Here is a 56,748-nt window from a genome sequence, read left to right as displayed (position 1 = left end):
GGGATGGTCCGTGGGACGACCACGCCCCGGACAGCCGCCTCGAAGGAGGTCCAGTTCAGTGACCAGCCAGGTCAGCAGCCCAGCGGAGCAGACCGACGGAACCGTCGTAGGAGAACAGCGCAAACCGGGCGGCGCGAAGGACGTGCGGCGTCTGGACCGGGTGATCATCCGGTTCGCGGGGGACTCGGGTGACGGTATGCAGCTCACGGGTGACCGGTTCACCTCGGAGACCGCGTCCTTCGGCAACGACCTCTCCACCCTGCCGAACTTCCCCGCCGAGATCCGCGCCCCCGCCGGCACCCTGCCCGGCGTCTCCTCCTTCCAGCTCCACTTCGCCGACCACGACATCCTCACCCCGGGGGACGCGCCGAACGTGCTGGTCGCGATGAACCCGGCCGCGTTGAAGGCGAACATCGGCGATCTGCCGCGCGGCGCCGAGATCATCGTCAACACGGACGAGTTCACCAAGCGCGCGCTGCAGAAGGTGGGCTACGACGCCTCCCCGCTGGAGGACGGCTCGCTCGACGGCTACAGCCTCCACCCGGTGCCCCTGACCACCCTGACGGTGGAGGCGCTCAAGGAGTTCGACCTCTCCCGCAAGGAGGCCGAGCGCAGCAAGAACATGTTCGCGCTGGGCCTGCTGAGCTGGATGTACCACCGGCCCACCGAGGGCACCGAGAAGTTCCTGAGGTCGAAGTTCGCGAAGAAGCCGGAGATCGCCGAGGCGAACATCGCCGCGTACCGGGCGGGCTGGAACTTCGGCGAGACGACGGAGGACTTCGCGGTCTCCTACGAGGTCGCGCCGGCCGCCAAGGCCTTCCCCGTCGGCACCTACCGGAACATCTCCGGCAACCTGGCGCTCGCCTACGGCCTGGTCGCGGCCTCGCAGCAGGCGGATCTGCCGCTGTTCCTGGGCTCTTACCCGATCACCCCGGCGTCGGACATCCTGCACGAGCTGAGCAAGCACAAGAACTTCGGTGTGCGGACCTTCCAGGCCGAGGACGAGATCGCCGGCATCGGCGCGGCGCTGGGCGCGGCGTTCGGCGGCTCGCTCGCGGTGACCACCACCTCGGGTCCCGGTGTCGCGCTCAAGAGCGAGACGATCGGCCTCGCGGTCTCCCTGGAGCTGCCGCTGCTGGTCGTCGACATCCAGCGCGGGGGGCCGTCCACCGGTCTGCCGACCAAGACCGAGCAGGCGGACCTGCTGCAGGCGATGTACGGCCGCAACGGCGAGGCGCCGGTCCCGGTGGTCGCGCCGATGACCCCGGCGGACTGCTTCGACGCCGCTTTGGAGGCGGCCCGGATCGCCCTGACCTACCGGACCCCCGTCTTCCTGCTCTCCGACGGCTACCTGGCCAACGGCTCCGAGCCCTGGCGGATCCCGGACCTCGACGAACTGCCCGATCTGCGGGTGCAGTTCGCGCAGGGGCCGAACCACACCCTGGACGACGGCACCGAGGTCTTCTGGCCGTACAAGCGGGACCCGCAGACCCTCGCCCGCCCGTGGGCGGTCCCGGGCACGCCGGGTCTGGAGCACCGCATCGGCGGCATCGAGAAGCAGGACGGCACGGGCAACATCTCCTACGACCCGGCCAACCACGACTTCATGGTCCGCACCCGCCAGGCCAAGATCGACGGCATCGAGGTCCCGGACATCGAGGTCGACGACCCGCACGAGGCGAAGGCCCTGGTCCTCGGCTGGGGTTCGACGTACGGCCCGATCACGGCGGCGGTACGGCGGCTGCGCAGAGCCGGTGAGTCCATCGCACAGGCGCACCTGCGCCACCTCAACCCCTTCCCGCGGAACCTGGGTGAGGTGCTGGGACGGTACGACAAGGTGGTGATCCCCGAGATGAACCTCGGGCAGCTCGCCACCCTGATCCGGGCGAAGTACCTGGTCGACGCCCACTCCTACAACCAGGTCAACGGCATGCCGTTCAAGGCGGAACAGCTCGCCGCGGCGCTGAAGGAGGCCATCAATGACTGACTCCGGCAACGGGCTGCTGCAGCTCGTCCCCAAGGCCGAGGCCAAGCAGTCGATGAAGGACTTCAAGTCGGACCAGGAGGTGCGCTGGTGCCCGGGCTGCGGTGACTACGCGATCCTCGCCGCCGTGCAGGGCTTCATGCCGGAGCTGGGCCTGGCGCGCGAGAACATCGTCTTCGTCTCGGGCATCGGCTGCTCCTCCCGCTTCCCGTACTACATGAACACCTACGGGATGCACTCCATCCACGGCCGCGCCCCGGCCATCGCGACCGGCCTCGCGTCCTCGCGCCGTGACCTGAGCGTGTGGGTGGTGACCGGTGACGGCGACGCGCTGTCCATCGGCGGCAACCACCTGATCCACGCCCTGCGCCGCAACGTCAACCTGAAGATCCTGCTGTTCAACAACCGGATCTACGGCCTGACCAAGGGCCAGTACAGCCCCACCTCGGAAGTCGGCAAGATCACCAAGTCGACGCCGATGGGCTCACTGGACGCCCCCTTCAACCCGGTGTCGCTGGCGATCGGCGCGGAGGCGTCCTTCGTCGCGCGCACGATCGACTCCGACCGCAAGCATCTGACCCAGGTGCTGCGCGAGGCGGCCGACCACCCGGGTACGGCCCTGATCGAGATCTACCAGAACTGCAACATCTTCAACGACGGGGCCTTCGACGCCCTCAAGGACCGGGAGCGGGCCGAGGAGGCCCTGATCCGGCTGGAGCACGGGCAGCCGATCCGGTTCGGCCCCGACTCCTCGCGCGGGGTCGTACGGGACCGGCAGACCGGTGATCTGCGGGTGGTGACGGTGACGCCGGAGAACGAGGCGGACGTCCTGGTGCACGACGCGCGCTCCGCGTCGCCCACCACGGCCTTCGCGCTGTCCCGGCTGGCCGACCCGGACACCCTGCACCACACCCCGATCGGCGTGTTCCGTTCGGTGGAGCGGCCCGTCTACGACACGGCGATGACCGAGCAGCTCGACACCGCGATCGAGCAGCGCGGCAAGGGCGACCTGGCCTCGCTGCTGGCCGGCGGGGACACCTGGACGGTCGTCGGCTGAGCCCGCTCAGCGTGTGACTACGAGGCCCGGGACTGGATTTCCCGGGCCTCGTCGTATGCCTGGCGGGCGGTGAGCACGTCGTCCATACGCCGCTCGGTCCACCGCGCCAGAGCTCGCACCTGCTCCGCCGCCTCACGGCCCAGTCCGGTCAGGGAGTAGTCGACGCGCGGCGGAATGACGGGCTTGGCGTCCCGGTGGACGAGCCCGTCGCGCTCCAGCGTCTGGAGGGTCTGGGTGAGCATCTTCTCGCTGACGCCCCGGCCGCCGAGGCCGCTGATCGCCCGGCGGAGTTCGCTGAAGCGATAGGGCCGGTCGAAGAGCTGGATCAGCACCAGCACGCCCCAGCGGCTGGTGACGTGCTCGATGACCAGGGCGATGGGGGCACATGGCCTCGCCGTCGCCCTGGGAACCACTTACCACCATGCCCGTACCTTACTTCAAAGTGGGTACTTTCCAACAGTTAGCGACCCTCCTAGGGTGAGTGTCCTACCCAGACACAAGACGTCCCACAAGGAGTTGTCGACCATGAGCATCGTCGTCACCGGAGCCACCGGACACCTCGGCCGGCACGTCGTGGAGCAGCTGCTGGAGAAGGTCCCGGCGGAGCGGATCACCGCAGTCGTACGGGACGAGGCGAAGGCCGCCGACCTCGCGGCCCGCGGCGTGCGGCTGGCCGTGGCCGACTACAACGCGCCCGAGACCTTCGACCACCTGTTCGCCGCGGGTGACAAGGTGCTGCTGATCTCCGGCAACGAGTTCGACAAGGGCCGGGTGCGGCAGCACCGGGTCGTCATCGACGCGGCGAAGGCGGCAGGTGTGGCGCTGCTCGCGTACACCAGCGCCCCCGGCACCCTGACGGCCGCGCTGGCCGACGACCACCGGGCGACCGAGGAGGTGCTGCTCGCCTCCGGGCTGCCCTACAGCCTGCTGCGCAACGGCTGGTACCACGAGAACTACACCGAGAACCTGGCGCCGGTGCTGGAACACGGTGCGGTCGTCCAGGCCGCCGGTGACGGGCGGATCTCCTCGGCCTCCCGCGCCGACTACGCCGCCGCCGCGGTCGCGGTGCTGACCGGCGAGGGCCACGAGAACACGACGTACGAGCTGGGCGGCGACGAGGCCTGGGGCTTCGCCTCGTACGCGGCGGAGCTGAGCCGGCAGACCGGCAAGGAGATCGTCTACAGCCCGGTCTCCGTCGAGACCTTCGCCGGCATCCTCTCCGGCGCCGGACTGCCGGAGCCGCTGGCGGCGATCCTCGCCGGCGTGGACGTCTCCGTCGAGAAGGGCGAGCTGGTCGTCACCTCCGGTGACCTGTCCCGCCTGATCGGCCGCCCGACCACCCCGCTGGCGGAGGCCGTCACCGCAGCTCTCAAGGGCTGACCTCTCCCCCGTATCCCCGGCTGTCATGACCGTATGGCGATACGGACATGACAGCCGGGGGTGCGCGGCGCTACCTTCGTTCACGCGTGCGTGGGTGCGAAAAGAAGGAGGGGCCGTGGCCGGGACGTCCAAGGGTGAGCACCGAACAGGCCTGCTGAACGGCTTCGCCGCCTATGGCATGTGGGGGCTGGTCCCCCTGTTCTGGCCGCTGATGAAGCCCGCCGGGGCGATGGAGATCCTCGCCCACCGCATGGTGTGGTCCCTGGTCTTCGTCGCCGTGGCCCTGCTCTTCGTGCGGCGCTGGGCCTGGGCGGGGCAGTTGCTGCGCCAACCCCGCCGGCTCGCGCTGGTCGCCGTGGCCGCGGCCGTCATCACCGTGAACTGGGGCATCTACATCTGGGCCGTGAACTCCGGCCATGTGGTCGAGGCCTCCCTCGGGTACTTCATCAACCCGCTGGTGACCATCGCGATGGGCGTGCTGCTGCTGAAGGAGCGGCTGCGGCCCGTGCAGTGGGCGGCGGTCGCGACCGGCTTCGCCGCCGTGGCCGTGCTGACCGTCGGCTACGGCCGCCCGCCGTGGATCTCCCTCTGTCTCGCCCTCTCCTTCGCCACCTACGGCCTGGTGAAGAAGAAGGTCGGGCTCGGCGGGGTGGAGTCGCTGGCCGCCGAGACCGCGATCCAGTTCCTGCCCGCGCTCGGCTATCTGCTGTGGCTCGGGGCGCACGGCGAGTCCAGCTTCGTGAACGACGGCACCGGACACGCGGCCCTGCTCGCCTCCACCGGCGTCGTCACCGCGCTGCCCCTGGTCTGCTTCGGCGCGGCGGCCATCCGCGTGCCGCTGTCCACGCTGGGCCTGCTGCAGTACCTGGCCCCCGTCTTCCAGTTCCTGCTCGGCATCCTCTACTTCCACGAGGCCATGCCGCCCGAGCGCTGGGCTGGGTTCGCCCTGGTCTGGCTGGCGCTGTTCCTGCTCACGGGGGACGCGCTGCGCGCCACGAGGAGGCCGCGGGGACCGATCGTCGTACCCCGGGTGCAGACGTCGGACGCCGCCCCGGTGGACGCCTGAGGGCCCGCGCGGGCCGCGCTCAGACGGTGGCCGGGACGGCGTACTCGGCGATCAGCCGGGCCCGGGCCAGGGTGTGGAAGCGCAGGTGGAAACCGACCACGGCGGGTGAGGCCTCCGCGTCGGGACCGAGGCGTTCCTGGTCGACGGCGTGGACGGTGAAGACATAGCGGTGACGTTCCCCCTCGGGGGGTGCGGCGCCCCCGAAGTCCCGCGTGCCGTAGTCGTTGCGGGCGTGCACGGCCCCGGCGGGCAGTCCCGTGAAGCCGGCGCCGCCCGCGCCCCGGGGCAGCCGTGTGGTCCCGGCCGGCAGATCGAACAGCACCCAGTGCCAGAACCCGCTGCCGGTCGGCGCGTCGGGGTCGAAGCAGGTCACCGCGAAACTCCGGGTCCCGGCCGGGTAGCCCTCCCAGCGCAGTTGCGGGGACAGGTTGGCGCCGGCCAGTGTCTGGTCGGCGCCGAGCAGCGCCCCGGGCGCGATGTCGTCGCTCAGTACCGTGAACGACGGCACCGGAGGCAGGAAGTCATGGGGAAGCGGCGGCCTTCTGTCGGTCACGGCACGTCCTCGGGAGTCGGGATTCCTTTCGGGCCCATTCAAGGGTTCCGACGGTGACGGCACAACGCCCTTTAAAGGCACCCCCTTTCGGGCATGAACGATCGGGTATACCCGGTCCGCCGTACCGCGCGGACCACCCCGAAAGGCTTTCTGTCCGGTCGGTATTCCGCCTGTCTATGGTGCCCGCATGAAAACACAGACTGATGAAATCAGCGTGGCGGACGGGACTTTGCGCCTCGCCAGGTTCGGCGGGGGCGACCGGCTGGTGATCGCCGTCCATGGAATTCTCGGGTCGCTGAGGACCTGGGGACCGATCGCCGCCGCCCTCCCCGAGGACCACAGCCTGCTGGCGATGGACCTGCGCGGGCACGGGCACAGCTACCTGCTGCCCGGGCCGTACGGGCTGGACCGGCTCGCCGAGGACGTCCTGTCCGTGGTGGACCGGTTCGCCGGCCCGGACACCGTCCTGACCGGCCACTCGATGGGGGGCACCCTCGCCGCGCTGGTCGGCGCGCAGCGGTCGTTCCGCAAGGTCGTCATGATCGACGGCGGTCTGCCGCTCGCGGTGCCCGAAGGCGCCGATCCCGAGCGGGTGATGCAGGGGATGTTCGGGCAGGCCATCGAGCGGCTCGGCCGGACCTTCCCGACCCTGGACGCGTACGGGACGTTCTTCCTGGACCATCCGGTCTTCGCGGGCTGGCGCACCGCCGGCTCGGAGGATTACGCCCGTTACGACGCCCTGGACACCGCCGCCGGCTTCCGCTCCCGGGTGCGCGAGGAGGCCGTGCGGCAGAACGGGCGCTGGCTGGCCTCGCACGGGGCCGAGATCGGGGCGGCCCTGGAGAAGGTCGCCTCCCCGCTGGCGCTGCTGCGTGCCTCGCGAGGCCGGGTGAACGAGCCCGGCGGCATGATCCCGGAGGCGGTCGTCGCGGAGTGGCGGCGCCGGCTGCCCGAGCTGCGGGACGAGGTGCTGGACGACGTCAACCACTACTCGATCCTGTTCGACCCGCGCTCCGTCGAGCGCATCGCGGCGGTCCTGGCGGACTGAGCCTGTCCGGCTGCCCACGAGGCACCGACGACACGAACGACAGCGGCACCACCGGAAAGGTGGTGCCGCTGTCGTGTTGCCGCGTCGGCCGCCGACCGCCGACGCGTGACGCCCCGGGGACGGGGGAGTTACCCGGGGCGCCGGTCCGTGCGCGTCGCAGACGCGAGGGTGCGGTCCGTCAGGCGCTCGGCTTCGCCGTCGCCTTCGCCACCAGCAGCACGGCCACCAGGCCGATGCCGATGAGGACGTAACCGGAGGTGGTGAGCGCGCCGAGCGTGCCGAGCACCGCGACGCCGAGGGCCGAGCCGGCCTGGCGGATGCCGTTGAGCGCGCCCTGGCTGGTCGCGGCGTACTCCGGCGGGGCGGAGACGGCCATCGCGGCGGCGGCACCGGGGATGGACAGGGTGCCGGTCGCGGCGAGGGTCAGCTCGGCGGCGAGGATCAGCGGCAGCGGCGGGTGGTGGCCCACCGCGAAGGCCAGCAGCACACCGGAGACGACGGAGGCCGTCATGCCGGTCAGCAGGATCGGGCGGGGGCCGTAGCGGGCGACGAGCCGGCCGGTGAAGAACGGCATGACGCAGACGGGGAAGGCGATCGGCAGCGAGGCGAGACCGGCCTTGAACGGGGTCAGGTGGTAGGTGTGCTGCAGCCACACCGCGAACATGTACATCCCGCCGAAGTAGGCGAAGCAGGACACCGCGGCGGCGACCATCGCGGCCCGTACCTTGGGCAGGGCCAGCAGGGCCGGCGGCAGCACCGGGGAGGCCACCCGGCGCTCCACGAGGGCGACGGCGACGAAGCAGGCCAGCGCGGCCACGATGGGGATGAGGGCCTGCGGCGAGCCCCAGCCCTCGATGCCGGCCTCGACCAGGCCGAAGGTGAGCAGACCGAGTCCGGCGGTGGACAGGGTGAGGCCCGGACGGTCCAGGGCGCGGGTGGCGCGCACCGGCGGCACCGGCAGCTTGCGGGCGAGGAGCAGCGCGGCCAGCGCGATCGGCGGGTTGACGAGGAACACCAGGCGCCAGCCGCCGAGTTCGACCAGGGCGCCGCCGAGCACGGGTCCGGCGGCGGCCCCCAGGCCGCTGAGCGCGGTCCAGGCGCCGATGGCGCGGGTGCGGCGGGCGGGATCGGGGTTCAGGTGGATCAGCAGCGCCAGGGAGGCGGGGACCAGGCCGGCGCCCGCGGCACCGAGCAGCGCACGGCCGGCGATGAGCGAGCCGACGTTGGGCGCGAGGGCGCACACCACGGACAGGGCGGCGAACAGGCCGAGCGCGGTGGCGTACACGCGCCGGGCACCCCACCGGTCGGCGATGACACCGCCGGCGAGCAGCAGCCCGGCGAAGACGACGGTGTAGGCGTCGACGGCCCAGGGCAGTGCGGCGGCGGCCGGGTGCAGGGACTTCTGCACGTCGGGCACGGCCACGTTGAGGATCGAGGTGTCGAGCAGGACGAGCAGGTTGCCGGTGGCGATGCCGGCGAACGTCAGCTTGGCGAGGAACTTGGACGGAGCGGACGGCGCGGGCGGCTCGGGGGTCCGGGTGGGTGCCTCCGGGGCGGCGACGCCGGTGGGGCGGGGAAGGGGGTCGGCTGTAGTCATGACTGCAGCGTGTCCCAGCGGCCCGCGGACCTGCGACGCCGTAACTCCGATACCCCCATCGGAAAGTCCGATGGCGGCTATGCTGCTGGCGTGGACTCTCGCTATCTGCGCGCTTTCGTCGCGGTCGCCGACCAGGGTGGTATCTCCGCCGCCGCACAGGCTCTGGGATACGCACAGTCCAGTCTCAGCGCCCAGCTCAAGCGGCTGGAGGCGGATCTCGGGGTGAGCGTGCTGGTGCGCGCGGGCACCGGGGCGGTGCTCACGGAGGCCGGCGCCCGGCTGCTGCCGCACGCCCGCGAAGCCCTGGAGCTGGAGGAGCGGATGCGCCGGGCGGCGCGCGGCGACCGGCCGCGGCTGCGGATCGGGGCGCAGGAGTCGCTGGCGCACGTGTGGATGCCGGATGTGCTGGCCGCGCTGGAGTACGGGGCGGGCGGCACGGACGGCGGCGCGGACAGCGGCGCGGACGTGGAGCTGACGGTCGCCAACCGGCGGACGCTGGAACAGGCCTTCGGCTCGGGTGAGTTGGATCTGGTCTTCCAGTACGACAACGGCATCCGGGCGCTCGGCCCGCACGCGGTCGTGGGGCACGACCGGACGGTGCTGGTGGCGGCGCCGAGCCATCCACTGGCCCGCAAGGAGGTCGTGACGCCCGAGGAGATGCTGCAGTACGACTTCCTGGTGGCGGAGCCCGGGTGCACCTCGGAGATGCTGGTGGACCGCTTCGGCCGGGACCTGCTGGCCGGCGCCCAGCTGGCGATGATCCAGGGCTCCTTGTCGGCGCTGCTGCGGCTGACCGGGCACGGGCACGGGGTGTCGCTGCTGCCGGAGCTGGCGGTGACCCGGGAGCTGCAGGAGGGGGAGCTGATCGAGCTGCGGCTGGCCGAGCGGATCCGCCCGGTCAGCGTCGTCGCCCAGTGGCGGCCGCGGCTGGGTCCGGCCGAACGCACCCTGCACGCCCTGCTCGACGTCGCCCGCCGGGCCGACCCGCTGCCCGAGGTGACCCGCGCGGCACGCACGGCGCGGGCCTCCTGACCGGACGGCTCGGCCGGCTCGGCCGGCTCGGACGGCTCGGACGGCTCGGCCGGCTCGGGCGGCTCGGCCGGCTCGGGCGGCTCGGCCGGCTCGGGCGGCGCAGCGGCCGGCCCGGTCGCCGAGGCCGGCGCGGGCAGCGCGGGCGTCCCGGGCGGCGCGGGGGTCACGTGCGGCGTCATGCCGGCACAACGATGCCCAGCGGCGCGGGAGTTCCCGCACCGCTGGGCATCGTCGTACGAGGCGCCGGCGTCGGCGCCGTTCAGCGCATCACAGTCCCTGACGGGAGTTGGCCAGCCGCTTCACCGCGGCGGTGACCTCCTCCTCGGCGGCCGCGCGGCCGACCCAGTCGGCGCCCTCGACGGACTTGCCGGGCTCCAGGTCCTTGTACACCTCGAAGAAGTGCTGGATCTCCTGGCGGTCGAACTCCGGCACATGGCCGATGTCCTGGAGGTGGGCCACCCTGGGGTCGGTCGCCGGGACGCACAGCAGCTTGTCGTCACCGCCGGCCTCGTCCGTCATCCGGAACATGCCGATCGCCCGGCAGGTGATGACGCAGCCCGGGAAGGTCGGCTCCTCGAGCAGCACCAGCGCGTCCAGCGGATCCCCGTCCTGGCCGAGGGTGCCCTCCACGAAACCGTAGTCCGCCGGGTAGTGGGTCGCGGTGAACAGCCGGCGGTCCAGCCGGAGACGGCCGGTCTCGTGGTCCACCTCGTACTTGTTGCGCGAGCCCCGCGGTATCTCCACGACGACGTCGAATTCCATGCCTGGCCTCCCGTGCCCATCGTTGTCCCGGCGAGACTAGGCGGGCCGTCGTTGCGCCCACAACGCGCCTTTCGAGCTGCTGATCCGGCGCTCCCCGAACGGCTATCCCCTTTCGCTCGCACCGAATTACCCTTGGCGGCCGTTCCGGATTTCTGTCTACTGATGTCGGCCGCCGGGAAATACCCCCTCGGATTTCCCGGACCGGCCGTCAATTTCTCAGAGAGAAAGGCAACGACAGTGTCCGCGAAGGCAAGGATCGTGCCCGCGGGGCCCGCCGCGGTGGCCGAAGCCGTCAAGGTCCTCCAGGACGGGGGACTCGTCATCGCCCCCAGCGCCACCCACTACGGCGTCTTCTGCGACCCGGAGAACGCGGAGGCCGTCGCCCGCGTCTTCGAGGCCAAGCGCCGCACCAAGTTCGGTCCGCTGACGCTGGCGATCCCGGACCCGGCGGAGATCGGGAAGTACGTGAAGGTCCCCGACTTCGTGGACGACGCGGTCCTCGGCAGGCTGCTGCCGGGCCTGATCACGCCGATCTTCTTCAAGGACCACCCGTTCCCCGAGCAGATGACGATGGGTGCCCCGACGATCGGCATCATGTGCCACGGCCGGCGGCCGCAGTACGACATCACGCAGGTGTTCGGCCCGATCGCGCTGACCTCGGCGAACCTGTCCGGTGCGGGCGGCGCGCTGGTGACGCGGGAACAGGCCCTGGAGGATCTCGGGTCCAGCGTCGACCTGTTCGTCGACGGCGGCCCGGTCACCTGGGACGACGCCGCCGGGCAGGACCAGGGCAACACGGTCGCGGACTTCACCTTCGACGTGCCGTACCTGGTGCGCGCGGGCCGCTTCCCCACCGAGGACCTGGTGGAGATCTTCCCGAACCTGGTCACCGACCCGGCCGAGTACAAGAAGGCGCTGACCGGCCGGATGGGACAGGTGCGCACGTGACCGCGGTGGCCGCTCCCGCGCACGCCGAGACCGACCGGAGTTCGCTGCGGCTGCTGACGGCGTACCGGATCATCTCCCGCTTCTACTTCCATCTGCCCGTCCTCTTCGTGCTGTTCTACAAGCGCGACCTGTCCCTGCCGGTGATCGAGACGCTGCTCGCCGTCTACGGCGCGACGGTCGCCCTGTCCGGTCCGGCCGGCCCCCGGCTGATCCGGGCGCTCGGTGCCCGGCGCACCATCGCTCTGGGCGAGGCGTGCAAGGCGGCCGGCCTGCTGCTGATGGCCGTGCCCACGGTGGCCACGGCGGCGGCCGGTCAGGTGCTGGGCGGCTTCGGCTTCAGCATCAGTGCGGGCCCCGACGCCGGCCTGCTGGCCGGCCTGGTCCCGGACCCGGCCCGGCGCGGGCGGCTCGGCGCGGTCATGCAGAGCTGGATGTTCATGTCGGTGATGGTCGCCGGCGTGATCGGCGCCGTGCTGTTCAGCCGGATCCACACCGCCGTCCTGTACTGCTCGGCCGCGGCCGCGCTGCTGGCGCTCGTGCTGGTCCTCGCGGTCCGCGAGCCCGCTCCGGCGGCGCCCGCGGGCCCGCGGCCGGCGACCGCACCGGCCGCGGCGCCGGCCGGCACCGGCTGGTGGAGCGCGTACTACATCGCCGGCCGCGTCGCGGCGCTCGCCCCGTACGTCGGCCTGCTGCCGTTCCTGTTCTTCGTCCGGCTGGAGGTGGACCTGGCCGCGATCGGCGCGGTCCTCGGCCTGTTCACGTTCGCGGGTTTCCTCTCGGCGCGGTACGCGGGCCGGATCGGGGAGCGCTTCGGACCGGACGTGGTCGCGCCGGTGGGTCTGGCCGGAACGGCCGTCTCCCTGGCCCTGTTCGGACTCTTCCCCGACCGGCTGCCGGTGGCGCTGGTGGCGATCACCCTGCTCGGCGTCTTCTCCGGCGGAGTGCGGCCGATGGCCATGGCCGGCCTCGGCCGGGCCGGGCTGGCTCCGGGTCTGCAGGCCGCCCGCACCGGGCGCCTGGAGCAGATCTCCGGGCTGGTCTCCACCCCGGTGCTGGTGCTGGCCGGCTTCCTGCTCCCCGGCCGCTTCAGCGCCCTGATCCTCGCCGTGGCGGTGGTGGTCCTGGCCTTCGCCCTCACCCTGCTGGCCACCCGCCGGGCCGTCGGCGCCGCCGCGCCGGCTCCCTGACCCCTTCCAAGGACCGACCATGAAGACAGCCATCCTGTTCGGCGCCGGCGCCGACATCGGCAGCAACCTGCTCAGCCTCAACGACCCCGAGCGCGACGGTTTCATGATCACGGACGTGGTCACCCGGCCCATCGCCGCGGACCGGGCGCTCGAACCGCTCTCCTCGCTCCAGCAGCTGGTGGGCCGGATCCTGCTGGCCGACCCGTCCCTGTACGGCCAGGTCAGCGTGGACGAGGACAGCTCGCTCCTGCTCGTCAAGGGGCGGAAGATCCGGGTCCACTTCTATGACGTGGAGGACGACGCGGTGCTCGGCCTGGGCCCGTTCGACCTCGCCGTCCTCGCCACCCACCGCGACCACATCCGCTCCCGGGCGATGCTGGAGCGGATCGGCACCGTGGCCGGCCGGGTCATCGGCGTCGCCGAGAACACCGCGATCCCCGCCTTCTACGTCCCGCTCGACGGCGCCGACGTGTCCGTGCTCGGGATCAAGGAACCGGTGCCGGCCGGTGACGGCTTCTTCTCGCTGGGCAGCTGCCAGTGTGTCGGCTGGGCGGCACAGCTGCGCGGGGTGGTCGAGGCCGCCTCGCTCGCGGGTGTCGCGGACCTGGGCCTGGTGCGGGCGGAGACCGAGATCGTCCACCCGGACACCGCGTCCAGCAGCTTCGGCACCAAGGGCATCGGTGCCCGGCGCGAGGACGCCCGGGACAACCTGCGGCCGGGCTTCTCCCAGCTGCAGAAGTCGATGACCCGGCTGCCCGGCGTCCAGGCGCTCAACACCGTCTCGCTGCGGGTGCTCACCCAGCCGCCCGGTTACCAGGTCAGCCGGTTCTTCGTCCGCGCCGCCCTGGACTTCGACACCGTGCGCGCCGGGTTCGACCGGGCCCGGGAGGCGATGCCGAACGTGATCCACACGACCGACATCCCCGTCGGCTCGCGGGCGTTCTCCCAGTCGGGCGCCGCCGCGACCGTCATCACCGCGCCCACCCACCTGAAGGTGATCCCGGAGGCGCTGCCCGGCTCGGGTATCACCGAGATCATCACGCAGGCCTACGTGCACAACACCGCCGGCTACTCGGGAAGTGTCCTGGAAGCCGGAAAACGGCTGCTGAGCGGCGCCGACACAGTGACACTTCTGCCTTCCCTGGAGATATGACCGTGACGCAGTCCCTGCCCCTCGACCTCGACCTGACCCTTTCCGCCCGGCTCGACTCCGGGTCCGCCTCGCTCCCCTCGCGCACCCTCGTGAAGACCGATCTGCCGTTCGCGGCCACGGCGTTCCGCGGCGCGCCGCCCGCCGGTGACGCGGGGCCGCTGCTCCTGGTGGAGCAGTCGCTGACCTTCTCCACCGTCCGCACCGCGCTGGACGACCCGCGGATCGCGGGGGTGGCCGTCGGCGAGAAACACTTCGCGGACCACGCCCGCAAGATGCTCCAGGAGGGCGGCAAGGCCCTGGTGCTGGTGGAGGACCTGCCTGCGGTCCGCGAGGGCGCCCGCTACCAGGTCGACAACGACGGCCTGGTCGACTTGGACCGGCTGCCGCTGCCCGTGACGGCCATCTGCTCCTACATGAACGACGACAACGAGGCCCTGTACAAGGCGTGGAACATCCACGACGTGGGCTACTTCCGGCTGAAGTTCTGCCTGTTCCAGCTGTTCGCGGAGGAGCCGGAGGCGTTCTACTCCGAGGAGCGCATCGAGGAGTACCTGACCGCGTCCGTCGCGGAGCTGGCCGCCCGCGGCTGGCGACGGATCCGCCTGGTGCTGTCGGACCCGACCTCGGCGGAGCTGCGCGAGACCGGCATCGAGGTCGCCGAGGAGGCCAACCCCGAGCTCGGGGTGCGCGGCCCCCGGATCGCCGACCGCTGGTGGCCGGAACTGCGGGCGATCGGCCGGGTGCTGGAGGACCACCCCGAGCTGCGCATCGACGTGAGCATCCCGTTCGTCTCCACCATCGCCGAGTTCCAGCACGTCGCCGCGATGTTCCAGGAGGCCGGGCTGGACGAGCGGGTCGGGCTCGGGATGACGCTGGAGGTCCCGGCGATGCTCTACGAGCTGCCGGAGCTGATCGAGACCTGCCGGCCGGCCTTCGTGGCGGTGGGCACCTCGGACCTGTTCGCCCTGCTCAACGGCGTGGACCGGAGCAGCGACCAGGTGAAGGTCGACCCGTTCAGCCGCGTCAACCGCCAGGTCGTGGACCACATCTGCGAGATCGCGGCCAAGCACGGGGTGCACTTCTTCGTCTGCGGCGAGCTGCGCCGCAACCCGGAGACGCTGCGCCAGCTGGCCTCCAGCGGGTGCGGCGAGCTGATCGCGGCGGCGTCCGTCGTGGAGATCGCCCGGATGAACCGGGCCGCCGCGCAGTACGGCGACACCCGCTCCGCGGCCTGATCCCGCGCACGTCCGTCAGGGCCGCCGTACGGTGCCCGGGCCCATCCCCCGCCCGGAGCGCCGTACGGCGGCCCTACTGACGGGTCATCAACTTTGGCGCGTTATGGGCTTGTTCAAAAAATTAAAAGACTGGAGGTCAATTCTGGCCTCACGTGTACCATCCGAACGTTGATCCATACATGGATCGGTCGTGTGGCACAGCAGATGGGGGATGTACTGCATGGACGGCAAGGCTGTAGCGATCATCGGAATAGGCTGCAGGTTTCCCGGCGCCCCGGACCCCGAGGCGTTCTGGCGACTGCTGACCGACGGGGGCGACGCCGTCACCCGCGTACCGCGGGAGCGCTTCGACGCCGACGCCTGTTTCTCCCCGCAGTCCGGCACCCCGGGCCGTACCGTCTCCCGGTACGGCGGCTTCCTCGACGACCCGTTCCGGTTCGACGCGGCCTTCTTCGGCATCTCTCCGCTGGAGGCCCAGGGCATGGACCCCCAGCAGCGCATGCTCCTGGAGGTCGTCTGGGAGGCGTTCGAGGACGCCGCGGTCAGACCGTCCGCGCTGGCCGGCAGCCCGACCGGCGTGTTCGTCGGCCAGGCCACCGCCGAGTACGACGAGTGGCCCGGTCCGGTGGAGCACGACATCCGCAGCGCGGTGGGCAGCCGGCTGCGCGCGGTGGCCGCCGGCCGCGTCAGCTACGCCTTCGACCTGCGCGGCCCGAGCCTGGTCCTGGACACCGCCTGCTCGTCCTCGCTGGTCGCCGTGCACCAGGCCCGGCAGAGCCTGCTGGCCGGCGAGAGCGACCTGGCGATCGCGGCGGGCGTGAACCTCGTCCTGACCCCGGCCGACGCCATCGCGTACTCGCAGGGCGCCATGCTCTCCCCCGACGGCCGCTGCAAGTTCGGCGACCGGTCCGCGGACGGCTTCGTCCGCAGCGAGGGCGTCGGCGTCGTCGTCCTCAAGCGGCTCGCGGACGCGGTGCGCGACGGCGACCCCGTCCGCGCCGTACTGCTCGGCAGCTCCGTGACCAACGACGGAGCGAGCAGCGGCCTGCTGGTGCAGCCCGCCGTGGAGGGCCAGGCACAGATGCTGCGCACCGCCTGGCAGGCCGCGGGCATCGAGCCGGGCGAGCTGGACTACGTGGAGGCGCACGGAACCGGCACCCAGGTCGGCGACGGCGTCGAACTCGAGGCGCTGCGCTCGGCCGTGGCGGACACCCGCGCGGGCGCCCCGCTGCTGCTGGGCTCGGTCAAGACGAACATCGGGCACACCGAGGCCGCCGCCGGGATCGCCGGCCTCATCAAGGCCGTACTGATGGCCCAGCACCGCCAGGTCCCCGCCTCGCTGCACGTCACCGACCCGCACCCGTTGCTGCGCGGCCCCGGCTCCCCGCTCGAGGTGGCGCTCTCCGCCCGGCCCCTGACCCCGCGGGGCGAGCGGGCGACGCTCGGCGTCAGCTCGTTCGGACTGGCGGGCACCAACGCCCACGCCGTGATCGGCGAGTACGTGGCCGAGCCCGCCGGGACCGCGGAGCCGCCCGCGCCGCCGGTCCGGGACGCCCCGCACCTGCTGGTCCTCTCCGCCCGCTCGCCCCGGGTGCTGCGCCGGCTCGCCGCCGGCCACGCCCGCCGGCTCGGCGAGGACAGCACCACCCCGCTGCGCGCCTACTGCGGTACGGCCGCCCGCTCCCGGGACCACCACCACGACCGGCTCTGGGTGACGGGTGAGAACCGCGCCGAACTGGCCGCGCGCCTGTCACAGTTGGCCGCCGGCACGGAGATCGCCGAGGGCGGCGTCGCGGAAGCCGGCTTCCGGGGCCCGCGCCGCGCGGTCTTCGTCTTCCCCGGGCAGGGCTCGCAGTGGCTCGGCATGGGCCGTCAACTCCTGAACAGTTCACAGGAGTTCCGCGAGAAGATGGCGGAGTGCGACGCACTGGTGCGGGCCGAGACCGGCACCTCGGTGCTCGCCGTGCTGCTGGACGACGCGCCCCTGCCGGACGCCGTACAGGTGGTGCAGCCCGCGCTCTGGGCGGTGCAGGTGTCGCTGGCGGCCGTGTGGCGCGCCGCGGGCGTCGAGCCGGACCTGTGCATCGGGCACAGCATGGGCGAGGTGGCCGCCGCGCACGTGGCGGGCATCCTCACCCTCGCGGACGCCGCCGCGGTGATCTGCCGTCGCAGCCGGCTGATGCAGCGGCTCTCGGGGCAGGGACTGATGCTCGCCACCGATCTGTCCGCCGCCGAGGCGGAGGAGGCCGTCGCGCCGCACGGCGGTCTGGTGACCGTCGCCGCCCGCAACGCCCCGGGGCTGACCGTGCTGAGCGGGGACGCCGGCGCCGTCCAGGAGATCGCCGTGGAGCTTCAGGTGCGGGAGCGCTTCGCCCGCGTGGTGAAGGTCGACGTGGCCTCGCACAGTCCCGCCATGGACCTGTTGCGCACGGACCTGCTGGCCGAACTGGCCGGACTGCGCCCGCGCCCCGCCGAGGTCCCGATGCTGTCCACCGTGACCGGCGCCCTGGTGGAGGGGCCCGGACTGGACGCCGGGTACTGGGCGGACAACCTGCGTCGCCCGGTCTTCTTCACCGATGCCGTGCGCACCGCGGCGCAGGCCGGGGAGAGCGTGTTCATCGAGGTCAGCCCGCACCCCGTGCTCGTCCCGGCGATACGGCAGACCCTCACCGAGGCCGGCCTCCCGCAGACCGCCGTGGCCTCGCTCCGGCGCCACCAGGACGAACGCGAGTGCCTCACCCGGGCGCTCGGCGCCGTGCACGCCCTGGGCGTCGACGTCGACTTCGGCCGCTGGTTCCCGGGCGGCCCGCAGCACGCCCGGCTGCCCCGGCCCGTCTGGGACGACACCCGCTTCGTGCGGCTGCGGACCGCGGGCGCCCGGCCCGCGCCGGCGAGCGTCGTGCGGGACGTGCCCCTGGCCGAACTGCACGGCGGCAGCGCGCCCGAGCGGGTCGCCCTGTACGGCAGGGAGGTGCTGTACCCGGCGCTCGCGATGGACGCGATCCGACGGGCCGCGGCCTGCCTGCCCGCGTCCGGTGCCGTCGCCCTGCGGGAGATACGCCTGGGCGACGAGCCGGTCGGCCTGCCGGGCGTGACCGCCGTCCGGGTGACCTTCGACGCGCCCGGTGACAACGGGGAGCGTCGGCTGCGGGTCAGGGCGGTGCGCGGATCGGAGGCGGCCGAGGAGGCCCTGACCGCCGTACTGACCACGGCGGACGACGGCGCCGACGACTGGTCCGCCGAACTCGGCCGGGCGCTGGCCCGGTGCGACGGCGACCTGGACCACGCCGGCTTCCGCCGGCTGGCCGCCCGGCACGGGCTGTCGGCCCCGGCTCCGCACCGGACGTGGCGGCGCGACGGGGAGGCGGTGGCGCAGGTGCACGCGGTGGCCGGATCCTGGCCGGCCACCATGGAGTGCGCCCTGCAGCCGCTGCTCGCCGCGGCCCCGCAGGACGATCCGGCGGGCACCCCGCTGCCGGTCTCCATGGACTCCGTACATCTGCACGCGGAGCCGGCCGAACAGTTCTGGAGCCTCGTGCGGTGGACCGGCGCACCGGGTGGCGCGCTCGCGGACGTCCGGCTGGTGAGCGTCGAGGGCCGGCTGCTGGCCGAGTTCACCGGCATACGGATGCACCGGCTGCCGGCCCGCGCGGCCGGGGTGTTCGGGGGAGGTCTCGACCGCCTCGTGTCCGCCTTCGCCAGGCGGCCGCTGCAGGACTTCGCCGGGGTCGCCCGGACCGTGCTGGCCACCGCTCAGCGCACGGTCGACCTGGTCGCGTCCGCCGCCTCCGCCCCCGCGGCGGCCCCGGACGCCCCCGCCGCGCCCGCCGCGACACCGTTGTCCTCGCCCGTGGCACCGCCGGCCGCCCAGAGTCCGCGGGCGGTCATCCCGGCCCAGCGCACCGCCGAGACCGCCGAGAGCGCCCGGCCCGCACAGAGTCCCGAGGAGGTGCTCCTGTCGTATGCCGCTGCGGCCTTGGGTCTGAACAGAGAGGCGCTCGACCCTCGCCGGAGCCTGCGGGAGTACGGACTGGACTCGCTGATGGCCGTCCGGTTGGGCCGGCAGCTGCAGAGCACGTTCGGCATCGAGCTGACCTCGGCGGATCTGCTCGGCGGCGACTCCCTGCGGGAGCTGGCGGAGCGGGCGTCGGGGCAGCGGACACGAATTGAAGGTCTGCGAACCAAAGTTGGACTCCAGACCGAGAATTGCTATTCTGCTTGAGTGTCCGTTAACGACCCGTTACGGATCGTCAGCGTGCCTGCGGCGGGCCGAGACTCCCACTCCGACAGCCGGAGGCGGTGAGGGCTCAGCCCGCCGCCTCCGCTTCGCGCACCGCCGGAGGACAATCCGCACTCCCGCAGGGATGATGTCCATGGCAACAGCGGCAACTCAGCGCCCCGAGCCCACCGGCCGACGTGAGCGCAACAAACAACGCATGGCGGGGCGCCTGTACGAAGCCGCGCTCACACTGTTCCAGCAGAAGGGCTACGACGAGACGACGATCGACGAGATCACGGAACTCGCCGACACCGCCCGGGGGACCTTCTTCAACCACTTCCCGCAGAAGGAGGACCTCATCACGGCCTGGTCGGAACAGCGCAGGCTGATCCTGACCGACCTGGTCGACGACCTCGATCCCGCGCAGCCCACCCTCAGCCGGCTCTCGCACTGTCTGGCCCACCTGGCCCGGATGAACGAGAACGAGGCCGCCGTCGCCCGGGTCATGGTCAGCGCCTGGGTGAAGACCGGCCGCCCGCTCACCGAGGAGCCCGGGACGGCCGCGACGTTCGCCGAGATCATCGCCCACGGTCTCGATCGCGGCGACGTACGGACCGGCACCGATCCGCACCTGCTCGGCCTGATCCTGCGGGACGCCTACCTCGGCGCCCTGTACCGCTGGTCCCAGCGGCCGGGAGAGCCGCGTTCGCTCCACCAGGAGCTGCAGGACATCCTCCGGCTGCTGACCCCCTGCATCCGCGAGGCCCCGGAGAAGGCACCGGCCGTCACCTGCTGACCCGCGCCGCCACGGCACGGGGGGCCCGGCCGCTTCCTTCCGGCTCGCCGGCCCCCGCCCGCCGGAGCCGCGGTTCACGCCCTCAGGGGCACACCGACCCCACCGGCTCCCGCAGCGCGGACCGTGCCGCCGCACGCACATGGGCGGCCCACAGCGCCGCCGCCCCCTCGGCGTCCCGGGCCTCGACGGCCCGCATCACCGCGTCGATCTCCGCCACGCTCGCCCCCGGCCGGCCCTCCCGGCCCAGCGAGCGCGCCCGCAGCCGGGCCAGCCGCCCGCCGAGCACCGTGGCCTGCTCCCGCAGCACCCGGTTGGCCGCGCCCTCGTACAGCACGTCGTAGAACGGCTCCTTGGCCACCAGCATCGCCGCCACGTCCTCCGACGCGTGAGCCGCGGTCAGCTCGTCCACCGCCGCGCGCAGCCGGGCCACCCGGGCGTCGTCGGCGCGCTCCACGAAGAGCCGGACGGCGAGCGACTCCAGTGCCTCCCGGATCTCGTAGATGCCCCGCGCGTCCTCGTCCGTCAGGACGGCCACCATCGGGCCCTTGTGCGGGGGGATGTCCAGGAAACCCTCGGCCTCCAGCTGGCGGCAGGCCTCGCGCAGGGTGTTCCGCGAGACGCCGAGACGCTCGCACCACTCCCGCTCGACCAGCCGCTGCCCCGGGGCGAGCGTCCCGCTGAGAATGTCGGCCCGCACGACCTCGACGACCTGCGCCCGGACGGGCGCGACGACACGTGTGATGTTCAACGGCCCTCCCGCCGACGGTGATCCGGACGACTCCGGCGGCGTCACTGTCTCACACCCGCCCTCAACACCCATTGACCCATTGACCCATTGTAGGACAATGTTGGGACCATGATCCCTTCGCCAGACTCCGCCGCCGACTCCGTCGCGGAACACGGCCTGTTCGTCGACAACGCCCACGTCCCGGCCCACGGCACGCTGCTCGACGTGACCGATCCCGCCACCTCGGACGTCTGGGCGCGGGTGCCCGACGCGACCGGCGCCGACGTCGACCTGGCGGTGACCGCAGCCCGCCGCGCCTTCACCGAGGGCGCGTGGCCGACCTGGCGGGCGGCCGACCGGGCCCGCTTCCTCATCCGCTTCGGCGAGGCGATCGCCGACCACGCCGACGAGCTCGCCCGGCTGCAGGTCCGCGAGAACGGCAAGCTGCTGCGCGAGATGGCCGGTCAGGTCCGGCTGCTGCCCGAGTACTTCACCTACTACGCCGGCCTCGCCCAACTGCCGACGGGCACCACCAACCCCCTCCACGTGACCGGCATGGTCAACTACACGGTGCGTGAGCCGCTGGGGGTGGTCGCCGCCATCACACCGTGGAACTCGCCGCTGCTGCTCCTGGCCTGGAAGCTGGGCCCCGCGCTCGCGGCGGGCAACACCGTCGTCGCCAAGCCGTCCGAGATCACCCCGGTCTCCACGCTGCGGCTCGCCGAACTCGCCGCCGAATGCGGCCTGCCGCCGGGGGTGTTCAACGTGGTCACCGGACTCGGCAGCCCCTGCGGCACCGCCCTGGTCGAGCATCCGCTGGTCGACAAGGTCGCGTTCACCGGGGCCACCGAGACCGGCCGGGCCATCGCCGCCGCGGCCGGCCACGGCCTCAAGCGGGTGTCCCTCGAACTCGGGGGCAAGTCCCCCAACATCGTCTTCTCCGACGCCGACCTGCCCGCCGCGCTGAACGGGCTGGTCGCCGGCATCTTCGGCGCGAGCGGCCAGACCTGCATGGCCGGCTCCCGCATCCTCGTCCAGCGGGAGCTGTACGACGAGGTGGTCCAGCGACTCGCCGAGCGCGCGGAGGCCATCCGGGTCGGCGACCCCACCGACCCCGCCACCCAGATGGGCACGGTCGCCAGTCCCGCCCAGTACGACAAGGTGCTCCGCTACATCGAGATCGCCCAGCGGGACGGCGCCCGGCTGGTGGCCGGCGGGGTGCCCGCCAAGGTGCCCGCACTGCCCGCGGGCCTGTTCGTGCGGCCCACGGTGTTCGCGGACGTCACGAACGACATGCGGATCGCCCGGGAAGAGGTGTTCGGGCCCGTCGCCGCGGTCATCCCGTTCCGCGACGAGGACGACGCGGTGCGCATCGCCAACGACACCCCGTTCGGGCTGGCGGCGGGCGTGTGGACCGGCAGTGTGCAGCGCGCCCACCGGGTCGCGGCCCGGCTCAGGGCCGGCACCGTGTGGCTCAACAACTACCGCAAGACCTCCTACGCGACCCCCTTCGGCGGCTTCGGGCACAGCGGCCTCGGCCGGGAGAACGGCCCCGACGCGCTCCGGGAGTACACCGAGGAGAAGAGCGTCTGGGTGGACACCGGCCAGGGAGTCGCGGACCCGTTCAACCCGAGGGCCTGACGGACCGGCGACGGTTCGGGTCACACGCGGCCCGGGGCAACCCGGCGGTGACGAAAGGGCCCGGGGCGCGCCGTGCGGGCGGGACCCGGGCCCCGGTGGGGTGGCCGTGTGGGGTGGGTGTGCGGAAGTGGGTGTGCGGGGGTTGGTGTGCGGGTTGGTGTGGGGGGGTGGGTCATGGGGGTGGTGCGCTGGGTGGGTGTGCGCGTGCTGGGTGTGCCGGGTGGGTGGCCGGGCCGGCCGCGGTGGACGGCTAGCGGTTGCGCAGGCACTGGTCGTACAGCCCGTCCCGCAGGGCGAGCGCGACGACGGACGTGCGGTTCGGGCAGTCCAGCTTGGCGAGGATGTTGCCCACCAGACGCTTCGCGCCGTGGTCGGAGATGCCCAGCCGTCTGCCGATCTGCTTGTTGCTGAGCCCGTCGACCAGCAGCACCAGCGCCTGCTGCTCGCGCGGGGTGAGCCGGGGCGCGGACCGGGCGCGCTCGGGCTCGGCCCGCCAGGTGGCCAGCAGGCTCTGCACCAGCCAGGCCGGCACCGGCGGTTCACCCGCCGCCATGCGCGACAGCGCGTGCCCGAGTCCGGCCGGGGTCAGGTCCTCCGGCCCCAGGTAGCCGACCCCGGGCATGTCCGGCAGCCGGCGCAGGGCGACCACGTCCGCCTCGGTGACGAGGACCAGGGCGGAGACCCGCTGTCCCTTCTCGATCTCGGGCACCGCGGACAGCGGCCCCATGAGGTCGGCAAGGGCCAGGACGGCGATGCGGTCCGGCGCGGTCAGCGTCTCGCGGAGCGCGGCGGCGGGGTCGCCGGCCATCCGGACGCTCCCCACGATCGGGCTCTTCTCCAGAATCTGACGGATTTCGAACCGGCGCAGATCACTCGTGATTGCCAGGGTTATGTCAACGGAGTTCTGAACGGCGACTATTTCGGATCGATCAGACAAGACGTTTCCCTTTCGGCTGACTCGGCTGCTGCCAAGCTAGCCGTCACATCGGTGCGGGGGACTTCTTCTGCCACCGAAGTGGCATGCCCCCCTCGCTTCGGGTCATGGACGCCGGAATTCCGGGCGCAGGAGGGCCGCGAGGCGCTCCGGCGCCTCCAGGGCCGGCAAATGCCGCACGCCATCGATGATCACGAATTCGGCTCCCGGAATGTCCTGCGCGATGCCGCGCATCAGGGCGGGCGGGGTCGCCGGGTCGTCCCCTCCGGCGATCACCCGCACCGGCAGCCGCAGCCCGCCCAGCCCGGCACGGACGTCCAGCCGAGCCAGCGCCCGCCAGCCCGCGCCGAAGTCGGCGGCACGCACACCGGCGAGGGTTTCGCGCGCGTAGCGCACGGGCTCCGGGTCCGCCGCCAGGAAAGCCGGCGTGAACCAGCGCTCCAGCGTCGCGGGCAGCTGCTCGACGACGCCGTACCGCTCGACCCGGTCCGCGCGTTCCAGATAGGCGGGCTGCGGATCGGCGGCCGTGGCCACGAGATGGAGCGCGGACAGACGTCCGGGGTGGTGCACGGCGAAGGTCTGGGCGACGGCGCCGCCCATGGACAGCCCGGCCAGCGCCACCCGGGCGAGGCCCAGCGTGTCGAGCAGGCGCAGCAGGTCCTCGGCCAGGTCCCGCACGGTGGCGGGCGGTGGGGCGCCGGCCGCCCGGCCGTGGCCGCGGACGTCGTAGGCGATCACCCTGCGGTCCGGCGGCAGGCACCCCGCGACCGGCGCCCACATCCGCCGGTCCAGGCCCAGCGCGTGGACCAGGACCAGCGGATCGGCGCCGGTGGCGGGGTCGCGGGCCGGGCGGTCGAGGAGCCGCGTGACGTGGTCGCCGAGGTCCAGGTCGGCCTCCGCGACGCCCGGCGCGGTGCCGGGCTGCCCGGTGCGCGCCACGGTCAGGAGAGCGCGTCGACGAGGGCCTGGGTGTCCTCGTAGATGTCGTAGTTCACGACCAGGCCGTCGGCGATCGTCAGGTGCAGGGCGTACGGGGAGGCGAACAGCTTGCCGGTGGCACGGCAGCGGTGCTCGAAGTAGCCCAGTATCACGGCTTCGGGGCCCTGCTCGATCACCTGGTCCACCTTGTTCAGCTCGGGCTTCATGGTGCCGCCGAGCATCTGCAGGAACTCGCGGATCTGCGCCTTCTCGGTGCGCCGGCCGGCCCACGGCACCCGCTGCGGGTCGCCGGGGACGAACCAGTCCAGCCGGTCGGGGAGCATGGCCAGCACGCCCTCCCGGTCCCCGCTCTGCAGCTTCGCCCAGAACTCCTGCGCGACGGCGCCCGCATTCGGCTGAGACATCTTCGATTCCTCACTGTAGGGAGATTCTCCGGGGCTGGTACGCCTCGACGTTAGGTTTGGCTCTCACGCAGGGGCAATGCGTCTTTCAGCGAGACCGAACTGCCATACCCGAAGCGGTCCTACCACCTTCGTGCAAGCGGCGCCCGACCGCCCGGACGGGACTTTTATCGTCATCGGGCCGAGCGGCGTGCTCACTTCCGAAGGGACCCCACCGCGTCATGCGTACGAACCGGCGAGCTGCCTTCTTCGATGTCGACGAGACGCTCATCACCGCCAAGAGCATGTTCGACTTCCTGCGCTTCTGGACGCTGCGCGAAGGAGGCGACGAGACCGACTTCCACGCGGTCATGGGCCGTTTCCGGAGCATGTGGGCGAGCGGTGTCCCGCGCACCGAGGTGAACCTGGCCTACTACCGCCACTTCGCCGGTGCCTCGTGGACCGAGCTGCTCAAGGCCGGCCGGGAGTGGTACGAGGCCTACCGGCTGCTGCCCGACGCCTTCGTGCTGCCGACCGTGCGGGCGCTGACGGACCACCGGACGGCGGGCGACACCGTGGTCCTGGTCTCCGGCTCCTTCACCGGCTGCCTGGACCCGCTCGCCAAGGAACTCGGCGCCGACGTCGTCCTCTGCTCACAGCCGCTGACCGGACCCGACGGACGGCTGACCGGCGAGGTGCGGCGCGCCATGATCGGCGAGGCCAAGACCGACGCGGTGCGGGAGACCCTGGCCCGCCTCGGCGCGGACCCCGCCGCCTGTTCCGCCTACGGTGACCACGCCAGCGACCTCGGGATGCTCGGCCTGGTGGGCCGTCCCCACGTGGTCGGCCGGCACGACCCGGTCCTGACCGACCACGCCGTCCGGCACGGCTGGCCCGTCCTGCCCGCCGACACGGGGACACTCGCCCGGGCCTCCCGCTGAACCCACCACCTCCCCCGGGGACGGTCCGGCCCGTGCGGGCGCTCCGTCCGCCCCGAGCGGCCGGAGAACGCCATGAGCAGAAAAACCATCTACCTCATGCTGACCATGTCGGCGCTGTTCTGGGGTGCCACCTTCAACCTGGTGAACTACACCGTGCGCCACGTGTCGCCGCCGGCGGGCGCCGCGCTGCGCTACTCGATCGCGGGTCTGGCCGTCCTCGCCGTCCTCGCCGTCCGGCGGCGCGTCGCGCTGCGGGCCCTGCGCAGCAGCTGGCGCCCGCTCCTCGCGATGGCCCTGGTGGGTGTCGTCCTCTTCAACGTGCTGTTCTTCTTCGCCATGCGGCACACCTCCCCCACCAACGGCGCCCTGATCCAGGCGACCAACCCGCTGGTCACGGCGCTGATCGCGGGCGTCTGGCACAAGGAGCGGATCAGCCGTGGGCACAAGATCGGCACCTTGGTCAGCTTCGCCGGGGTGGCGGTGCTGATCCTCGCCGGTTCGGTACGCCGGCTGGAGCCGCCGAACGTGGGCGACCTGATGTGCGTGGGCGCCACCACCTGTCTGGCGCTCTACTCGATCCTGGGCGGCCGGTACGTCAAGGACAGCACACCGGTCGTGACCACCGGGCTGACCACCCTGATGGGCTGCGCCGGGCTGTGGGTGGTGGCCTCACAGGTCAGCCCGCGGCCGACGCCCCATGTCCTCGGGGCGCTGCCGGCCGGGGTGTGGACCGCGCTCGCCTTCGTCGGACTGCTCGCCACCGTGCTGGCGTACGTCTTCTGGAACTACGGCGTCAGCCACATCGGGGTCGCCGACACCGCCGTCTTCTTCCATCTGGTGCCCGTGTTCACGGTCCTGGGCTCGTTCGTGCTGGGCCAGCCGGTGACACCGCTGCAGATCGGCGCCGGTCTCGTGGTGATCCTGGGTGTCTTCGTCTCCTCGCGCGAGGCACACGCGCCCCGGCCGGCGCCCGCGACCGCCCCGGTCGCGGCCGCCCCGGTCCCGGTCCCGGGCCCGGACGAGCAACCCGCCTCCTGAATTCACGCCGCCCCACGCTTTCCCTTCCTTTCCCGCAAGGCCGTTCTCCGCCCCTCCACCGGGCGGAGGACGGCCTTTTCGCGTCGGCCCGCCGAGACCGCGGGAATTCCCGTATTCCCGCGCCGTACCCGTATCGGGATGGCCAGGAGAACATAGGAACTCCGGCGCCACAAAGGCCCGTTGAGCAGGGCAGGAACGGCCCCTAAAGTCATGGAAGGACGACTTCCCACCGCTTGTGGGGAATGGCATCGGACAACTTCCGGAGGAAATCCGTGACAGACACCCCGACCGCGGTGCTGGAGAAATACGGGACCGCCGAGGCCGTCGTCTTCGACGGGACCACCACCACGTACGCCGGGCTCTTGGAGGAAGTGCGGGAGTGGCGTCGGTTCCTCGACCGGCAGGGCGTGCGCCCGGGGGACGTGGTGACGCTGGAGGGACCGTGCTCGCCGCAGTCCTGCGCCGGGCTGCTCGCCCTGATCGAGCGCGGCGTCATCGTCGTACCGCTCACCGCGCTGCCCGACGCGAAGCGCGCCGAGTTCCTCGACGTGGCCGAGGTGGAGACCACCGTACGGCTGGGCCGGTCCGGCGACCGCACGCTGGAGCGCACCGGCCGCCGCGCCGGCCACGAGCTGTACCGGGGGCTCCGCGAGAGCGGCAGGCCCGGGCTGGTGCTGTTCAGCTCCGGCACCACGGGCCGCAGCAAGGCGTCGGTGCTGGACTTCGGCAAGGTGCTCGGCCGGTACCGGCCCGGCGGCCGGCCCCAGCGCATCCTGTCCTTCCTCAGCCTGGACCACATCGGCGGCATCAACACCCTGCTGCACACGCTGTACCGGGGCGGCACGGTGGTGACGGTGCCGGAGCGGACCCCGGACGCCGTCTTCGCGGCCGCCGAGCGCCACCGCGCCCAGGTACTGCCGACCACGCCCACCTTCCTCAACATGGTGCTGATCTCCGGGGTGCTGGACCGGCGTGCCACCGACTCCCTGGAGCTGATCACCTACGGCACCGAGCCGATGCCGCTGCGCACGCTGCGGCGCCTGAAGCAGGCGCTGCCACAGGTGCGGTTCAAGCAGACGTACGGGCTCTCCGAACTGGGCATCCTGCCGACGAAGTCGCGCGACGACGACAGCCTCTGGGTGAAGCTCGGCCAGGAAGGCTTCGACCACCGCATCGTGGACGGGGTGCTGTGGGTCCGCTCCGACATGGCGATGCTCGGCTATCTCAACGCCCCCGCCCCGTTCGACGCCGAGGGCTACTTCGACACCCAGGACGTGGTCGAGGCCGACGGCGACTGGCTGCGGATCCTCGGCCGCCGCTCCGAGATCATCAACGTCGGCGGCGAGAAGGTCTACCCGAGCGAGGTGGAGAGCGTCGTCCTGGAGGTGGACAACGTCGCCGAGGCCACCGTCCGCGGCCGGCCCAGCCATGTCACCGGGTCCGTGGTCACGGTGACCGTGCAGCTGGCCGACGACGAGGACCACCGCGCGGTCGCGCACCGCGTACGACGGCACTGCGCCGCCCGGCTGGAGCCGTTCAAGGTGCCCGCCCTCGTCGAGGTGTCGTCCGCGCCCCAGCACTCCGAGCGCTTCAAGAAGGTCAGGAGCCTGGCATGACGGGGTCCACGGACACGGCGGCACGCCCGGTCGCCGTCATCAGCGGCGGAAGCCGGGGGCTGGGCGCCGTCCTGGTGAGCCGGCTGCTGGCCGACGGCTGGCGGGTCGCCACCTTCAGCCGGTCCGCCGGCGCGTTCGTGACGAGGACGGCGGAGTCGGCGCCCGAGACCTTCTTCTGGGAGGCGGCCGACCTGACCGATCCCGCGTCGCTGCGCCGCTTCACCGCGGACGTGCTGCGCCGGTACGGCCGGATCGACCTGCTCGTGAACAACGCGGCGGCCCTGCCCGACCTGGAGCTGTTCGTGACCACCGGCCCCGACCGCATCGCGGCCGGCATCGCCGCCAACCTCACCGGGCCCCTCATCCTGACCCAGGCCTGCGCCCGGGCGATGAGCCGGACGGGCGGCGGGCGGATCGTCACCATCTCCTCGATCAACGCGCTCCGCGGTTACCGGGGCGTGGCCGTGTACGCCGCCGCGAAGGCGGGCCTGGACGGCCTCACCCGCGCGCTGGCCCGGGAGCTGGGCCCCCTGGGCATCCGTGTGAACTCCGTGGTGCCCGGGTTCTTCGACAGCGACCTGACCACGGACGTCACACACACCGACCGGGGCCGGATCGCCCGGCGCACGCCGCTGGGCCGGATCGCCACCGTGGACGAGATCGCCGACGCCGTCTCGTTCGTGATCTCTCCCCAGGCGTCGTTCATCACGGGACAGTCCATCGTCGTCGACGGAGGCATCACATGCTGAGTGAGGAAACCACCCGGACCATCGTGCTCGGGGAACTGACCGAACTGCTCGCGGAAGCCGGAGTGGAGCACGCGCCGATCACCGGCGCAGAGCGGCTGACCGATCTCGGTCTGACCTCGCTGCTGCTCGCGCGGCTCATCATCCAGCTGGAGGCGGACACCGGTGTCGACCCCTTCGCGGAGGAGCTGCTGATCTCCGACGTCCGTACGGTCGCCGACCTGGTCGGGGCCTACCACGGCACCCTGTCGCGGTCCATCGCCGTATGACCTGCCGTACGACGCACCGCCGTACGACCTGCCGTACGACGCAGCGCCGTACAACCTGCCGCCGTACAACCTGCCGCCGTACGACCCACCGCCCTGCGGCGGGCGCCGCACGACCCGCCGCGCCGGCATTCCGCGTGGGCCGGCGCCCGCTGTCCGTGCCCGGCCGCAGAGTCCGCGCCCGTTCCGCATGAAACGAGGATGTCCGCAATGCCGCACCAACCCGCCGCCCGCGTCGTCGTGGGCGATCGCTTCGAGGAATTCCTGCAGAACCCGGGCACGGCACCCGTGTCCGAACTGATCGACGGACTGCGCGCGGGGGAGCTGTCCGCGGCCACCCCGCTCGTGCCCGGCCAGGGCCTGACCGCCGGCGAGCGGCGCGAGCTGGGCGCGCTCACCGGCACGGACCTGCCCCTGCCCTCCGACCGGCTCCCGACCCACAAACGCCAGGAACACAACGTCCTGATCGGCGAGGTGCGGCGGACCGGCCCGGACGCCTACGCGGCCCCGCTCCTGCTCGACCAGCGCGTGGAGGTGCTGTCGGACCACCTCACCGGACAGCACATCCCGGCCGTCACCCTGCTGGAGGCCGCGCGCCAGACCTGGACGGCGGTGACCGAACGGTTCCTGCTCCCGGACGGGGAGCCCCGGCGCTTCGTGATCGCGGCGATCCGCGCGGAGTTCCACAGCTTCGTCTTCCCGCTCCCCGCCACCGTCGGCCTCCGGCTGCGCGCGCGGCACGCCGGCCCGGTCGGCGACACCCTCGAACTGACCGTGACGGTCACCCAGGACGGCCGCCAGGCCGCCGAGTTCGACGCCACCGTACGCATCGTGCCGCAGGCCGTCGCCGTCAAGCAGGAGTCCATGGCCGCCCGGCAGGCGATCCGCGCCGCCCTGTCGGCGGCCCCCGCACCCGCCGCGACGCCATGACACCGCCGCTGTGGGTGGTGCACTGCCTGGACGCCCCGGGCACCGAGGCGCTCCGGGCGCGCCTGCGGCCCGACCACTCGCTCCACCTGCGCTCGGGCCGCCTCGACCCCCTGCTGTACGGGCCGCTGGTCGCGGAGGACGGCGGCCGGGCGGTCGGCAGCCTCCTCATCGTCGCCGGCCCCGACCGGGAGAGCGTCGAACAGCACTTCCGGCAGGACCCGTTCCTGGTGCACGGGGTCTGGCGGCAGATCCGCGTCGACGCCTTCACCCCCTCCGACCGCGCCCCGGTGCGCCTCACCGCACCGGCGGCCGGCGGCGCCCCCTGACTGCGCCCGGCAGTCCCGCACCGCATCCGCACACCTCTCTCAGATGGGACGACATCACCATGTCCGCACCGCTGCTGCTCGTCACCGAGGCACCCGTCCAGCCGGACCAGCTGGACCGGGCCGTCAAGGGCTGGCTGGAGTTCCAGGCCGACCGCCCCGACGGCCGCCGGCTCTACCGGTCGCTTGAGGACCACTGCCTGCTCGAACTGCGGCCGCTGACCCGCCTGGAGGAGCTGGCCACGCTCCGGGAGGAGGCCGCGGCGCTCTGGGACGCCTTGGCCCCGACGCTCGCCGGCGACCTGCGCCGCCAGGTCCACGACTTCGTGGAAGCGGTCAAGGACACCGCAGACCCGCTGCCCGGGACGCCCTACGTCCAGCTGCGCCGGGTCGAGGTCAGGCCGCCGGTGATCGACGGATACCGCGGCTGGCGGGAACGCACCATCTTCGAAACGGTGCGCGCCGCACCCGAGTCGGAGGTGTTCCTCGCCTACCACTCGCTGCTGAGCACCGAGCCGGGCGTGCTGTTCGTGGCCGGTTTCTCGGTGCCCCCGGCGCAGCACAACGCGGTCTTCCGGACACCCGGGTACGAGGCGATCCTCACCGAGGTGCGGGAGAAGTACATCGTCACCCGGGGCGGCGACCAGGGCCTGTTCACGAAGACGTACGCGCGGATCGAGGCCTGAGCGATGCCCACCGCGACCTATGAGCTGAGCCTGACCACCCAGGGACCGACCTATCCGCCGAGCGAGGTGATGAACGGGGACGGCGACTTCGTCGTCATCGGCCGGATCAACCGGCCCGGCCCCGGCGGCTCGGTCCGCTCGGAGTGGGGTTCGGCGATCGTCTCCCCGGACAGCGAGGTGCCGCCGCACGGGGATCAGCTGCCGTACCGGATCGTGCGGGAGCTGCCGGTCGAGCCCGCCGAACTGACCCGTGCCGACCGGGACATGGTCCTGTACACCTTGCCGTTGCCCCTGCCGGCCAACAACTACCCGATGCTGTTCGCCCCCGACCAGTGCCCCCAGGCGCACCGTATCCGCAGGCCCAGTCACCCCTTCCACGAGGTGCCGATCCCCGATCTGCGGCCCGAGGACGGACGCAGGATCCGTGAGCCCGTCACTCTGGGACAGTGGGTGCGGGCACAGGGCTCCCTGGAGGTGGCCACCGTGAACGGGGGCCATGACGCCGAGTTCCGGTTCGAGTTCTCCGGGCTGGTGCCGGACAGCATGTACACGGTGATGTCGCTGCGGGAGCACGACCTCGCGCCCGCGCCGAACGGCCCGTTCCGGCCCGGCCCGCTGGGTGTGCCGAACGTGTTCCTGGCCGACGCGGCCGGCAAGGGCCACTACCGGGCCACGCTGCCGAACCCCTTCCCGGCGCCGGGGGCCCCGGGTCCGCGACGCATCGTGAACGTCGTGCTGCTGTGGATGAGTTACCAGCAGAACTACGGCGGCGCCATCGGCTTCTTCGGGCTGGGCGGCGACATCCACGCCCAGCTGAAACTGCGGGAGGGCGGCTTCACGGAGTTCGTGACCACCACCCGCTGAACCCACCGGCCGGGGGGCGGCGCACGCCGACGGCGCCGCCCCCCCGGCGTCCTGGGGCTCGTGCCCGGACCCCGCCGGACCTCGCCGGGGTCCGGGCCGGCCGGAGCCGTCACTCGGCGGCGGCCCGGTCCCGAGGACCTCTAGGCGGCGGGATGCGTGGCCTCGGAGCGCGCGGTCATCGACCGGCCGCCGTAGAGCCGGTTGACCGCCTCCAGGCGGGAGCCGACGTCGAGCTTCTTGAAGACGTTGTAGAGGTGGCGTTTGACGGTGTCCTCGGTGATCTCGAGGCGCCGGCCGATCTGCCGGTTGCTGAGCGCCCGTGCCACCAGCCGCATGATCTCCGCCTCACGCGGGGTGAGCAGCGCCAGCAGCGGAGAGACGGCGGACCGGTCGCGGGCCTCGCCGCGCACCGCGGCGGCCAGCTCCGCGTAGGTGATCCGGGAGGACAGGCACCGCTGGGCACCGGCCCGCTGCAGAGCCCGCAGGAACGCCCGGTCCTCGAACGGGGTCATGGCGATGATCCGGGTCCCCGGGCAGTCGGCCCGCAGGGCGAGCACGGTGTGCACCGCCGCGAGGTCCGCGCGCTCCAGGTGCAGCAGCACGACATCCGGGTGGTGCCGACAGGCCAGCTCCGTCACCTGGCCGATCTCGGCGGCTTGCGCGACGACATCGATGTCGTCCTCACTCGCGAGCAACGCGCACAGCGCACTGCGCAACAGGTTGTGTCCGCCTGCCGCGACGACGTTCATGTGACCGACTCCCCACTGGCCCCCCGTGAGGCGGGCCGACGACCAACCGAACTTCAAAGTTGTACCGTGATTTAAAGGTAATCACAGATGCATCACTGTACGCAAGATCAATAAATAGGGCACACGTCACCCGTGCGTGGCACATGTCGCCCCGTCAAAGGCGTTGCGTGGCAGGGCTGGTGAGATGGCTCGAAATGGCCCCTGGCCGTCATGGGCGGGGGCGAGGGGGGTGAGGGCGAGGGGGAACTCGACCCGAACGATGAGCCGTTGAAGGGCGCGCGCGTGCGATGCGGGCGGCCGCCGGCATGCAGAGGGCCAGGCGAATGCGAGGAAGGGCCGGCGAATGCGAGGCAGGGCCGGCGGAATCGAAGCGGGGCAGGACGATCCGAAGACGGGCAGGCCGATCCGAAGACTTGCAGGCGCATCCGAAGACGGGCAGGCGCATCCGAAGACGGGCAGGTCCGCGTTCCCGGCGAGCCCGGAGCGGGTGGCGGGCAAGTCAGGACCGGCGGGCGCCGGGTGTCTTCACCGGCTGCCCGCGGTGCTCAGGACTGCGCGGCGCGGGCCGCCCGGTCGGCCAGGCGGACCATACGGGCACGCGCCGACTCCAGGGGCCGGGAATCCTCGGCGGCGGGGCCCGGCTCGGCACTGAGGCCCGTCCACAGGTCGATCAGGTCGCGGCCCAGCCGCAGCCCCTCCTCCGGATCACGCACCGCGCGCCAGGCGGTGGCCGCGCTCTCTACGTTGCCGTAGGCGGCCTCCGCGTCCCGGGCCCGCCTGCGCAGTGCGGCGAGTTCCAGGGACAGCCGGCAGGCACGGACCGGGTCGTCTCCCAAGTAGGCGATGTAGGCGGTCAGTTCCCGCAGGTGCAGTACTTCGGCGTGGTCGGGACCCAGCACGGCGGACGCCTCGGTGACCGTACGGTCGGCGAGTTCGGCCGCCGCCTCGATCCGGCCCGCCCGCACGTCCTCGTTGATGCGCGTCAGCGGCCCGGTGAGCAACTCGGCCCCCTCCGCGGTCTCGGTCACGGGCCCGTCCCCGAGTACCTCCTCGGCCACGGCGTCGAAGCCCCGGGGCGGGGTGGGGGTGGAGGTGGTGGCGGGGACCGGTGCGTCCATGACGGGCGCGAGTGCCGCCGCTTCCGCGAGGGGCGTCGGCACGGGTGCACAGGTGACGGACCCGCGCGCCTCCGCGCCAGGCACGGGCCCGGGTGCGGGTGCGGGCACGGGTGCGGGCACAGCCGCGGGCACAGGTGCGGGCGCGGGTACGTCCATGACCGGCGCGGGCCCGAACTGCCCCGTCGGCACCTTCACACTCACGGAGGACACGGACTGCGGCGCCGTGACGTCCGCCGCCGCCCCCGCCGCCGATGCCGTGCCCTGCCCCCGCGGCCCCGGAGCCCCGGACTCCTCCCGCCGGGGCAGCCGTACCGGCTCACCCGTCACCCGGCTGGAGCCGTCCGCACTGACCTCCAGCGGTACGACGCAGCCCGCGCGGTCGTCGTGGATGGTGGCCCGTATGGGGGCACCGAGGCTGATGGCCAGGCGCTGAAGGTGGTTCAGCACGGTCTGCTGGATCTCCTCTCCGGGAGCCGCCACGACCGACGCCCCGCCCACCGACGCGCCTCCCGAGCCGAACACCCGGACGGCGACCACCGCCGGATGCGCCGCGGGCTGCTGCGCCCGCTTCTTCTCGAAGCTGAGTCGAGCCATCGGTGCTTCCTCACTCCCCCGGCGTCGCGATCCGGTCGTACGCGTCCTGCCGACCAGTCTCCCGGCTCGCCGGGCTCCGCGCGTCACCGTGACGTCACAGCCTCGCACCAGCCGCACCCTGGCGGAGATTGCTTGCGTGTGCATAAAATGCACACGCCTTGATTCGCGGTACGACATCACCACCTGGGGGACCCATGAGCCGCCGTTTCCTCTTCGTCCTGGGCAGCTCCCGCCCGGACGGCAACACCGAACTGCTGGCCCGCAGGGCCGCCGAGCAGCTGCCCGGCGATGTCGAACAGCGTTGGATCCGCCTCGCCGAGCATCCGCTGCCCGACTTCACGGACCAGCGGCACGACAGCGACCACACCCGCCCGTCCCCGGACACCACCCCCGGCCTGCTGCTGGACGCCACTCTTGAGGCCACGGACCTCGTGATCGCCTCGCCGCTGTACTGGTACTCCGTGTCCGGCCACACCAAGCGCTACCTGGACCACTGGTCCGGCTGGCTGCGCACCCCCGGCCTCGCTTTCCGGGAGACCCTGGCCGGCCGCACCCTGTGGGGCATCGCCGCGCTGGCGGACGCCGAGCCGTCGGTCGCCGACCCGTACGTCGGCACCCTCAACAACTCGGCCGCCTACCTGAGGATGCGCTTCGGCGGGGTCCTGCTGGGCAACGGCAGCGCACCGGGGGACGTACTGAGGGACACCGACGCGCTGCGCCGCGCGAAGACGTTCTTCGCCCAGGAGGCACCCCTCGCGCGCTTCCCGTACGAGACGGCCGCCCGCTAGCACCTACGCGCCGAGGTCCCACGCGCTGATGTCCTACGCGCTGATGTCCTTCGCCGTGAACCGCGCCCAGGCCGCCGAGCCGAACACCGCCGCGTACAGCGCCTGGAGACCGAGGTTCTTCGTCAGGTCGTCCCAGTACACCGGGTCACGCATCAGGTCGGCGAAGGACAGCCAGTAGTGCGAGAAGAAGTACGGCTGCAGCGCGTGCAGCTGGGGTATCTGGTCGAGGATCTGGACCGTGATGAGCAGGCCGACGGTGGTCGCCATCGCCGCTATGCCGCTGTTGGTGAGGGTCGACACGAACAGGCCCAGGGCCGCCACGCCGACCAGTGAGGCGGCCACGACCAGGGCGATCAGCAGGGCTCTGCCGAGTCCGTCGGTGAAGCCGATCCGGGTGCCGGAGATCGTCATCAGGTCGCCGAGCGGGAAGAGCAGCGCGCCGACGATCAGCGCCGACACCGCGACGACCAGGGTGGCCAGCAGACAGAAGGCCAGCACGGTCGTGTACTTGGTGAGCAGCAGCCGGGTGCGGCCGGCCGGCGCGACCAGCAGATAGCGCAGGGTGCCCGCGCCCGCCTCACCCGCTATCGCGTCGCCCGCCACGACCCCGACGGCCATCGGCAGGAAGAACGGCAGCGTCGCGGCCAGCGCCGTGAACACCAGGAACAGGCCGTTGTTGGTGATCTGCGAGATGAACGCCGGGCCCTGTCCGCTGTGGTCCGCCGTCCCACCGCCCCGCGTCTGGATCTTCACCGCGATCCCGACCAGCACGGGCACCGCGGCCAGCACCCCGAGGAGGGCGAGCGTGCGCCAGCGTCGGAGGGTGGTGACCAGCTCGCTGCGCAGCAGTCCGAAGGTCCACAGCGGGTTCGGGCGGCCGGCACCCGGTACGGCTGGTGCGGCCGCTGCGGCCGGTGCGGCCGGCGCCTGGAACGTCTCAGCCCGCGACATCGAAGCCCTCCCCCGTCAGTGCCACGAACGCGTCCTCCAGGGAGGCGCGTTCCAGCGTGAAGCCCCGCACGCGTACACCCGCCGCGACCAGGGCCGCGTTCACCTCGGCCAGGTCCCGCGCGGGCGGTTCACCGGTGACCCGGTCGCCGTCGGCGGTGACGTCCCCGACGCCCTGCTCCTTGAGCACCCCGGCCGCCTCGGCCGCGTCCGGAGTGGTCACCACCAGGCGGCCGCGCGCCCCGGCCGCGAGGTCGGCCACCGCGCCCTGGACGACGAGCCGGCCCTGGGTCATGACGGCCGCGTGCGTGCACACCTGCTCGATCTCGTCGAGGAGGTGCGAGGAGAGGAAGACGGTCGTGCCGTCGGCGGCCAGCTCCCGGATCAGGGTGCGGATCTCCCGCATGCCCTGCGGGTCGAGGCCGTTGGTCGGCTCGTCCAGCACCAGCAGTCCGCGCGGCTGGAGCAGCGCGGCGGCCAGGCCCAGCCGCTGCTTCATGCCGAGCGAGTACGCCCTCGCCTTCTTGCCGGCGGCGGCCGCGAGGCCCACCCGCTCCAGGGCGGCGGCGACCCGGGCGCGCCGGGTGCGGGGGTCGGCGGTCGGGTCGGCGGCGTCGTAGCGCAGCAGGTTGTCCCGGCCGGAGAGGAAGCCGTACAGGGCGGGGCCCTCGATGAGCGCGCCGACCTGCGGGAGGACCGCGCGGGCCGACCGGGGCATGGGCCGGCCCAGGACGTGCGCCGTGCCCGCGGTCGGCTCGATCAGACCCATCAGCATGCGGATGGTGGTGGTCTTGCCGGAGCCGTTCGGACCGAGGAAGCCGAAGACGCTGCCCGCCGGGACGGTCAGGTCCAGACCGTCCACGGCGAGGTGTCCGCCGCGGTAGCGCTTGGTGAGGCCGCGCGTGGCGATGACGCTCTCCCGCGCCCGGCCCGGGTCCCGCTCCGTGGCGGACGGTCCTGCCATCGACTCCCCCCTCGTGTCCTCGCCCCCGAAGGGGCGCGTCCCGTGGTGCCCGAAAGGGGCTACTTGCCCGCGTCCGCCGCCTTCACCAGTGCCTCCTTGGTCACCGCGCCGGCGTAGACCTTGCCGTCGTCCGTTATCAGGGCGTTGACCAGACGGGTGGAGAAGACCGTGCCCTTGCCGAACTTCCCGGAGACGTGGTCACCGAGCGAGCCGAGGAATCCGCCCAGGTCACCGGCCTTGGAGCCGCTCGGCAGGCCGCCCTTGGCGCCGGTGTCGAAGGTGGCGACGGACGTCCAGCCCTTGCCGACGACGGTGGCGCCGCCCGGGCCCTTGGCGAAGTCGCCGCCGGGCAGGGGCGCGTGCTTCCGCTCCCCGGGCTGCTGCTTGTCCTCGGTGACCTTCGCACCCTTGGGCGGGGTGAAGCGGAAGGTGGAGGCATCCGGCTTGGCGAAGGAGACCTGGGTGAAGCCCGCGTCGACCACGGCGGCGCCGCCGCTCTTCGGCGTCAGGGTGAACTTCAGCGGCATGCCCGTCTTCGCGTCCACGGCGATGCTGATCGCGCCGACCGTGGTGCCGGACTGCCGGGGCTTGATGAGCAGCTTGTAGGCGTCGCGCCCGGCGACCTGCTCGGTGCCGTCGACGGTGACGGACGTGGTGTCGTCCACCGACTTCAGCGCCTCGTCGGCGAAGTTTTTGGGCGTGGCCGGGGGCTCGGCCCTGTGGTCCTTGCCGGAGTCGGCCGCCGTGCCGTGGTGGACCTCGTTGCTCTTGCTGTCGTAGCCCCAGACGTCCTTGCCGTCGTGGATGACGCTGTACTCGGACCCCTGTTCCAGCAGCGACACCTTCTGCTTCTCCGGGCCGTCGGCGGCCACGCGCAGGGTGTGCATGCCGGAGACCAGCTCGGTGAGCCTGGCCTTCGGGTCGGCGGAGGATCCGTCGCCGGACCCCTTGGCCGCCCCGGAGATCAGGCCACTCTCCAGGCCGCCGAGGTCGGGCAGGCCGAGGTCGGTGCTGATCCTGACCGTGCCGGACAGCTGCTGCACGTCCGACTTGGCGATCTTGTTGATGAGCTGCTGCGCGGTGATCCTGGGCAGGTCGGGGTCACCGGAGTCGGCGAGCGCCGGGACCAGCCCGATCGTGGCCGCTGCCACCCCCACCACCGCGACGGGGACGGCGTACCGGGCGGCCTTGCGCCGGCCGGAGCGCGGGTCCTCGTCCCGCGCGACGCCCGCTGTGTCGTCGGATTCGTACGGTGCCATGTGTGCCTTACCTCCGTCGTCGGCGGCGGCTGTCCTCACGCTGGTCCACCTGAGCCGCCATTCTCACCCGAATCGGTGAGGAGTGGTGATTTCCGTGGTTTCCATCTCACCAAATCGGCCATGAGGAAGCGTCAGACCTCGGAGCCAACTCCGTGTACGCCTGCGGTATGACACGTAGGGGCGGCGACTCCCCCGACCCGTAGGGGTCGGGCGGGACGACGCACCTGCCGGCGCCGGTGCTCAGCCGGCGCGGTGCACCACCGCGTCGCACAGCTCCAGCAGCGCCGCCTTGGCGTCGCACTCCCGCAGCGGGGCCAGCGCGGCCCGCGCCTCCTCCGCGTACCGGACGGTGTCCCGCCGGGCCTGCTCCAGCGCGGGGTGGTCGCGCAGGGCGGCCAGCGCCTGGGCGTGCCGGGCGTCGTCGCTGAGGTCGGAGTCCAGCAGCTCGCACAGCGCGATGTCCTCGGGCAGCCCCAGCCGGGCCGCCCGCTCGCGCAGCCGGAGCACGGGCAGGGTCGGGATGCCCTCGCGCAGGTCGGTGCCCGGGGTCTTGCCGGACTCGTGGGAGTCGGAGGCGATGTCCAGGACGTCGTCGGCGAGCTGGAAGGCGACGCCGAGCCGCTCGCCGTACTGGGTGAGCACGTCGACGACCGTCTCGTCGGCGCCGGACATCATCGCGCCGAACCGGCACGACACCGCCACCAGCGAGCCCGTCTTGCCGCCGAGCACGTCCAGGTAGTGCTCGACCGGGTCACGGCCGTCCGAGGGGCCCGCGGTCTCCAGGATCTGACCGGTGACCAGCCGCTCGAACGCGAGGGCCTGCACCCGGACCGCCTCGGGGCCGAGGTCGGCGAGGATCTGGGAGGCGCGGGCGAAGAGGAAGTCGCCGGTGAGGACCGCGACGGAGTTGCCCCAGCGGGTGTTGGCGCTGTCCACGCCGCGCCGCACGGCCGCCTCGTCCATGACGTCGTCGTGGTACAGCGTGGCGAGGTGGGTCAGCTCCACGACCACGGCCGACGGCACGATGCCCGGCGCATAGCGGTCGCCGAACTGCGCCGCGAGCATCACGAGCAGCGGCCGGAACCGCTTCCCCCCGGCCCGTACGAGGTGCTGCGCGGCCTCCGTGATGAACGGGACCTCGCTCTTGGTGGCCTCGAGCAAGCCTTCCTCGACAGCCGCCAATCCGGCCTGGACATCGGCTTCCAGAGCCTGGTCCCGCACGCTCAGCCCGAACGGCCCGACGACGGTCACGAGGGGTCTCCTGTCTGCTGGTGTCTGCTGGCGCTTACGCGGTTTGTCGATAGGTCGCTGCCATCACTCAAGTCAGCGTATCCGGTCCTGTTTCGATCACCGATAGCGCCCACCGGTCCAGCCTGGGCGGTATCGGATCATGACCGTTATGTTTGTGATCGGATAGTAAGAACGGACATTTATCGACTTAACCGCAATCTGACCGCTTTGTCGCGGACCGAGGGGCGAGCGGAGTAACGTGCGCGCCACCCTCCGTACCGCTGCGGCCACGGTCACGACGACGGGTACCCCCCTCGACGACGACGGGCACCTCGCCAGGGGTTCCACGGCCGGCCGAACCCGAGCGCAAATCGCCCGAATCCCCCATGTCCGATTTGACGTAATTCGCTATTCCGTGAGTTGAGTCACGCACCCCCACCCGGCACCCGAGGCCTGCCCGTCGACGCCTCCTTCCTTGCCGCACCGCCGAGTTGAGGATTGGCGAACGCAAAGGATCAAGTACCCCATACGGCACAGACCAAGGTCAAATGGGGCGTTCCATGAATCCTTAACTTGTTCCCGACATGTGCTCTCGCATACGTTCCGGGCCGTCGGGCGGAACGCCGAATCCTGCCGCCGCCCGCATCCCCATCGACGAACTCATCCATGCGGCAGGAGCGGGGGACCCAGGTAAGCGCCGGATCGGACGGCACACGTCGCGCCGGAACGGCTAGGGGTGAAGCCGTGCCTTCCCAGAGGGCACGGCCGGGCACCTCCCCGCCCGAACCCGACAGCTCACCTCGCAGGCGACGGAGAGGAACTTTCCCATGCCTGCTGCCGCTCAGCACCGCCGTACCTGGAGCAACCGCTTCATCCGCACCGTCGCCGTCGCCGGCACCGGTGCCGCCGTCCTCGCCCTGCCGCTCATCGGCGCGGCCAGCGCGTCCGCCGCCACCCCGGCCGCCACGACGGCCGCGACCACCCAGGCCGGGTACCCCGACAACCTGGACGGCTGGATCCGCGAGTCCCTCTCGGTCATGGCGCAGAAGGGCATCCCGGGCTCCTACAACGGCATCTACCGCAACATCATCCGCGAGTCCTCGGGCAACCCGAAGGCCATCAACCTCTGGGACTCCAACGCCGCCAAGGGCATCCCGTCCAAGGGCCTGCTCCAGGTCATCGACCCCACTTTCAACGCGTACCACGTGGCCGGAACGTCGTCCGACATCTACGACCCGGTCGCGAACATCACCGCCGCCTGCAACTACGCGGCCGCCCGGTACGGGTCGATCGACAACGTGTTCGGCGCCTACTGACGGGCGTCGCCGCGCTAGGGGCACAGGCTCCTACTGATGTTCCGGTCAGTCGGTCGGGAACAGTCTTTCGAGGACGACGGCGATGCCGTCGTCCTCGTTCGACGAGGTGACCTCGTCGGCCACCGCCTTGAGTTCGGGGTGGGCGTTGGCCATGGCCACCCCGTGTCCGGCCCAGTCCAACATCGGGATGTCGTTGGGCATGTCGCCGAAGGCCAGCGCCCGGCCGGGAGCGATGCCCAGCCGCTCGGCGGCCAGCGCCAGCCCGGTCGCCTTGGTCACCCCGCACGGCTGGAGTTCCACGGTCCCCGGCCCCGACATGGTGACCGTCGCCAGCGACCCCACCGCCGCCCGCGCGAGGGCCGCCAATGCGTCGTCCGACAGGGTGGCGTGGCGCAGCAGCACCTTGCTGATGGGCGCGCGCCACAGGTCCTCGCGCCGCCCGACCCGCACCGCCGGCAGGGTCGGGTGTGGCATCCGGTATCCGGGCTCGATGAGTGTCAGCCCGTCCACGCCGTCCTGGTCGACGGCCGCGTAGACCTGCCCCACCTCGGCCTCGATCTTGCCGAGCGCGGTCTCGGCCAGCTCCCGGTCCAGCCGCACCGACCACAGCAGACGGCCGCTCGCGGCGTCGTAGACCTGTGCGCCCTGCCCGCACACCGCGAGCCCCCCGCAGCCGAGGCCGGCCAGCAGGGGCCGTACCCGCGGGGCCGGGCGGCCCGTCACCACCAAGTGGCGCGCACCGGCCCGCGCCACCCGCGCGAGCGCCGCGAGGGACCGGTCGGAGACGGTGTCGTCGCGGCGCAGCAGCGTCCCGTCCAGGTCGGTGGCGATCAGTGCATACGCGGGGGTGGGTGCCATGATCAGAGAATACGGACACCACGCCCCGCCGACTCACCTGTGATTGCGCGCACTTGTGTGCTGCTCGACCCCAAGTGGTGCCCGGCTGCCCCCTGATGGCGCAGTCGGCGCCGCCGGCCGCTCCTCGTCGCAGCGGCCGGCCGCCTCCTCCCGCAGCACGTCCCGGCACCGGCTCCCCGGGACGGTCGGAGAGCCGGACGATCCGCTCGGGCGGCCACAGCGCGGCGCGCACGTTCGCCGTCGGGACGTGCACGCGCGCGCCGTGACCGGTGTGCCGGTCCGCCCGCGGCCTCACGCGCTCCGCGGCACCGCACGCACTCCCCGATGTTCCGGGTGCGTTCGGTCCGCCGCGGACGGTCCGGCCGTCGTCAGCCGTGTGCCGCCGCCAGGTGTTTCGCCAGGCGCGGGGAGGCGAACTCCGTGCCACAGACGAAGCGCATCACCGGGCCGTACGACGACGCCGCCGGGAGACCGGTGAAGTACAGGCCGCGGACGGAGGAGACGTAGCCGGGGCCGAGCTTCGGCGCGCCGCGGCTCACCTCGAGCCGGGTGCGCAGTTCATGGCCGAGGAAGTCCATCGCCGCGATGTCGACGCGGTAGCCGGTGGCGGCGATGACGTGGTCGGCGGTGAGCCGCTCGCTGCGGCCGCCGTGCGTGCGGACGGTGAGGACGGGGCTGCCGTCCGGCGCCTCGGCACCCACCACGCGCGCGACGTCGTCCACCTGCACGCTGCTCTGGAAACGCTCGCGCAGCCACCAGGCGCCGAGCGGGCCGAGGACCCGGCGGACCAGGTAGTGGCGGGCGGGCTCGGGCAGGTAGCGGTAGGGGTGCGGGTAGTAGCTGAGCGCCCACAGCGACCAGGCGCGGCCGAACGGGGACTCCGGGCGCAGCTTCGGCTGGTCCCAGGGCGGGGCGCCGAAGGCGACCCGGCCCCGCCCGCGCGCGACCACGCGCACGCGTGCACCCGCCTCGGCGGCGAGCGCCGCCGTCTCCAGCGCCGACTGGCCCGCGCCGATCACGATCAGTTCCTTGCCGGCGAAGCGGCTCAGGTCGTGGTGCTGGGAGCTGTGCGAGACCGGGCCGGTCGGGGCCGGGCCGTCGGCCGCCGCGCCCGCCAGCTCCGCGGGGAGATGGGCCAGCCCCGACAGGCCGGTCGCGACGACGACCGCGCGCGCGGTGAACAGTTCTCCGGAGTCCAGTTTGAGTTCGAAGCCGCCGCTCTTGTCGCGGTCGACGGAGACGACCCGGACCCGCTCCAGGTCGGGGAGCAGCTTCTGCTGGAACCACTCGCCGTAACCGATGAAGGCCTCCACCGGGATGATGTCCTCGTCGGTCACCAGGCGGCGGATTCCGGCCGCGTCGCAGTAGTCGGCGAGGGTGTGGCCGGACTGCGGGCAGTCGAGGCTCGAGGCGACGGGCGTCGACTTCAGGAGCATGCCCTGAGGCATGTGGTCGCGCCAGCTGACCATGGGGTCGCCGAAGACGCGGACGGGGATGCCGCGCGCCCGCAGGTGGGCGGCGGTGGACAGGCCGAACGGCCCGGCCCCGATGACTGCAACCGGTCGAATCACGAAGTCCCTCCCCAGGACACGGTGCGCCACTCTGCGTGGCCTTGCCTACTTCGTGGAGGTGCTGCTGCCACGGCGGTTGGTCCGCCACAGCTGATAGAGGTGCTTCGCGCCCGGACGCACGAAGCGGGCGAGCATCGTGAGGAACGGCAGCGGGTCGTCACCCGCGAGCCAGGCCAGCTCCGTCCCGCTCGCCTTCACCGGCGCGTGCGGCGTCGTATAGCCGCTGCGGCGGTAGGCGAGGAGGGCGGGGAGGTCGATGTTCTCCACGATGTAACGGTGGCCGGCGCGCTGTTCCCCCTCCGGTACGGCGCGGCCGGTCAGATTCAGGTGCATGGCGCGGACGACGTCCACCCCCGACTCGTTCTCGAAGAGCCGGAACTGGGCGCCCATGCGCGGATTGAAGTCGAGAAGCTTGTACTGTCCGTCGCGCCGGTCGAAGCGCAGATCGAGGTCGATGATGCCGCTGAAGCCGATCTGTTTGATGAAACGGACGGCGAGGTCGGCGAGTTCCGGGTTGTCGACGACGTACGCGTTCGCCGTCATCCCCGCGTGCGGCGGCCAGGAGCGCACCTTGACGCCGGTGAACAGCGCGAGCGGACCGGAGTCGGCGTCGAAGCAGGCGTGCACGATCCAGTCCTCGGCCTCCTCGCGCGGCAGGTACTCCTGGAGGATGACGCCCGGTTCGTCGCCCCAGTCGCGGGCGAGGCTGAGCAGGCCCTCGCGGGTGGCGATCCTGGTGGTGCCGTTCACGGCGGGGCGTCTGCGCCGGACGAACGCCTCGCGGTTCTTGGCCACCACGGGGAAACGTGCCGTGTCGGCGAAGGCGACGATTGCGTCGTACGACTGCGGGAACGCCGCCGCGGGGCTCGCGATGCCGTGCTCCGCGCACAGTTCGTGCAGCCCCTGCTTGCTGGCGAGGCGGCGGGGCAGAGCCGGGTCCACGCGCGGGAAGAGGAATGATCCGGCCAGTGCGTCCTGGTGCTCGGCGATCAGGACGGCGGCCTCCTCGTCCGTCGGGATGAGGACGGTCGGGCGGCCGATGCGGCGGCCGATGCGCAGCAGTCCCTCGACCAGGTGGCCCGGGTCCTCCGCACCGGTCGTCGGCCACACGAAGGCCTTCTTCAGATAGCGCGAGGAGGCTGCGGGCGTGTACGCGTCCTCCGTGATGGCGTACATGGGCACGCCCAGGCGGCCGAGGCTGCGGATCGCGCCGACACCGCCGTGGTGCAGCGGATAGTCGCCGAACTTGACGATCATTCCTGGTACGTCACGGTCCGCCTCGAACGGCACACCGACGGCGTCTCCGGCCACGGGTCCCCCCACGTGTCCCCCCAAACGGTACGGACCCACCCCGTCCGCGTCCCAAAGGACGCTAAGCCGGAATTGCCCCCTCCGACAAGGCCTATTCGGACATTGCGAACTCTTTAGACACCACACGACAACCCCTTGGGGACACTGCCCAAGACACGCGTCCCGGCCGTAACGTGTGGCGCGACCACATGGAACACAGCGCCATGCATGGCCCGGATGAGAGTGAGGCAGTACCCCATGCCCCCCTTCGACGTCCCCGAGGGCGACCCCTTCGGCCCGCACAACCTTCCCTATGGCGTGTTCTCGCCGTCCGGCAGCACGGAGCGGAGGGTCGGCGTCCGGCTCGGAGACCAGGTACTCGACGCGGGCGCCACCGCCGCCGTGCTCGGCTCGCCGCACCAGGCGCTGCTCGCCCGCCCCACCCTCAACCCGCTGCTCGCCGCCGGCCGCGCGACCTGGTCCGAGGTGCGGCGTGCCGTCACGTCATGGATCACGGACCCCGCACACCGGGAGGCGGTCGAGCCGCTGTTCCACCCGCTGTCCGAGGTGACCCTGCACCTTCCCTTCGAGGTGGCGGACTACGTCGACTTCTACGCCTCGGAGAACCACGCCCGCAACGTCGGCCGGATCTTCCGCCCGGACGCGGAGGACTCCCTGACGCCCAACTGGAAGCATCTGCCGATCGGTTACCACGGCCGCTCCGGCACGGTCGTCGTCTCGGGCACGGACGTCGTACGGCCGTCCGGACAGCGCAAGGGCCCGGGCGACCCGGCACCCGTCTTCGGCCCGTCGATCCGGCTGGACATCGAGGCGGAGGTCGGCTTCGTCGTGGGCGTGCCCTCCGAGCTGGGCAGCCCGGTCGCGCTCGCCGACTTCCGCGACCACGTCTTCGGCCTCTGCCTGCTCAACGACTGGTCCGCGCGGGACATCCAGGCCTGGGAGTACGTCCCCCTCGGCCCCTTCCTCGGCAAGTCGTTCGCGACCTCCGTGTCGGCGTGGATCACCCCGCTGGAAGCGCTCGAGCACGCGCGCGTGGCGCCCCCGGAGCGCACCCACCCACTGCTGCCCTACCTGGACGACGCGGCACCCGGGATCGAGCCCGGCGGCTACGACCTGCGGATCTCCGTCGCGATCAACGGCCACGTGGTCTCCGAACCGCCGTTCTCGACGATGTACTGGACCGCCGCCCAGCAACTCACCCACATGACGGTGAACGGCGCCTCCCTGCGCACCGGTGACCTGTACGGGTCGGGCACGGTGAGCGGTCCGGAGGAACGCCAGCGGGGCTCCCTGCTGGAGCTGACCTGGAACGGCCGCGACCACCTGGAACTCCCCGACGGCAAGCGCGCGTTCCTGGAGGACGGGGACGTGGTGACACTGTCGGCGTGGGCACCCGGTGCGGACGGAGGCCGTGTCGGGCTGGGCGAGGTCAGCGGACGCGTCGTGACGGGCTGACGCGGCTTGTGGCAGGGAACTGCCACAAGCCCCCCAGGATGAGCATCTTGTACTCACCGCTTGACCGATTGACCGCTTGATACAAGCGGTGAGTACAAGGGCGCGTCTCACGGGGGTCGAAGACAGACGGACGGATCGCCGCCGAGACCTGACTCTCACGGCCCCACACCGTCATACTGGCGGGACACGCACCACGCGACGCACCGCCCGGCGCGTCGCCCCGGCACCACCGACACCCGCACCAGCCTCCGACCAGGAACCGGAGCCCCGGCATGACCGTCTGCCTGCTCCTGCTGAGCGTCGTCGCCCTGACGGCCGCCGTACCGGCACCGCGCGCGCTGACCCGGGCGGCCTGGCCCGAACGGGATCCGGTGGTCGCGCTGTGGGTCTGGCAGTGCCTGGTCGCCACCGTCCTGCTGTGCTGTCTGACCGCACTGGTCCTGGGCGCCGCGGCCGTCTTCCACACCGTCCGCGACCGCGTGTTCGCGCCCGCGCCGCCCGCCGTCACCGCCGCGTACGACCTGTCCGCCGCACCGGTGTGGGCCGCCGCGCTCACCGTGCTGCTGGCCTGCGGGGCCGCCTGGACGACGGCGATGCTGGGCCGGGAACTCGTCGAGGCCCGCCGCAGCCGCGGCCAGGCCCGGGCGCAGCTGCGCGAGCGCGCCCCCGACCTGCCGGCCGGGCTGCCGGCGGCGCGCGGCCCGATGCTGGTACTGGAGGACGAGTACCCGGACGCCTGGTGGATGCCGGGGCACCCGCCGCAACTGGTCGTCACCACCGGGGCGCTGCACCGCCTCACCGGCCACCAACTGGACGCCGTCCTCACCCACGAGCGCGGGCACGCGCGTGCCCACCACGACTGGCTCCTGCACCTGTCCACCGCGCTCGCCACCGGCTTCCCGCGCGTCCCGCTCTTCGCCCACTTCTGCGACCAGACGCACCGCCTGGTCGAGCTGGCCGCCGACGACACGGCGTCCCGTCGCTGCGGTCACCTCACCACCGCTCTCGCGCTGATCGAGCTGAACCAGCACCGGGGCGTCCTCTCCTGCGCCTCCAGCCGTCGCCTCCTCGGCGAGCGCGTGGACCGCCTGCTGGAGCCGCCGCCCCGGCTGCTGCGCCGGCACCGCGCCCTGACGACGACGGTGGCCGCCCTGGTGCCGCTGCTGCCGCTGCTGATCACATTCGCGCCAGGGCTGACGGCCCTGTCCTGACACGGCCTGGCGCCCCGGCCGGGTGGCAGATCTCACCCCGTCAACCGCAAAGCCGCAGCTCAGCACCCTGTCCTACACGCCGTCACCTGGCGCAACACTGCAGCAACACCTCTTTCCCTACCGCCTCGGTATGGTTCCAGCCATGCCACCCACCGACCGCCCCCGCGACCACGCCGGTCAGGGCGCCGCGACCACCGTCGCCGCCCACCGCGCACGTCGCCGGCTGCGAGCGGACCGGGCCCGGCAACTCGCCGACCTGCTACGCCGCCAGCTCCTCACCGGCGCGTTCCAGGACGGCACCCTGCCCCACGAGTCGACACTCGCCACCGACTACCGCGCCTCCCGCAACACCGTCCGCCAAGCCCTGGACCTGCTCCGGGCGGAGGGACTGGTGGACCGGCTGCCCGGAGTCGGCACCGTGGTCGTCGCCCGGAAGTACCCCCACGGGCTCGACCGGCTGATGGGCCTCGCGGAAACCCTCCGCGAACACGGCCGCGTCACCAACGAGGTCCGCACCATGGGCCCCGCCCCCGCACCCGCCCCGGTCGCCGACCGCCTCCGCGTCCCGGCGGGCGCCGACGTCCTCTACATCGAACGCCTGCGCCGCCTGAACGGCCTCCCGCTCTCCCTCGACCTCACCTACATCCCGCTCGACATCGGCACCGCCCTGCTCGGCGCCGACCTGGAGAACACCGATGTCTTCCGCCTCCTGGAAGCCATCACCGGACAGCCCCTCGGCCACGCCGAGATCACCCTGGAGGCGGTGAACGCGGACGCCCACTCCGCCGCCGTCCTCCAGGCCCCGCGCGGCTCTGCCGTGCTGATGCTGGAACGCCTCACCCACCTCGCCGACGGCCGCCCCGTCGACCTGGAGTTCATCCGCTTCCGCGGGGACCGCATCACCATGAGCGGCCTGCTCCACCGGTCGTAACGCACCCGCCGCACATACCCCTGCCTGCACGTTTACTGGAGACAGCCATGCCCTTGGCGCCCCAGCGGGCCGACGTGCCCGTGACCATCGACGAGTCGAAGTGCATCGACGGCTGCACCCTCTGCGTGGACATGTGCCCGCTGGACTCCCTCGCCATCGACGACAGCAGCGGCAAGGCGTACATGCACGTCGACGAGTGCTGGTACTGCGGCCCGTGCGCGGCCCGCTGCCCCACCGGAGCCGTGACGGTCAACATGCCCTACCTGCTCCGGTGAGAGGTCCCACCACCATGAAACGCGCAGCAACCGCCCTGTCCGCCGCCGCACTCCTGCTCCCCCTGACCGCCTGCGGCGGCAGCGCGGAGGCCGGCAGCGGCACCACGGTCACCGTGACCGTCGGCTACCAGTCCAAGACCATCAACACCGTCACCGCGGGAACGCTGCTGCGCTCCCTCGGCTACTTCGAGAAACAGCTCAACTCGCTGCACGACGGGCACACGTACAAGGTCGACTGGCAGGACTACGCCACCGGCGCCCCGATCACCGCGCAGATGACCGCAGGGAAGATCGACATCGGCTCGATGGGCGACTTCCCGCTGCTCCTCAACGCGGCCCGCGGCAAGCAGCTCGGACACCCCACGCACCTGGTGTCGGTCACTGGCTACAACCTGCGCGGCGGCCTCAACACCGTCGTCACCGCCCCGGACTCCAAGCTCACGTCCCTGAAGGACCTCAAGGGCAAGAAGGTCTCCACGAGCATCGGCTCCGCCGCCGACGGAACCCTCGTACGGGCCCTGCAGCGCGCCGGCATCGACCCGGACCAGGGGATCTCCAAACTCAACCAGCAGCCGGCCGTGGGCGCCTCCGCGCTCTCCTCCGGTGGGGTGGACGCGCTGTCGCAATTCGTCGCCTGGCCCGGCCTGCTCGCCTACCAGGGCAAGGCCAAGGCCCTGTACGACGGGGCCCAGCTGAACCTGCCCACCTTCCACGGCGTCACCGCCGGCGAGGACTTCGCCCAGCAGCACCCGGCCGTCCTGGAGGCGTTCCTCAGGGCACAGGCCGAGGCCACCGACTATCTCAACGCGCATCCCGTCACCGCGGCCGAGAAGGTCGCCGACGCGACCGGCCTGCCCGCCGAGGTCGTCTACCTCTACAACGGCACCCACGGCATCGCCACCTTCGATCCGGCCGTCAAACCGCAGCTCGTCTCCGCGCTGAAGCAGGACGTGGCCGTGCTGAAGGCGGCCAAGCTGACCGGCGACATCGACGTGGACGGCTTCGTCGACGACCAGTACGTGAAGAAGGCCCTCGGCGCGTCATACGCCAAGCGGCTCGCCGCCACGCCCCCGCCGGCCGCGAGCGAGGTGTGGCCCAAGGGCAGCGAGAAGACCGTCTCCTTCAAGTCCGCCGCCGCACTGCTGGCCTACGTAGCCGGGCACCAGGACGGCATCCGCGCCGCCTATGTGCCCGACGCCACCACCGGCACCCTCTGGTTCGCGGACAAGGCGGTCTGGGTGGCCGACGGCGACCGGCTGCTGCCCTTCGTCGCCCCGGCGACCGCGCAGGCCTACGTCTTTGCCCACAGCGGCGCCCGTACGGTCTCCTACCGCGACGCCCTGGAGCGGGCCTCATGACCCGGCGGCCCCTGGCCCGGTATGCGCTGCGGACGGTTTCGCTGGCCGCCGCCCTCGGCCTGTGGCAGCTGCTGACCAGCCTGGACGTCGACCTGTGGCTGCGGTTCTCGCAGTTCCCGACGGTCACCGACGTGGCCGGTGCCTTCGCCGACCGGCTGGCCGGTGCCGACTACTGGACCGACCTCACCGACAGCCTCACCCGTATCCTCAGCGGTTTCGCCCTGGCCGCCGTCCTGGGCGTGGCGACCGGTGTGCTCGTGGCCCGCTCGCCCCTCGCCGAGGACCTGCTCGGCCCGGTGCTCGAAGTGATCCGCCCCATCCCGGCGATCGCGCTGGTCCCGGTGGCGATCCTCCTCTTCCCCTCGAACGAGCAGGGCATCGTCTTCATCACCTGCACCGCCGCCTTCTTCCCGGTGCTGGTCTCCACCCGGCACGCGGTCCGCGCCCTGACCCCCGTATGGGAGGAAGCGGTGCGCACCATGGGCGGCAGCCGGCTGCGGATCCTGCGCTCGGTGGTGCTGCCGGGCGCGCTGCCCGGCATCTTCGGCGGGCTGTCGGTCGGCATCGGTGTGTCCTGGATCTGTGTGATCTCCGCCGAGATGATCTCCGGGCAGTACGGCGTCGGCTACCGCACCTGGCAGGACTACACGGTGGTGAACTACCCCGGCGTCTTCGTCGGCATGGTCACGATCGGCGTCCTCGGCTGGGTCACCTCCACGGCCGTGGAACTCCTCGGCCGGCGTCTGACCCGCTGGCTGCCCCGCACCTCGTACGTCCCCGGCGGACGTACCCGCGCTCCCCGGCCGCCCGCCGTCACCGGCCCGGCCCACGGCGATTCCGAGCACAAGGCCCACGCCCAGCAGCAGGGCCAGGACGACCCCGAGGAGGCCCGCGATGAGCACCTCGTCTGAGACCGTCACCGCTCCCGTCGATGCCCCCGCGGAGGTCGTGCGCGGCACCCGGCTCACCTTCCGTGGCGCCGTACTCGGCCGCCCGGACGCCCCCGTGCTGCACGACGTCGACCTGGACGTCGCCCCCGGCGAGATCCTCACCGTCGTCGGCCCCTCCGGCTGCGGCAAGTCCACACTGCTGCGCACGCTCGCCGGACTGCTGCCTCCCCTGGGCGGCACCGCCGAAGTGGACGGCAGCCCGCTGACCGGCCCCTCGGCCGGCCGCGCCCTGGTCTTCCAGGAGGACGCGCTGCTCCCCTGGCGCACCTTGCGCGGGAACGTCGAACTGCCGCTCGCCATCAAGGGCGTATCGCGCGCCGGACGCCGTTCCCGGGCCGCGTCCTGGCTCGAACGCGTCGGACTCAGCGAGCAGGCCGGGCAGTTGCCGCACCGCGTCTCCGGTGGGCAGCGCCAGCGCGCCCAGTTGGCGCGCGCCTTGGCCGACAGCCCGCGCGCGGTCCTCATGGACGAGCCCTTCGGCGCCCTCGACGCCCAGACCCGTTCCGGCATGCAGGACCTGCTGGTGGACGTGTTGCGCGGCACGGGCGCGACCGTCGTCTTCGTCACGCACGACGTGGACGAGGCGCTCTTCCTCGGCGACCGCGTGGCCCTGCTCGGCTCCGGCCGGGTGGTCGCCGTACGGGACGTACCGCGCCCCCGTGACCGCGCGGCGTTCGACGCACCCGCCCGCGTGGCCCTGCGCCGCGACATCCTCACCTCGCTCGGCTCCTGAAAGGCACCCCGGTGACCAGCCCCGCGCCCGCTTCCCTGGAGATTCCCGCCGTCACCGACGCCGAGGAACTGACCTGCGACGTCCTGGTCATCGGCGGTGGCACCGCCGGAACCATGGCCGCCCTGACCGCCGCCGAGCGCGGCGCCGACGTCCTGCTGCTGGAGAAGGCCCACGTCCGTCACTCCGGCGCCCTCGCCATGGGCATGGACGGCGTGAACAACGCGGTCGTCCCGGGCCGTGCCGAGCCCGACGACTACGTCGCCGAGATCACCCGCGCCAACGACGGCATCGTCGACCAGGCCACCGTCCGCCAGACCGCCACCCGCGGCTTCGCGATGGTGCAGCGACTGGAGTCGTACGGCGTCAAGTTCGAGAAGGACGAGCACGGCGAGTACGCGGTGCGCCAGGTGCATCGCTCCGGCTCGTACGTACTGCCCATGCCAGAGGGCAAGGACGTCAAAAAGGTCCTCTACCGGCAGTTGCGGCGGCGCGAGATGCGGGAGCGGATCCGGATCGAGAACCGGGTGATGCCGGTCCGGGTGCTCACTGCCGAGGGCCGGGCCGTGGGCGCCGTCGGCTTCAACACCCGGACCGGCGCCTTCGTCACCGTCCGCGCGGGTGCGGTCGTCCTCGCCACCGGCGCCTGCGGCCGGCTCGGGCTGCCCGCCTCCGGCTACCTGTACGGCACCTACGAGAACCCCACCAACGCCGGTGACGGCTACGCCATGGCCTACCACGCGGGCGCCGAGCTGACCGGTATCGAGTGCTTCCAGATCAACCCGTTGATCAAGGACTACAACGGGCCGGCCTGCGCCTACGTCGCCAACCCCTTCGGTGGCTACCAGGTCAACCGGCACGGGGAGCGCTTCGTCGACTCCGACTACTGGTCCGGGCAGATGATGGCCGAGTTCGCCGCCGAGGTCGCCAGCGACCGGGGCCCGGTCTACCTCAAGCTCAGCCACCTCCCCGAGGAGTCGGTCTCCGCCCTGGAGACGATCCTGCACTCCACCGAACGGCCCACCCGGGGCACCTTCCACTCCGGGCGCGGGCACGACTACCGCACCCACGACGTCGAGATGCACATCTCCGAGATCGGCCTGTGCGGCGGCCACTCCGCCTCCGGCGTCCGCGTCGACGACCACGCCCGGACGACCGTCCCCCGCCTGTACGCCGCCGGCGACCTTGCCTGCGTCCCGCACAACTACATGATCGGCGCGTTCGTCTTCGGCGATCTCGCCGGCGCGGACGCCGCCCAGTACACGGCGTACCGGGGCGAGCTTCCCGACGACCAGGTCCGTGAGGCGCATGAACTGATCTACCGTCCGCTGCGCCACGCGGACGGCCCGCCGCAGCCCCAGGTCGAGTACAAGCTGCGCCGCTTCGTCAACGACTACGTGGCACCGCCGAAGTCCGGCGCCCGGCTCTCCCTCGCCCTGGAGGCCTTCGAGCGGATGCACGCCGACATCGCCGCGATGGGCGCCCGCACCCCGCACGAGCTGATGCGGTGCGCCGAGGTCACCTTCATCCGCGACTGCGCGGAGATGGCCGCCCGTGCCTCCCTGGCCCGCACCGAGTCCCGCTGGGGCCTCTACCACGACCGGCTCGATCATCCGCGGCGTGACGACGCCTCCTGGTTCCATCACCTCGATCTGCACAAGTCCCCCTCTGGTGCGATGGAGTTCACGGCCCGTCCCGTGGCTCCGTATCTGGTTCCGGTCGAGGAGTTCACCCCGGTCGGCGGTCCCTCCCGGCGGCTGGGCGAGGTCCACGGCGAGCACGTGGCCACGGCCGGCCCGCGCGAGGTGGCCCCGGTCGCGGCCGGACCGGCGTCCGCGCGTGCCTCCGGTGCCGCCGACGACCGGGCCAATGCCCCGGGAACCGCCTCGCCCCGGCTTCTGGAACTGCTGGAGCTGGCCGAAGCCGAGCCCGAACTCGACCTGGTCGAGCCCTACTTGACCGATGCCGATCCCTCTGTCCGCCGTACGGCCGTCTCGGTGCTGACCGAGACCGTGCCGCCCGGCACCGGGCGGGCCCTGGCCGGTGCCCTCGCCGACCCCGACGCCGAGGTCCGCACCGCCGCCGCGGCCTCACTGCGCGAACTCGTCGAGACCCTGCCGGCCGAGCCCGCCCTGGGCACCGCCCTGACCGGTGCGCTCGCCCAGGCCGACCCCGTGGTCCGTGCCGCCGCCCTCGATGTGCTGCGTGCCCTGCGGCTCGGCGAGGCCGCGGTGTTCTCGGCGGCGCTGGACGACCCCGACGTCGCCGTGCGCACCGAGGCCGTACGGGCGCTCGTGTCCGTCGACGCGGTCGGGCCGCTGGCGGATGCCGCGGACGATCCCTCCCGGGAGGTCCGGGTCACCGTGGCCAAGGCGCTGGCCGCCGTCGGTTCGGCGTCCCTGACGGCAGCCGACCGGGAGCTGCGGTCCGGCACCCTGGACCGGCTCACCGAGGACACCGACCCGCTGGTGCGCGGTGCCGCGCTCGGTGCGCTGGCCACCACCGGCTGCCCGGCGCCGCTCGCCGCCCGCGCCGTGGCCGCCCTGGCGGACCCGGCCTGGCAGGTCAGGTCCGGGGCCGCCACCGCGCTGTCGGCCGCCGATGCCGGCACCGCCGTCCCCGCGCTCGCCAAGGCACTCGGTGACACGAACGCCGATGTGCGCAAGGCGGCGGTCCTGGCCCTGACCCGGCACCGGGTCACGGAGGAGGCCCGCGCGGCCCTCGCCACGGCCACGACCGACTCGGACGCGGACGTCAGGGCCTACGCGGCACGGGGGCTGTGAGGCCCCTGCCCGCTGGGGCCGTATCCGGGCTATATCCAGTCGTCCGGCTCCGGCTCGGGCTCCGAGTCGGGCCAGTCGTCCTCAGGGTCGGTACCGCCGGCGGCCGGGCTCGCTCCGTCGAGGGAGGACAGCACCGCGAGAACGCCCTCCCCGTACGTCGCCAGCTTCTTCTCGCCCACCCCGCTCACCGTGCCCAGGTCGCGCACCGAGCCGGGGCGGCGGGTGACGATCTCCCGCAGCGTGGCGTCGTGAAAGATGACGTACGCCGGGACGCCCTGCTCCCGGGCCTGCTCGGCACGCCAGGCGCGCAGGGCCTCGAAGGCGGGGAGCAACTCGCCGGGCAGCTCGGCCGCGGCGGCCTTGGCCTTGCGGTCGCCCCCGGACGCACCGCCCGACCGGGACCGGGAGGCGGCCGGCTTCTTCGGCTCCTTGCGCAGCGGCACCTCGCGTTCCCGGCGCAGCACCGCGCCGCTCGTCTCGGTGAGCACCAGCGTGCCGTACTCCCCCTCGACCGCGAGCAGTCCCTGGGCCAGCAGCTGGCGGATGACGCCTCGCCACTCGCTCTCGGCGAGGTCCTGGCCGATGCCGAAGACGGACAGCTGGTCGTGGTCGAACTGGATCACCTTGCCGGTGCGCTTGCCGAGCAGGATGTCGACGATCTGCAACGCGCCGAACTTCTGTCCGCGCTCCCGCTGCAGCCGTACCACCGTCGACAGCACCTTCTGTGCGGCGATCGTGCCGTCCCAGGTCTCCGGCGGGGTCAGGCATGTGTCGCAGTTGCCGCAGCCCGCCGCATCGGGGTCCTGGCCGAAGTAGGCGAGCAGCTGGCCCCGGCGGCACTGGGCCGTCTCGCACAGCGCGAGCATGGCGTCGAGGTGGGCGGCGGCCCGGCGGCGGAACGCCTCGTCCCCCTCGCTGGACTGGATCAGCTTGCGCTGCTGTATGACGTCGTTCAGGCCGTACGCCATCCAGGCCGTGGACGACAGGCCGTCGCGGCCCGCGCGGCCGGTCTCCTGGTAGTAGCCCTCGATCGACTTGGGCAGGTCGAGGTGGGCGACGAACCGTACGTCCGGCTTGTCGATGCCCATGCCGAAGGCGATGGTCGCCACGACGACCAGGCCGTCCTCGCGCAGGAAGCGGGACTGGTGGGCGGCGCGGGTGCCCGCGTCGAGGCCCGCGTGGTACGGCACCGCCTCGATGCCGTTGGCCGTCAGGAACTCCGCCGTCCGCTCCACGGAGTTGCGTGAGAGGCAGTAGACGATGCCCGCGTCGCCCGCGTGCTCCTCCCGGAGGAAGGTGAGCAGCTGCTTCCTGGGGTCGGCCTTGGGCACGATCCGGTACTGGATGTTCGGCCGGTCGAAGCTGGCGACGAAGTGGCGGGCCGTCGGCAGGTTCAGCCGCTGGGTGATCTCCTCGTGCGTGGCGCGGGTGGCCGTCGCGGTGAGGGCGATCCGCGGCACGTCCGGCCAGCGCTCACCGAGGAGGGACAGGGTGAGGTAGTCGGGGCGGAAGTCGTGGCCCCACTGGGACACGCAGTGCGCCTCGTCGATCGCGAAGACGGAGATCTTGCCGCGCGAGAGCAGGTCGAGCGTGCCCTCCAGGCGCAGCCGCTCCGGTGCCAGGTACAGCAGGTCCAGCTCACCGGTCTGGAACTCCGCCTCGACCATGCGCCGCTCGTCGAAGTCCTGCGTGGAGTTGATGAAGCCGGCGCGCACGCCGAGGGCGCGCAGGGCGTCCACCTGGTCCTGCATCAGCGCGATCAGCGGCGAGATCACCACGCCCGTACCCGGTCTGACCAGGGCCGGGATCTGGTAGCACAGCGACTTGCCGCCGCCGGTCGGCATGAGGACGAGGGCGTCGCCGCCCGCCACCACATGCTCGATGATCGCGTCCTGCTCGCCCCGAAAGGCCTCGTATCCGAAGACCCGGTGCAGCGTGGCCAGCGCCTCGCTGTCGGCCGCGCCCGGCCCCTCGGTCACCTGTGGCATCTCGCTGATCCCGCCCGTCGCACCCATCGTCCTGTCCCCCGTCGGTCCCCCGTGTGTCGTCTCTCGACCGCTGCTTCCACGATAGGGGGCGGGACCGACAGCCTCGGAAGTTATCCACAGGCTCGACCCTTTCTTTCGGGTGACCGGTTGCTCACGGAACGCACCCGGCGGCTCGGCGGGGGCGCCGCCGACAGCACGGCGGCCCGGCACCTCCACGTCGCGGTAGATCTTCTCCTGGATGAGCACCGTCTTGCCGACGCCGGCACCACCGAACAGACCGATCTTGCCGCCCTTGACGTACGGGGTCAGCAGG

49 protein-coding genes, 1 pseudogene and 1 riboswitch are annotated in these 56,748 nt (G+C 72.3%); of the genes and pseudogenes, 32 read left to right on the top strand and 18 right to left on the bottom strand.

Annotated elements, in window-relative coordinates; all coding sequences use genetic code 11:
* Positions 1 to 58 precede the first annotated feature (58 nt).
* Both AB0N17_RS30725 and AB0N17_RS30720 read left to right on the top strand, forming a co-directional pair.
* The gene (locus tag AB0N17_RS30725) at positions 59 to 1,987 is read left to right on the top strand and encodes a 2-oxoacid:acceptor oxidoreductase subunit alpha (RefSeq protein ID WP_366014826.1); all 1,929 of its coding nucleotides are present in this window, start codon (positions 59 to 61) and stop codon (positions 1,985 to 1,987) included.
* A complete protein-coding gene (locus AB0N17_RS30720) occupies positions 1,980 to 3,041 on the top strand; it encodes a 2-oxoacid:ferredoxin oxidoreductase subunit beta (protein WP_366014825.1) in 1,062 nt (353 codons plus the stop codon). Before AB0N17_RS30725 ends, AB0N17_RS30720 begins: the two co-directional genes overlap by 8 nt.
* A 17-nt stretch (positions 3,042 to 3,058) precedes the next feature.
* Here the strand turns inward: AB0N17_RS30720 and AB0N17_RS30715 are convergent.
* A pseudogene (locus AB0N17_RS30715) lies at positions 3,059 to 3,464 on the bottom strand (helix-turn-helix domain-containing protein).
* 102 nt (positions 3,465 to 3,566) lie between these two features.
* Between AB0N17_RS30715 and AB0N17_RS30710 the strand changes: the two are divergent.
* The gene (locus tag AB0N17_RS30710; protein WP_366014824.1) at positions 3,567 to 4,421 is read left to right on the top strand and encodes an SDR family oxidoreductase; all 855 of its coding nucleotides are present in this window, start codon (positions 3,567 to 3,569) and stop codon (positions 4,419 to 4,421) included.
* Between the two features lie 115 nt (positions 4,422 to 4,536).
* A complete protein-coding gene (gene rarD / locus AB0N17_RS30705) occupies positions 4,537 to 5,487 on the top strand; it encodes an EamA family transporter RarD (RefSeq protein ID WP_366014823.1) in 951 nt (316 codons plus the stop codon).
* Positions 5,488 to 5,506: 19 nt separating this feature from the next.
* Here rarD and AB0N17_RS30700 read toward each other — a convergent pair whose 3' ends face one another.
* On the bottom strand, positions 5,507 to 6,040 hold the full coding sequence (locus tag AB0N17_RS30700) for a YbhB/YbcL family Raf kinase inhibitor-like protein (RefSeq protein ID WP_366014821.1): 534 nt from the start codon (positions 6,038 to 6,040) through the stop codon (positions 5,507 to 5,509).
* A 187-nt stretch (positions 6,041 to 6,227) separates the two neighbouring features.
* On the opposite strand from AB0N17_RS30700, the gene AB0N17_RS30695 reads away from it, so the two are divergent.
* A complete protein-coding gene (locus AB0N17_RS30695; RefSeq protein ID WP_366014819.1) occupies positions 6,228 to 7,088 on the top strand; it encodes an alpha/beta hydrolase in 861 nt (286 codons plus the stop codon).
* A 178-nt stretch (positions 7,089 to 7,266) separates the two neighbouring features.
* Here the strand turns inward: AB0N17_RS30695 and AB0N17_RS30690 are convergent, their stop codons facing one another.
* Positions 7,267 to 8,685 carry an MFS transporter gene (locus AB0N17_RS30690; protein ID WP_366014818.1) on the bottom strand — a complete coding sequence of 473 codons (1,419 nt, stop codon included), beginning with the start codon at positions 8,683 to 8,685 and terminating at the stop codon, positions 7,267 to 7,269.
* A gap of 90 nt (positions 8,686 to 8,775) precedes the next feature.
* Between AB0N17_RS30690 and AB0N17_RS30685 the strand changes: the two genes are divergently transcribed.
* Positions 8,776 to 9,717: a LysR family transcriptional regulator gene (locus AB0N17_RS30685; RefSeq protein WP_366014817.1), complete on the top strand. Its 942-nt coding sequence runs from the start codon at positions 8,776 to 8,778 to the stop codon at positions 9,715 to 9,717.
* A 267-nt stretch (positions 9,718 to 9,984) separates the two neighbouring features.
* Here the strand turns inward: AB0N17_RS30685 and AB0N17_RS30680 are convergent, their stop codons facing one another.
* A complete protein-coding gene (locus tag AB0N17_RS30680) occupies positions 9,985 to 10,479 on the bottom strand; it encodes an inorganic diphosphatase (RefSeq protein WP_366014816.1) in 495 nt (164 codons plus the stop codon).
* 237 nt (positions 10,480 to 10,716) lie between these two features.
* Here AB0N17_RS30680 and AB0N17_RS30675 point away from each other — a divergent pair, with 237 nt between their 5' ends.
* The 6 genes from AB0N17_RS30675 (at position 10,717) to AB0N17_RS30650 (ending at position 20,017) form a co-directional block, all read left to right on the top strand.
* A complete protein-coding gene (locus tag AB0N17_RS30675) occupies positions 10,717 to 11,427 on the top strand; it encodes an L-threonylcarbamoyladenylate synthase (protein WP_366014814.1) in 711 nt (236 codons plus the stop codon).
* Positions 11,424 to 12,614 (top strand): MFS transporter, encoded by a 1,191-nt coding sequence (locus AB0N17_RS30670; protein WP_366014813.1) that lies wholly within the window; start codon positions 11,424 to 11,426, stop codon positions 12,612 to 12,614. Before AB0N17_RS30675 ends, AB0N17_RS30670 begins: the two co-directional genes overlap by 4 nt.
* 19 nt (positions 12,615 to 12,633) lie before the next feature.
* Positions 12,634 to 13,767, top strand: a complete 1,134-nt coding sequence (locus AB0N17_RS30665) for a hypothetical protein (protein WP_366014812.1) — start codon at positions 12,634 to 12,636, stop codon at positions 13,765 to 13,767.
* On the top strand, positions 13,764 to 15,002 hold the full coding sequence (locus tag AB0N17_RS30660; RefSeq protein ID WP_366014811.1) for a putative PEP-binding protein: 1,239 nt from the start codon (positions 13,764 to 13,766) through the stop codon (positions 15,000 to 15,002). Before AB0N17_RS30665 ends, AB0N17_RS30660 begins: the two co-directional genes overlap by 4 nt.
* 220 nt (positions 15,003 to 15,222) lie before the next feature.
* Complete coding sequence (locus tag AB0N17_RS30655) at positions 15,223 to 19,224, top strand: beta-ketoacyl synthase N-terminal-like domain-containing protein (protein ID WP_366014810.1); 4,002 nt, start codon at positions 15,223 to 15,225, stop codon at positions 19,222 to 19,224.
* Positions 19,225 to 19,375: 151 nt separating this feature from the next.
* On the top strand, positions 19,376 to 20,017 hold the full coding sequence (locus tag AB0N17_RS30650; RefSeq protein WP_366014808.1) for a TetR/AcrR family transcriptional regulator: 642 nt from the start codon (positions 19,376 to 19,378) through the stop codon (positions 20,015 to 20,017).
* Between the two features lie 82 nt (positions 20,018 to 20,099).
* Here the strand turns inward: AB0N17_RS30650 and AB0N17_RS30645 are convergent, their stop codons facing one another.
* Positions 20,100 to 20,765, bottom strand: coding sequence for a GntR family transcriptional regulator (locus AB0N17_RS30645; protein WP_366014807.1), 666 nt, complete (start codon positions 20,763 to 20,765; stop codon positions 20,100 to 20,102).
* 108 nt (positions 20,766 to 20,873) lie between these two features.
* On the opposite strand from AB0N17_RS30645, the gene AB0N17_RS30640 reads away from it, so the two are divergent.
* Complete coding sequence (locus tag AB0N17_RS30640; protein WP_366014806.1) at positions 20,874 to 22,385, top strand: aldehyde dehydrogenase; 1,512 nt, start codon at positions 20,874 to 20,876, stop codon at positions 22,383 to 22,385.
* A gap of 250 nt (positions 22,386 to 22,635) precedes the next feature.
* Here AB0N17_RS30640 and AB0N17_RS30635 read toward each other — a convergent pair whose 3' ends face one another.
* From AB0N17_RS30635 to AB0N17_RS30625, 3 genes are all read right to left on the bottom strand, one after another.
* Positions 22,636 to 23,193, bottom strand: coding sequence for a LuxR C-terminal-related transcriptional regulator (locus AB0N17_RS30635; protein WP_366014805.1), 558 nt, complete (start codon positions 23,191 to 23,193; stop codon positions 22,636 to 22,638).
* A gap of 231 nt (positions 23,194 to 23,424) precedes the next feature.
* Positions 23,425 to 24,258 (bottom strand): alpha/beta fold hydrolase, encoded by an 834-nt coding sequence (locus AB0N17_RS30630; protein WP_366014803.1) that lies wholly within the window; start codon positions 24,256 to 24,258, stop codon positions 23,425 to 23,427.
* 2 nt (positions 24,259 to 24,260) lie between these two features.
* Positions 24,261 to 24,662, bottom strand: coding sequence for a nuclear transport factor 2 family protein (locus AB0N17_RS30625; protein WP_366014802.1), 402 nt, complete (start codon positions 24,660 to 24,662; stop codon positions 24,261 to 24,263).
* Positions 24,663 to 24,880: 218 nt separating this feature from the next.
* Between AB0N17_RS30625 and AB0N17_RS30620 the strand changes: the two genes are divergently transcribed.
* The 9 genes from AB0N17_RS30620 to AB0N17_RS30580 all read left to right on the top strand — a co-directional run bounded on the left by AB0N17_RS30620 (position 24,881) and on the right by AB0N17_RS30580 (position 32,048).
* On the top strand, positions 24,881 to 25,579 hold the full coding sequence (locus AB0N17_RS30620) for an HAD-IB family hydrolase (protein WP_366014801.1): 699 nt from the start codon (positions 24,881 to 24,883) through the stop codon (positions 25,577 to 25,579).
* A gap of 72 nt (positions 25,580 to 25,651) precedes the next feature.
* A complete protein-coding gene (locus AB0N17_RS30615; RefSeq protein WP_366014800.1) occupies positions 25,652 to 26,617 on the top strand; it encodes a DMT family transporter in 966 nt (321 codons plus the stop codon).
* Between the two features lie 272 nt (positions 26,618 to 26,889).
* Positions 26,890 to 28,233, top strand: a complete 1,344-nt coding sequence (locus AB0N17_RS30610; protein ID WP_366014799.1) for a class I adenylate-forming enzyme family protein — start codon at positions 26,890 to 26,892, stop codon at positions 28,231 to 28,233.
* On the top strand, positions 28,230 to 28,982 hold the full coding sequence (locus AB0N17_RS30605; protein WP_366014798.1) for an SDR family oxidoreductase: 753 nt from the start codon (positions 28,230 to 28,232) through the stop codon (positions 28,980 to 28,982). The genes AB0N17_RS30610 and AB0N17_RS30605 overlap by 4 nt, the downstream gene beginning before the upstream one ends.
* Positions 28,976 to 29,248 (top strand): acyl carrier protein, encoded by a 273-nt coding sequence (locus tag AB0N17_RS30600; protein WP_366014797.1) that lies wholly within the window; start codon positions 28,976 to 28,978, stop codon positions 29,246 to 29,248. The genes AB0N17_RS30605 and AB0N17_RS30600 overlap by 7 nt, the downstream gene beginning before the upstream one ends.
* 207 nt (positions 29,249 to 29,455) lie before the next feature.
* Complete coding sequence (locus AB0N17_RS30595) at positions 29,456 to 30,175, top strand: AfsA-related hotdog domain-containing protein (RefSeq protein WP_366014796.1); 720 nt, start codon at positions 29,456 to 29,458, stop codon at positions 30,173 to 30,175.
* On the top strand, positions 30,172 to 30,501 hold the full coding sequence (locus tag AB0N17_RS30590; protein WP_366014795.1) for a YciI family protein: 330 nt from the start codon (positions 30,172 to 30,174) through the stop codon (positions 30,499 to 30,501). The genes AB0N17_RS30595 and AB0N17_RS30590 overlap by 4 nt, the downstream gene beginning before the upstream one ends.
* 59 nt (positions 30,502 to 30,560) lie before the next feature.
* Entirely contained in the window at positions 30,561 to 31,184 is a 624-nt protein-coding gene (locus AB0N17_RS30585; protein WP_366014794.1) for a hypothetical protein, read from the top strand.
* 3 nt (positions 31,185 to 31,187) lie between these two features.
* Positions 31,188 to 32,048, top strand: coding sequence for a hypothetical protein (locus AB0N17_RS30580; protein ID WP_366014793.1), 861 nt, complete (start codon positions 31,188 to 31,190; stop codon positions 32,046 to 32,048).
* A gap of 140 nt (positions 32,049 to 32,188) precedes the next feature.
* Here AB0N17_RS30580 and AB0N17_RS30575 read toward each other — a convergent pair whose 3' ends face one another.
* The gene (locus tag AB0N17_RS30575; protein WP_366014792.1) at positions 32,189 to 32,797 is read right to left on the bottom strand and encodes a response regulator transcription factor; all 609 of its coding nucleotides are present in this window, start codon (positions 32,795 to 32,797) and stop codon (positions 32,189 to 32,191) included.
* A 545-nt stretch (positions 32,798 to 33,342) separates the two neighbouring features.
* Positions 33,343 to 34,509 (bottom strand): hypothetical protein, encoded by a 1,167-nt coding sequence (locus AB0N17_RS30570; RefSeq protein WP_366014791.1) that lies wholly within the window; start codon positions 34,507 to 34,509, stop codon positions 33,343 to 33,345.
* 194 nt (positions 34,510 to 34,703) lie between these two features.
* Here AB0N17_RS30570 and AB0N17_RS30565 point away from each other — a divergent pair, with 194 nt between their 5' ends.
* Entirely contained in the window at positions 34,704 to 35,297 is a 594-nt protein-coding gene (locus AB0N17_RS30565; protein ID WP_366014790.1) for an NAD(P)H-dependent oxidoreductase, read from the top strand.
* Positions 35,298 to 35,330: 33 nt separating this feature from the next.
* Here AB0N17_RS30565 and AB0N17_RS30560 read toward each other — a convergent pair whose 3' ends face one another.
* From AB0N17_RS30560 to AB0N17_RS30545, 4 genes are all read right to left on the bottom strand, one after another.
* Positions 35,331 to 36,248: an ABC transporter permease gene (locus AB0N17_RS30560; RefSeq protein WP_366014789.1), complete on the bottom strand. Its 918-nt coding sequence runs from the start codon at positions 36,246 to 36,248 to the stop codon at positions 35,331 to 35,333.
* Positions 36,235 to 37,209, bottom strand: a complete 975-nt coding sequence (locus AB0N17_RS30555; RefSeq protein WP_366014788.1) for an ABC transporter ATP-binding protein — start codon at positions 37,207 to 37,209, stop codon at positions 36,235 to 36,237. The genes AB0N17_RS30560 and AB0N17_RS30555 overlap by 14 nt, the downstream gene beginning before the upstream one ends.
* 59 nt (positions 37,210 to 37,268) lie before the next feature.
* Positions 37,269 to 38,468, bottom strand: a complete 1,200-nt coding sequence (locus AB0N17_RS30550) for a sigma-E factor regulatory protein RseB domain-containing protein (RefSeq protein ID WP_366014787.1) — start codon at positions 38,466 to 38,468, stop codon at positions 37,269 to 37,271.
* A gap of 240 nt (positions 38,469 to 38,708) precedes the next feature.
* On the bottom strand, positions 38,709 to 39,719 hold the full coding sequence (locus AB0N17_RS30545) for a polyprenyl synthetase family protein (protein WP_366014786.1): 1,011 nt from the start codon (positions 39,717 to 39,719) through the stop codon (positions 38,709 to 38,711).
* Positions 39,720 to 40,340: 621 nt separating this feature from the next.
* A riboswitch (cyclic di-AMP (ydaO/yuaA leader) is annotated at positions 40,341 to 40,522 on the top strand.
* A gap of 3 nt (positions 40,523 to 40,525) precedes the next feature.
* On the opposite strand from AB0N17_RS30545, the gene AB0N17_RS30540 reads away from it, so the two are divergent.
* Positions 40,526 to 41,014, top strand: coding sequence for a transglycosylase SLT domain-containing protein (locus AB0N17_RS30540; RefSeq protein ID WP_366014785.1), 489 nt, complete (start codon positions 40,526 to 40,528; stop codon positions 41,012 to 41,014).
* 45 nt (positions 41,015 to 41,059) lie between these two features.
* Here the strand turns inward: AB0N17_RS30540 and AB0N17_RS30535 are convergent, their stop codons facing one another.
* The 3 genes from AB0N17_RS30535 to AB0N17_RS30525 all read right to left on the bottom strand — a co-directional run bounded on the left by AB0N17_RS30535 (position 41,060) and on the right by AB0N17_RS30525 (position 44,733).
* Complete coding sequence (locus tag AB0N17_RS30535; protein WP_366014784.1) at positions 41,060 to 41,872, bottom strand: Cof-type HAD-IIB family hydrolase; 813 nt, start codon at positions 41,870 to 41,872, stop codon at positions 41,060 to 41,062.
* 368 nt (positions 41,873 to 42,240) lie between these two features.
* A complete protein-coding gene (locus AB0N17_RS30530) occupies positions 42,241 to 43,443 on the bottom strand; it encodes an FAD-dependent oxidoreductase (RefSeq protein WP_366014783.1) in 1,203 nt (400 codons plus the stop codon).
* A gap of 45 nt (positions 43,444 to 43,488) precedes the next feature.
* Positions 43,489 to 44,733, bottom strand: a complete 1,245-nt coding sequence (locus tag AB0N17_RS30525) for an ATP-grasp domain-containing protein (RefSeq protein WP_366014862.1) — start codon at positions 44,731 to 44,733, stop codon at positions 43,489 to 43,491.
* Between the two features lie 258 nt (positions 44,734 to 44,991).
* Between AB0N17_RS30525 and fahA the strand changes: the two genes are divergently transcribed.
* From fahA to AB0N17_RS30485, 8 genes are all read left to right on the top strand, one after another.
* Positions 44,992 to 46,209, top strand: a complete 1,218-nt coding sequence (gene fahA, locus AB0N17_RS30520; RefSeq protein ID WP_366014782.1) for a fumarylacetoacetase — start codon at positions 44,992 to 44,994, stop codon at positions 46,207 to 46,209.
* A 272-nt stretch (positions 46,210 to 46,481) separates the two neighbouring features.
* Entirely contained in the window at positions 46,482 to 47,420 is a 939-nt protein-coding gene (locus AB0N17_RS30515; RefSeq protein WP_366014781.1) for a M56 family metallopeptidase, read from the top strand.
* Positions 47,421 to 47,562: 142 nt separating this feature from the next.
* Entirely contained in the window at positions 47,563 to 48,351 is a 789-nt protein-coding gene (locus AB0N17_RS30510) for a GntR family transcriptional regulator (RefSeq protein ID WP_366014780.1), read from the top strand.
* 47 nt (positions 48,352 to 48,398) lie between these two features.
* Complete coding sequence (locus AB0N17_RS30505; RefSeq protein ID WP_016437651.1) at positions 48,399 to 48,626, top strand: ferredoxin family protein; 228 nt, start codon at positions 48,399 to 48,401, stop codon at positions 48,624 to 48,626.
* Positions 48,627 to 48,640: 14 nt separating this feature from the next.
* Positions 48,641 to 49,984, top strand: a complete 1,344-nt coding sequence (locus tag AB0N17_RS30500; protein WP_366014779.1) for an ABC transporter substrate-binding protein — start codon at positions 48,641 to 48,643, stop codon at positions 49,982 to 49,984.
* Positions 49,981 to 50,895 (top strand): ABC transporter permease, encoded by a 915-nt coding sequence (locus tag AB0N17_RS30495; protein ID WP_366014778.1) that lies wholly within the window; start codon positions 49,981 to 49,983, stop codon positions 50,893 to 50,895. The genes AB0N17_RS30500 and AB0N17_RS30495 overlap by 4 nt, the downstream gene beginning before the upstream one ends.
* Positions 50,879 to 51,667: an ABC transporter ATP-binding protein gene (locus AB0N17_RS30490; RefSeq protein ID WP_366014776.1), complete on the top strand. Its 789-nt coding sequence runs from the start codon at positions 50,879 to 50,881 to the stop codon at positions 51,665 to 51,667. Before AB0N17_RS30495 ends, AB0N17_RS30490 begins: the two co-directional genes overlap by 17 nt.
* A gap of 41 nt (positions 51,668 to 51,708) precedes the next feature.
* Positions 51,709 to 54,447: a fumarate reductase/succinate dehydrogenase flavoprotein subunit gene (locus AB0N17_RS30485; RefSeq protein ID WP_366014861.1), complete on the top strand. Its 2,739-nt coding sequence runs from the start codon at positions 51,709 to 51,711 to the stop codon at positions 54,445 to 54,447.
* A 29-nt stretch (positions 54,448 to 54,476) separates the two neighbouring features.
* On the opposite strand, the gene recQ is transcribed toward AB0N17_RS30485, so the two are convergent.
* Positions 54,477 to 56,462: a DNA helicase RecQ gene (gene recQ, locus AB0N17_RS30480; RefSeq protein ID WP_366014775.1), complete on the bottom strand. Its 1,986-nt coding sequence runs from the start codon at positions 56,460 to 56,462 to the stop codon at positions 54,477 to 54,479.
* Positions 56,463 to 56,748: the final 286 nt, after the last annotated feature.

Origin of the sequence: Streptomyces sp. NPDC051133, assembly GCF_040682635.1 — a bacterium.
Lineage (GTDB): Bacteria > Actinomycetota > Actinomycetes > Streptomycetales > Streptomycetaceae > Streptomyces.
Note: the sequence above shows the minus strand (reverse complement) of the source record. Positions and strands in the feature narration are given on the sequence as shown.

Excerpts from the sequence above, each read along its gene's own strand:
- AB0N17_RS30570 (WP_366014791.1), bottom strand. The coding sequence starts at position 34,509 with ATGGCTCGACTCAGCTTCGAGAAGAAGCGGGCGCAGCAGCCCGCGGCG.
- AB0N17_RS30550 (WP_366014787.1), bottom strand. The coding sequence starts at position 38,468 with ATGGCACCGTACGAATCCGACGACACAGCGGGCGTCGCGCGGGACGAG.
- AB0N17_RS30665 (WP_366014812.1), top strand. The coding sequence starts at position 12,634 with ATGAAGACAGCCATCCTGTTCGGCGCCGGCGCCGACATCGGCAGCAAC.
- AB0N17_RS30635 (WP_366014805.1), bottom strand. The coding sequence starts at position 23,193 with ATGGCCGGCGACCCCGCCGCCGCGCTCCGCGAGACGCTGACCGCGCCG.
- AB0N17_RS30565 (WP_366014790.1), top strand. The coding sequence starts at position 34,704 with ATGAGCCGCCGTTTCCTCTTCGTCCTGGGCAGCTCCCGCCCGGACGGC.
- recQ (WP_366014775.1), bottom strand. The coding sequence starts at position 56,462 with ATGGGTGCGACGGGCGGGATCAGCGAGATGCCACAGGTGACCGAGGGG.
- AB0N17_RS30490 (WP_366014776.1), top strand. The coding sequence starts at position 50,879 with ATGAGCACCTCGTCTGAGACCGTCACCGCTCCCGTCGATGCCCCCGCG.
- AB0N17_RS30580 (WP_366014793.1), top strand. The coding sequence starts at position 31,188 with ATGCCCACCGCGACCTATGAGCTGAGCCTGACCACCCAGGGACCGACC.
- AB0N17_RS30595 (WP_366014796.1), top strand. The coding sequence starts at position 29,456 with ATGCCGCACCAACCCGCCGCCCGCGTCGTCGTGGGCGATCGCTTCGAG.
- AB0N17_RS30560 (WP_366014789.1), bottom strand. The coding sequence starts at position 36,248 with ATGTCGCGGGCTGAGACGTTCCAGGCGCCGGCCGCACCGGCCGCAGCG.
- AB0N17_RS30660 (WP_366014811.1), top strand. The coding sequence starts at position 13,764 with ATGACCGTGACGCAGTCCCTGCCCCTCGACCTCGACCTGACCCTTTCC.
- AB0N17_RS30600 (WP_366014797.1), top strand. The coding sequence starts at position 28,976 with ATGCTGAGTGAGGAAACCACCCGGACCATCGTGCTCGGGGAACTGACC.
- AB0N17_RS30535 (WP_366014784.1), bottom strand. The coding sequence starts at position 41,872 with ATGGCACCCACCCCCGCGTATGCACTGATCGCCACCGACCTGGACGGG.
- AB0N17_RS30555 (WP_366014788.1), bottom strand. The coding sequence starts at position 37,209 with ATGGCAGGACCGTCCGCCACGGAGCGGGACCCGGGCCGGGCGCGGGAG.
- AB0N17_RS30650 (WP_366014808.1), top strand. The coding sequence starts at position 19,376 with ATGGCAACAGCGGCAACTCAGCGCCCCGAGCCCACCGGCCGACGTGAG.
- fahA (WP_366014782.1), top strand. The coding sequence starts at position 44,992 with ATGCCCCCCTTCGACGTCCCCGAGGGCGACCCCTTCGGCCCGCACAAC.
- AB0N17_RS30575 (WP_366014792.1), bottom strand. The coding sequence starts at position 32,797 with ATGAACGTCGTCGCGGCAGGCGGACACAACCTGTTGCGCAGTGCGCTG.
- AB0N17_RS30605 (WP_366014798.1), top strand. The coding sequence starts at position 28,230 with ATGACGGGGTCCACGGACACGGCGGCACGCCCGGTCGCCGTCATCAGC.
- AB0N17_RS30690 (WP_366014818.1), bottom strand. The coding sequence starts at position 8,685 with ATGACTACAGCCGACCCCCTTCCCCGCCCCACCGGCGTCGCCGCCCCG.
- AB0N17_RS30680 (WP_366014816.1), bottom strand. The coding sequence starts at position 10,479 with ATGGAATTCGACGTCGTCGTGGAGATACCGCGGGGCTCGCGCAACAAG.
- AB0N17_RS30495 (WP_366014778.1), top strand. The coding sequence starts at position 49,981 with ATGACCCGGCGGCCCCTGGCCCGGTATGCGCTGCGGACGGTTTCGCTG.
- AB0N17_RS30500 (WP_366014779.1), top strand. The coding sequence starts at position 48,641 with ATGAAACGCGCAGCAACCGCCCTGTCCGCCGCCGCACTCCTGCTCCCC.
- AB0N17_RS30655 (WP_366014810.1), top strand. The coding sequence starts at position 15,223 with ATGGACGGCAAGGCTGTAGCGATCATCGGAATAGGCTGCAGGTTTCCC.
- AB0N17_RS30590 (WP_366014795.1), top strand. The coding sequence starts at position 30,172 with ATGACACCGCCGCTGTGGGTGGTGCACTGCCTGGACGCCCCGGGCACC.
- AB0N17_RS30515 (WP_366014781.1), top strand. The coding sequence starts at position 46,482 with ATGACCGTCTGCCTGCTCCTGCTGAGCGTCGTCGCCCTGACGGCCGCC.
- AB0N17_RS30710 (WP_366014824.1), top strand. The coding sequence starts at position 3,567 with ATGAGCATCGTCGTCACCGGAGCCACCGGACACCTCGGCCGGCACGTC.
- AB0N17_RS30720 (WP_366014825.1), top strand. The coding sequence starts at position 1,980 with ATGACTGACTCCGGCAACGGGCTGCTGCAGCTCGTCCCCAAGGCCGAG.
- AB0N17_RS30540 (WP_366014785.1), top strand. The coding sequence starts at position 40,526 with ATGCCTGCTGCCGCTCAGCACCGCCGTACCTGGAGCAACCGCTTCATC.
- AB0N17_RS30505 (WP_016437651.1), top strand. The coding sequence starts at position 48,399 with ATGCCCTTGGCGCCCCAGCGGGCCGACGTGCCCGTGACCATCGACGAG.
- AB0N17_RS30695 (WP_366014819.1), top strand. The coding sequence starts at position 6,228 with ATGAAAACACAGACTGATGAAATCAGCGTGGCGGACGGGACTTTGCGC.
- AB0N17_RS30615 (WP_366014800.1), top strand. The coding sequence starts at position 25,652 with ATGAGCAGAAAAACCATCTACCTCATGCTGACCATGTCGGCGCTGTTC.
- AB0N17_RS30585 (WP_366014794.1), top strand. The coding sequence starts at position 30,561 with ATGTCCGCACCGCTGCTGCTCGTCACCGAGGCACCCGTCCAGCCGGAC.
- AB0N17_RS30510 (WP_366014780.1), top strand. The coding sequence starts at position 47,563 with ATGCCACCCACCGACCGCCCCCGCGACCACGCCGGTCAGGGCGCCGCG.
- AB0N17_RS30640 (WP_366014806.1), top strand. The coding sequence starts at position 20,874 with ATGATCCCTTCGCCAGACTCCGCCGCCGACTCCGTCGCGGAACACGGC.
- AB0N17_RS30620 (WP_366014801.1), top strand. The coding sequence starts at position 24,881 with ATGCGTACGAACCGGCGAGCTGCCTTCTTCGATGTCGACGAGACGCTC.
- AB0N17_RS30625 (WP_366014802.1), bottom strand. The coding sequence starts at position 24,662 with ATGTCTCAGCCGAATGCGGGCGCCGTCGCGCAGGAGTTCTGGGCGAAG.